This window comes from Rhizobium binae (assembly GCF_017357225.1).
GTDB classification, from domain to species: domain Bacteria; phylum Pseudomonadota; class Alphaproteobacteria; order Rhizobiales; family Rhizobiaceae; genus Rhizobium; species Rhizobium binae.
Map to the genome: position 1 here is coordinate 122672 of NZ_CP071604.1, position 57273 is coordinate 179944.

At 61.5% G+C, this 57273-nt stretch carries 53 protein-coding genes and 1 other RNA gene (1 of these 54 running past the window's edge); 21 read left to right on the forward strand and 33 right to left on the reverse strand.

Annotated elements, in window-relative coordinates; all coding sequences use genetic code 11:
- Nucleotides 1–111 precede the first annotated feature (111 nt).
- The 5 genes from J2J99_RS00555 (at nt 112) to J2J99_RS00575 (ending at nt 5437) form a co-directional block, all read left to right on the forward strand.
- Nucleotides 112–453 (forward strand): DUF3302 domain-containing protein, encoded by a 342-nt coding sequence (locus J2J99_RS00555; RefSeq protein ID WP_168295779.1) that lies wholly within the window; start codon nt 112–114, stop codon nt 451–453.
- Nucleotides 453–1610, forward strand: coding sequence for an HlyD family secretion protein (locus J2J99_RS00560; protein WP_168295778.1), 1158 nt, complete (start codon nt 453–455; stop codon nt 1608–1610). Before J2J99_RS00555 ends, J2J99_RS00560 begins: the two co-directional genes overlap by 1 nt.
- Nucleotides 1611–1679: 69 nt before the next feature.
- On the forward strand, nt 1680–3398 hold the full coding sequence (locus tag J2J99_RS00565; protein ID WP_168295777.1) for a SulP family inorganic anion transporter: 1719 nt from the start codon (nt 1680–1682) through the stop codon (nt 3396–3398).
- Nucleotides 3399–3417: 19 nt separating this feature from the next.
- The gene (gene ppk2, locus J2J99_RS00570) at nt 3418–4263 is read left to right on the forward strand and encodes a polyphosphate kinase 2 (RefSeq protein ID WP_168295776.1); all 846 of its coding nucleotides are present in this window, start codon (nt 3418–3420) and stop codon (nt 4261–4263) included.
- Between the two features lie 22 nt (nt 4264–4285).
- On the forward strand, nt 4286–5437 hold the full coding sequence (locus tag J2J99_RS00575; protein ID WP_168295775.1) for an AI-2E family transporter: 1152 nt from the start codon (nt 4286–4288) through the stop codon (nt 5435–5437).
- Nucleotides 5438–5507: 70 nt separating this feature from the next.
- Here the strand turns inward: J2J99_RS00575 and J2J99_RS00580 are convergent, their stop codons facing one another.
- The 9 genes from J2J99_RS00580 to J2J99_RS00620 all read right to left on the reverse strand — a co-directional run bounded on the left by J2J99_RS00580 (nt 5508) and on the right by J2J99_RS00620 (nt 16034).
- Nucleotides 5508–5744 carry a hypothetical protein gene (locus J2J99_RS00580; RefSeq protein ID WP_168295774.1) on the reverse strand — a complete coding sequence of 79 codons (237 nt, stop codon included), beginning with the start codon at nt 5742–5744 and terminating at the stop codon, nt 5508–5510.
- Nucleotides 5745–5885: 141 nt separating this feature from the next.
- On the reverse strand, nt 5886–6197 hold the full coding sequence (locus J2J99_RS00585) for a potassium channel family protein (protein WP_246638759.1): 312 nt from the start codon (nt 6195–6197) through the stop codon (nt 5886–5888).
- A 53-nt stretch (nt 6198–6250) separates the two neighbouring features.
- Nucleotides 6251–7345, reverse strand: a complete 1095-nt coding sequence (gene cax, locus J2J99_RS00590; RefSeq protein WP_168295772.1) for a calcium/proton exchanger — start codon at nt 7343–7345, stop codon at nt 6251–6253.
- Between the two features lie 123 nt (nt 7346–7468).
- The gene (locus J2J99_RS00595; RefSeq protein ID WP_168295771.1) at nt 7469–8389 is read right to left on the reverse strand and encodes an amino acid ABC transporter substrate-binding protein; all 921 of its coding nucleotides are present in this window, start codon (nt 8387–8389) and stop codon (nt 7469–7471) included.
- Between the two features lie 17 nt (nt 8390–8406).
- Nucleotides 8407–9762 carry a putrescine-ornithine antiporter gene (potE, locus tag J2J99_RS00600; RefSeq protein ID WP_168295770.1) on the reverse strand — a complete coding sequence of 452 codons (1356 nt, stop codon included), beginning with the start codon at nt 9760–9762 and terminating at the stop codon, nt 8407–8409.
- A 19-nt stretch (nt 9763–9781) separates the two neighbouring features.
- Complete coding sequence (gene speC, locus J2J99_RS00605) at nt 9782–12145, reverse strand: ornithine decarboxylase (protein WP_168295769.1); 2364 nt, start codon at nt 12143–12145, stop codon at nt 9782–9784.
- Complete coding sequence (locus J2J99_RS00610) at nt 12142–14403, reverse strand: Orn/Lys/Arg family decarboxylase (protein ID WP_168295767.1); 2262 nt, start codon at nt 14401–14403, stop codon at nt 12142–12144. Before J2J99_RS00610 ends, speC begins: the two co-directional genes overlap by 4 nt.
- Nucleotides 14404–14557: 154 nt before the next feature.
- Nucleotides 14558–15487 (reverse strand): cation diffusion facilitator family transporter, encoded by a 930-nt coding sequence (locus tag J2J99_RS00615; RefSeq protein WP_205918697.1) that lies wholly within the window; start codon nt 15485–15487, stop codon nt 14558–14560.
- 187 nt (nt 15488–15674) lie between these two features.
- Nucleotides 15675–16034 (reverse strand): hypothetical protein, encoded by a 360-nt coding sequence (locus tag J2J99_RS00620; RefSeq protein ID WP_246735339.1) that lies wholly within the window; start codon nt 16032–16034, stop codon nt 15675–15677.
- Between the two features lie 232 nt (nt 16035–16266).
- Between J2J99_RS00620 and J2J99_RS00625 the strand changes: the two genes are divergently transcribed.
- Nucleotides 16267–17616, forward strand: coding sequence for an amino acid permease (locus tag J2J99_RS00625; RefSeq protein ID WP_168295765.1), 1350 nt, complete (start codon nt 16267–16269; stop codon nt 17614–17616).
- 15 nt (nt 17617–17631) lie between these two features.
- On the opposite strand, the gene arcC is transcribed toward J2J99_RS00625, so the two are convergent.
- The 4 genes from arcC to J2J99_RS00645 form a co-directional block, all read right to left on the reverse strand.
- Nucleotides 17632–18567, reverse strand: a complete 936-nt coding sequence (gene arcC, locus J2J99_RS00630; RefSeq protein WP_168295763.1) for a carbamate kinase — start codon at nt 18565–18567, stop codon at nt 17632–17634.
- A gap of 1 nt (nt 18568) precedes the next feature.
- Nucleotides 18569–19573 carry an ornithine carbamoyltransferase gene (locus tag J2J99_RS00635; RefSeq protein WP_168295761.1) on the reverse strand — a complete coding sequence of 335 codons (1005 nt, stop codon included), beginning with the start codon at nt 19571–19573 and terminating at the stop codon, nt 18569–18571.
- Between the two features lie 38 nt (nt 19574–19611).
- The gene (arcA, locus tag J2J99_RS00640) at nt 19612–20841 is read right to left on the reverse strand and encodes an arginine deiminase (protein ID WP_168295759.1); all 1230 of its coding nucleotides are present in this window, start codon (nt 20839–20841) and stop codon (nt 19612–19614) included.
- 162 nt (nt 20842–21003) lie between these two features.
- The gene (locus J2J99_RS00645; protein ID WP_168295757.1) at nt 21004–21210 is read right to left on the reverse strand and encodes a hypothetical protein; all 207 of its coding nucleotides are present in this window, start codon (nt 21208–21210) and stop codon (nt 21004–21006) included.
- 493 nt (nt 21211–21703) lie between these two features.
- Between J2J99_RS00645 and J2J99_RS00650 the strand changes: the two genes are divergently transcribed.
- The 3 genes from J2J99_RS00650 (at nt 21704) to J2J99_RS00660 (ending at nt 25461) form a co-directional block, all read left to right on the forward strand.
- A complete protein-coding gene (locus J2J99_RS00650; RefSeq protein WP_168295755.1) occupies nt 21704–22948 on the forward strand; it encodes a sensor histidine kinase in 1245 nt (414 codons plus the stop codon).
- Nucleotides 22914–23582, forward strand: coding sequence for a response regulator transcription factor (locus J2J99_RS00655; protein WP_168295753.1), 669 nt, complete (start codon nt 22914–22916; stop codon nt 23580–23582). Before J2J99_RS00650 ends, J2J99_RS00655 begins: the two co-directional genes overlap by 35 nt.
- Before the next feature lie 94 nt (nt 23583–23676).
- Nucleotides 23677–25461 (forward strand): hypothetical protein, encoded by a 1785-nt coding sequence (locus tag J2J99_RS00660; RefSeq protein ID WP_205918696.1) that lies wholly within the window; start codon nt 23677–23679, stop codon nt 25459–25461.
- Nucleotides 25462–25522: 61 nt separating this feature from the next.
- On the opposite strand, the gene J2J99_RS00665 is transcribed toward J2J99_RS00660, so the two are convergent.
- Nucleotides 25523–26518, reverse strand: coding sequence for a hypothetical protein (locus tag J2J99_RS00665; RefSeq protein WP_168295748.1), 996 nt, complete (start codon nt 26516–26518; stop codon nt 25523–25525).
- Between the two features lie 156 nt (nt 26519–26674).
- On the opposite strand from J2J99_RS00665, the gene J2J99_RS00670 reads away from it, so the two are divergent.
- Together J2J99_RS00670 and J2J99_RS00675 are read left to right on the forward strand one after the other, a co-directional pair.
- Nucleotides 26675–27319 carry a helix-turn-helix domain-containing protein gene (locus tag J2J99_RS00670; protein WP_246638758.1) on the forward strand — a complete coding sequence of 215 codons (645 nt, stop codon included), beginning with the start codon at nt 26675–26677 and terminating at the stop codon, nt 27317–27319.
- A gap of 22 nt (nt 27320–27341) precedes the next feature.
- Complete coding sequence (locus J2J99_RS00675) at nt 27342–27701, forward strand: hypothetical protein (protein WP_168295743.1); 360 nt, start codon at nt 27342–27344, stop codon at nt 27699–27701.
- 36 nt (nt 27702–27737) lie between these two features.
- Here the strand turns inward: J2J99_RS00675 and J2J99_RS00680 are convergent, their stop codons facing one another.
- Together J2J99_RS00680 and J2J99_RS00685 are read right to left on the reverse strand one after the other, a co-directional pair.
- Entirely contained in the window at nt 27738–29672 is a 1935-nt protein-coding gene (locus J2J99_RS00680) for a mechanosensitive ion channel family protein (RefSeq protein WP_168295741.1), read from the reverse strand.
- Between the two features lie 11 nt (nt 29673–29683).
- On the reverse strand, nt 29684–30895 hold the full coding sequence (locus J2J99_RS00685) for an alpha/beta hydrolase (protein ID WP_168295740.1): 1212 nt from the start codon (nt 30893–30895) through the stop codon (nt 29684–29686).
- Between the two features lie 395 nt (nt 30896–31290).
- Here J2J99_RS00685 and J2J99_RS00690 point away from each other — a divergent pair, with 395 nt between their 5' ends.
- Nucleotides 31291–32013, forward strand: coding sequence for a YoaK family protein (locus J2J99_RS00690; RefSeq protein WP_168295738.1), 723 nt, complete (start codon nt 31291–31293; stop codon nt 32011–32013).
- 67 nt (nt 32014–32080) lie between these two features.
- Nucleotides 32081–32869 carry a YdcF family protein gene (locus J2J99_RS00695; protein WP_168295736.1) on the forward strand — a complete coding sequence of 263 codons (789 nt, stop codon included), beginning with the start codon at nt 32081–32083 and terminating at the stop codon, nt 32867–32869.
- Nucleotides 32870–32872: 3 nt separating this feature from the next.
- On the opposite strand, the gene J2J99_RS00700 is transcribed toward J2J99_RS00695, so the two are convergent.
- On the reverse strand, nt 32873–33346 hold the full coding sequence (locus tag J2J99_RS00700) for a hypothetical protein (RefSeq protein WP_168295734.1): 474 nt from the start codon (nt 33344–33346) through the stop codon (nt 32873–32875).
- A 114-nt stretch (nt 33347–33460) separates the two neighbouring features.
- On the opposite strand from J2J99_RS00700, the gene J2J99_RS00705 reads away from it, so the two are divergent.
- Nucleotides 33461–34096, forward strand: coding sequence for a trimeric intracellular cation channel family protein (locus J2J99_RS00705; RefSeq protein WP_168295733.1), 636 nt, complete (start codon nt 33461–33463; stop codon nt 34094–34096).
- Nucleotides 34097–34110: 14 nt separating this feature from the next.
- Here J2J99_RS00705 and irrA read toward each other — a convergent pair whose 3' ends face one another.
- Complete coding sequence (gene irrA / locus J2J99_RS00710) at nt 34111–34530, reverse strand: iron response transcriptional regulator IrrA (protein ID WP_168295731.1); 420 nt, start codon at nt 34528–34530, stop codon at nt 34111–34113.
- Nucleotides 34531–34831: 301 nt separating this feature from the next.
- On the opposite strand from irrA, the gene fabA reads away from it, so the two are divergent.
- Genes fabA through fabI form a run of 3 tightly spaced genes read left to right on the forward strand, consistent with a single transcriptional unit; the run spans nt 34832 to nt 37436 of the window.
- Nucleotides 34832–35347 carry a 3-hydroxyacyl-[acyl-carrier-protein] dehydratase FabA gene (gene fabA, locus J2J99_RS00715; RefSeq protein ID WP_004677111.1) on the forward strand — a complete coding sequence of 172 codons (516 nt, stop codon included), beginning with the start codon at nt 34832–34834 and terminating at the stop codon, nt 35345–35347.
- 45 nt (nt 35348–35392) lie between these two features.
- A complete protein-coding gene (gene fabB, locus J2J99_RS00720) occupies nt 35393–36625 on the forward strand; it encodes a beta-ketoacyl-ACP synthase I (RefSeq protein ID WP_168295729.1) in 1233 nt (410 codons plus the stop codon).
- A gap of 4 nt (nt 36626–36629) precedes the next feature.
- Nucleotides 36630–37436, forward strand: a complete 807-nt coding sequence (gene fabI, locus J2J99_RS00725; protein WP_064681604.1) for an enoyl-ACP reductase FabI — start codon at nt 36630–36632, stop codon at nt 37434–37436.
- 87 nt (nt 37437–37523) lie between these two features.
- Here fabI and J2J99_RS00730 read toward each other — a convergent pair whose 3' ends face one another.
- The 10 genes from J2J99_RS00730 to rimP form a co-directional block, all read right to left on the reverse strand.
- On the reverse strand, nt 37524–38540 hold the full coding sequence (locus J2J99_RS00730) for a class I SAM-dependent methyltransferase (RefSeq protein WP_168295728.1): 1017 nt from the start codon (nt 38538–38540) through the stop codon (nt 37524–37526).
- Nucleotides 38541–38670: 130 nt separating this feature from the next.
- The gene (gene pnp / locus J2J99_RS00735) at nt 38671–40809 is read right to left on the reverse strand and encodes a polyribonucleotide nucleotidyltransferase (protein ID WP_168295726.1); all 2139 of its coding nucleotides are present in this window, start codon (nt 40807–40809) and stop codon (nt 38671–38673) included.
- 349 nt (nt 40810–41158) lie between these two features.
- Nucleotides 41159–41428, reverse strand: coding sequence for a 30S ribosomal protein S15 (rpsO, locus tag J2J99_RS00740; protein ID WP_009997779.1), 270 nt, complete (start codon nt 41426–41428; stop codon nt 41159–41161).
- Nucleotides 41429–41578: 150 nt separating this feature from the next.
- Nucleotides 41579–42430 (reverse strand): alpha/beta fold hydrolase, encoded by an 852-nt coding sequence (locus J2J99_RS00745; RefSeq protein ID WP_168295724.1) that lies wholly within the window; start codon nt 42428–42430, stop codon nt 41579–41581.
- A 97-nt stretch (nt 42431–42527) separates the two neighbouring features.
- Nucleotides 42528–43460, reverse strand: coding sequence for a tRNA pseudouridine(55) synthase TruB (truB, locus tag J2J99_RS00750; protein ID WP_168295723.1), 933 nt, complete (start codon nt 43458–43460; stop codon nt 42528–42530).
- A gap of 10 nt (nt 43461–43470) precedes the next feature.
- On the reverse strand, nt 43471–43875 hold the full coding sequence (gene rbfA, locus J2J99_RS00755) for a 30S ribosome-binding factor RbfA (RefSeq protein ID WP_168295721.1): 405 nt from the start codon (nt 43873–43875) through the stop codon (nt 43471–43473).
- 160 nt (nt 43876–44035) lie between these two features.
- Nucleotides 44036–46780 carry a translation initiation factor IF-2 gene (gene infB / locus J2J99_RS00760; protein ID WP_168295719.1) on the reverse strand — a complete coding sequence of 915 codons (2745 nt, stop codon included), beginning with the start codon at nt 46778–46780 and terminating at the stop codon, nt 44036–44038.
- Nucleotides 46781–46882: 102 nt separating this feature from the next.
- Nucleotides 46883–47575: an RNA-binding protein gene (locus J2J99_RS00765; protein ID WP_205918695.1), complete on the reverse strand. Its 693-nt coding sequence runs from the start codon at nt 47573–47575 to the stop codon at nt 46883–46885.
- Complete coding sequence (gene nusA / locus J2J99_RS00770; RefSeq protein ID WP_168295715.1) at nt 47572–49173, reverse strand: transcription termination factor NusA; 1602 nt, start codon at nt 49171–49173, stop codon at nt 47572–47574. Before nusA ends, J2J99_RS00765 begins: the two co-directional genes overlap by 4 nt.
- Nucleotides 49174–49233: 60 nt before the next feature.
- Nucleotides 49234–49839 carry a ribosome maturation factor RimP gene (gene rimP / locus J2J99_RS00775; protein WP_004673394.1) on the reverse strand — a complete coding sequence of 202 codons (606 nt, stop codon included), beginning with the start codon at nt 49837–49839 and terminating at the stop codon, nt 49234–49236.
- 233 nt (nt 49840–50072) lie between these two features.
- Between rimP and J2J99_RS00780 the strand changes: the two genes are divergently transcribed.
- Both J2J99_RS00780 and J2J99_RS00785 read left to right on the forward strand, forming a co-directional pair.
- Nucleotides 50073–51704, forward strand: coding sequence for an MFS transporter (locus J2J99_RS00780; RefSeq protein ID WP_168295714.1), 1632 nt, complete (start codon nt 50073–50075; stop codon nt 51702–51704).
- An 8-nt stretch (nt 51705–51712) separates the two neighbouring features.
- Nucleotides 51713–52177 carry a GNAT family N-acetyltransferase gene (locus J2J99_RS00785; protein WP_168295712.1) on the forward strand — a complete coding sequence of 155 codons (465 nt, stop codon included), beginning with the start codon at nt 51713–51715 and terminating at the stop codon, nt 52175–52177.
- Between the two features lie 5 nt (nt 52178–52182).
- Here the strand turns inward: J2J99_RS00785 and J2J99_RS00790 are convergent, their stop codons facing one another.
- Together J2J99_RS00790 and recR are read right to left on the reverse strand one after the other, a co-directional pair.
- Entirely contained in the window at nt 52183–53421 is a 1239-nt protein-coding gene (locus J2J99_RS00790) for a lytic murein transglycosylase (protein WP_168295711.1), read from the reverse strand.
- A gap of 11 nt (nt 53422–53432) precedes the next feature.
- Nucleotides 53433–54038, reverse strand: coding sequence for a recombination mediator RecR (gene recR / locus J2J99_RS00795; protein ID WP_168295709.1), 606 nt, complete (start codon nt 54036–54038; stop codon nt 53433–53435).
- A gap of 57 nt (nt 54039–54095) precedes the next feature.
- On the opposite strand from recR, the gene J2J99_RS00800 reads away from it, so the two are divergent.
- Complete coding sequence (locus tag J2J99_RS00800; protein ID WP_205918693.1) at nt 54096–54713, forward strand: MOSC domain-containing protein; 618 nt, start codon at nt 54096–54098, stop codon at nt 54711–54713.
- Nucleotides 54714–54752: 39 nt separating this feature from the next.
- Here the strand turns inward: J2J99_RS00800 and J2J99_RS00805 are convergent, their stop codons facing one another.
- The 3 genes from J2J99_RS00805 to ffs all read right to left on the reverse strand — a co-directional run bounded on the left by J2J99_RS00805 (nt 54753) and on the right by ffs (nt 57111).
- Nucleotides 54753–55076, reverse strand: coding sequence for a YbaB/EbfC family nucleoid-associated protein (locus tag J2J99_RS00805; RefSeq protein WP_168295705.1), 324 nt, complete (start codon nt 55074–55076; stop codon nt 54753–54755).
- Between the two features lie 20 nt (nt 55077–55096).
- Nucleotides 55097–56968, reverse strand: a complete 1872-nt coding sequence (locus J2J99_RS00810) for a DNA polymerase III subunit gamma/tau (RefSeq protein WP_168295703.1) — start codon at nt 56966–56968, stop codon at nt 55097–55099.
- Between the two features lie 46 nt (nt 56969–57014).
- An RNA gene (gene ffs, locus J2J99_RS00815) (signal recognition particle sRNA small type) lies at nt 57015–57111 on the reverse strand.
- 89 nt (nt 57112–57200) lie between these two features.
- Between ffs and J2J99_RS00820 the strand changes: the two genes are divergently transcribed.
- A protein-coding gene (locus J2J99_RS00820) for an HIT domain-containing protein (RefSeq protein WP_168295701.1) crosses the window boundary here: on the forward strand, nt 57201–57273 show its 5' portion. Its footprint extends 338 nt past the window's final position; the window shows 73 of its 411 coding nt (coding positions 1–73); its start codon is at nt 57201–57203; its stop codon lies off the right edge, out of view.

A 57273-nucleotide genomic window follows, 5' to 3' on the forward strand; every position in this document is an offset into this window, starting at 1 on the left:
ATTACGCGATGCTACGGGCCTTTGCGCCGAAACGAGCCTACTATTCATCGTCGCTTGCGATCAACGGCTGGACAACGGCTGAGGTCTGACCCAAGCCGGAAGGGAGGGTTCGTGTTTCTCGACTATTTTGCCTTGGGCGTATTGGTCTTCGTCGTGGTCACGCTTTTCTATGCCGTGATAGCTATTCACGACATTCCGCATCTGATGGCCAAGGCCCGCAACCATCCTCATCAGGATGCCATCCATGTTGCGGGATGGGTCAGCCTCTTCACGCTTCATGCAATTTGGCCGTTCCTGTTCATCTGGGCTACGCTCTATCGCGAGGATCGCGGCTGGGGCATCCGGCAAGACGGAAAACTGTCGCCGGAAGCCGAAGCGAATGCGGAGATTGCACGTCTCCACGCACGGATCGCAGAACTGGAGACGCGCACTCCGGAGAAGGAGACCGCCTGATGGAACTGCTGCTCATGCTGACCTATGCCGCGATCTGCTGGACGATCTTCAAGATATTCAGGATCCCGGTAAACCAGTGGACGCTCGCAACTTCGGTCCTCGGCGGGATATTCATCATCTCGGCGCTTGTGCTTCTGATGAGTTACAACCATCCCTACTCGAGCGACGCGCGAGTCTATTTCACATCGGCTCCGGTAATCCCCGTCGTGGGAGGTCAGGTCATCGACGTTCCCGTCACACCAAATGTACCGCTAACGAAGGGCGACATCCTTTTCCGCATCGATCCCCGGCCATATCAGTTTACAGTCGACCAGAAAAAAGCCGCGCTTGCCGAGGCCAAGCAAACCGTCCTGCAATTGAAAGCCGCTCTCGACGCAGCGAACTCTGCAGTCACGGGTGCTGAAGCCTCACGCGACAGGTCCTTGCAGGCCTTTGAAAAGTTCCAGGCGTCGAACGAGAACGCGAAGTCGAGCGGCAGGGGCGCCGTTTACTCCGAGCTCGAGGTAGAGAACCGGCGCGGCATCTATCTGACTGCGGAAGCAGCGGTCGAAACGGCGCGCGCGCAGGCGGCTCAGGCACGGCTTGCTTACGAATCCGAGATCAACGGCACGAACCCGACGGTTGCCAGGCTGCAAGCCGAGCTGAACAGCGCCGAATATGAACTCGACCAGACGGTCGTGCGGGCACCGTCTGATGGCTATGTCACCCAGGTCTTCCTGCGCCCCGGAATGATGGCCAATCCGTTGCCGTTGCGGCCGGTCATGGTCTTCATCAACAGCCAGGACCGCATGCTGGCGGCAGCTTTCATCCAGAACTCACTGCAACGCGTCCGCGTCGGCGATGAGGCGGAGGTCTCCTTCAAGGCCGTGCCCGGCAAGATATTCAAGGCACGGGTGGAAGAGGTGATCGATGTCATGGCCCAAGGCCAGCTGCAGCCGAGCGGCGCGCTGATCGACCCGCAATCGCCCGAGCGCGTCTCGCCGGGGCAAACGCTCGCGCGGATCGAGCTGCTCGAAAGCACCGATGGTTATCAGCTGCCGGGCGGCGTGGTTGCCGAAGTTGCAGTCTACACCCATCACTGGCATCACGTCGCCCTTCTCCGCAAGGTGCTGCTGCGGATGAGCGCCTGGATGAACTACGTGTTCCTCGAACATTGAGCAAAGGTTGGCGCCAATCCCAGAGCAGCTACACGGCAAGGGAGACGGCGAGAGCATAAGGAGCCGGCGGTGATAGGTAGTCTTCCGATGTTGCGCGGCTTGACCGGTTTCAGCAGGGATTGGCTCCGCAGCGATATCCCGGCCGGGCTGTCGATCGCCGCGGTCGGCCTGCCCAGCGCCATCGCTTATCCCGCCATCGCCGGCCTGCCGCCGGAGACGGGCATCTATGCCAGCATTGTTGCGCCGATCGCCTATGCGATCTTTGGTCCATCCCGGATTTTGGTCGTCGGGCCGGATGCCGCGACCATGACGGTGCTGGCGGCCGCCATGGGCGCGATCGTCGCCGCCGAACCCGCCACCTCAGGTGCCGACCGGATCGCCATCGCCTCGGCTCTTGCGCTTGGCGTCGGCCTCTGCTGCATCGCGGCGAAGCTGCTGAGGCTTGGCGTTCTCGCAAGCTTCCTCTCCCGCCCCATTCTGGTGGGATTCTTCGCCGGGGTGTCGCTCTCGATCCTTGTCGGACAGATCGGCCGCTTCACAGGGGTGAAGATCGAATCGGACGGATTGATTCCGCCCCTTGTCGAAATACTCGCCAAAAGCAGCCTGATCCACTGGCCTTCGCTCCTCCTCGGCCTCGTCATGTTCGCCTTGTTGTGGATCGTCCGGGCCTTCCGGTTCAAAGTGCCGGGCCCTGTTCTGGTGGTCGTCCTGTCGGTCGTCCTTTCGGCGATCTTCGATTTCCAAGGCCGCGGCATCGCAGTTGTCGGCGATATCCCGAGCGGACTGCCGAGCCTGTCGCTGCCTGCATTGCAACACATGCCTCTCGACAAGATCGTGCTCGGTTCGGCCGCGATCTTTCTGGTCAGCTTCGGCGCCGGCATCGTCGCGGCAAGAAGCTTCGGATCGCGAACCGGAGAGGAGGTCGACGCCAATCAGGAATTGATCGGACTTGGCGCCGCCAATCTTGCGCCGGGCCTGTTCGGCTCGTTTCCGGTCAGTGTCTCTGATTCGCGAACCGCGATAAACCTGTCGACCGGCGGCGTCTCCCAGCTCGCCGGGCTGGTATCGGCTGCGACCCTCATTGCCGCGCTCGTCTTCCTTCACAGCACGCTGCGGATCCTTCCCATTCCCGCGCTCGCCGCAATTCTTGCAACGGCGGCGATCAGCCTCATCGATATTCAGGAACTGAAAAAGATCTGGCGCATCAGCCGCATGGAATTCGTTTTTGCGCTGATCGCCATGTGGGGAGCAATCAGCTTCGGCGTTCTCAACGGCGTCATCGTCGCCGTTGCGGCGACGCTCGTCTATCTCCTGCGCCAGACGATGTTTCCCCGAGATGGCCTGCTTGGCCGTATCGAGGGGCGGCACGGCTTTTTTGATCTCGCGCGCTTTCCGGAAGCTCGCCCTATCGAGGGTGCGGCGATCTTCGCCATCCAGGGCAGCATCCTGTTTTACAATGCCGATTATGTCCGCATGCGGCTGACCGCGGTCGCGAGGGGACTTCCTGCCGAAACCAGATGCCTCGTGCTCGATGCCAGCGCCGTCACGCATATCGACAGCACCGGCGCAGCCGCGCTCGACGCGGTGGCCGAGATACTGGCAAAGCGCAATATCGTCTTTGCAATGGCCGACCTCAGTGAAGAAAGCCGCGGGATCCTCGATCGCGCAGGCGTCATCAAAGCGATCGGCGTCCAAAATCTTTTCAACGGTCGAGAGGAAGCGCTGAGAGCGCTGATCGGAAGTGTCGGCGAGACCGGCGCTGCGACGTCGGCAGGCAAACTATCTTAGCCACTAGGGAGGGAAAGAAATGGACGAGAATTATGAGCCCGCACAGACGGATGGAGGAGTAAGCCGCGTCGTAAAGGACAATAAGAAGAAAAAGAAATCATGGGATTACGACAAGGAAATCGGACGGCTGCAGGTGGAGTTGGCCCATTTGCAAGCCTGGATCAAGAAAGCCGGCGCGAGAGTGGTCATCATCTTCGAGGGACGGGATGCCGCCGGCAAGGGCGGCATGATCAAGCGCATAACGGAAAAGGTCAGCCCACGAGTCTTTCGCGTCGTGGCGCTGCCGGCGCCAACCGACCGCGAGAAATCCCAGATCTATATGCAGCGCTATATCGCCCATCTGCCGGCGGCCGGCGAGATCGTCATATTCGACCGCAGTTGGTACAACCGCGCCGGCGTCGATCGTGTCATGGGATTCTGCAGCGAAAAGAAGGCGCAGCGCTTTCTTGAGCTGGCGCCCCGCTTCGAGGCTGCGATCGTCGAAAGCGGCGTCATTCTCCTCAAATATTTCCTGACGGTCAGCGAGGAAGAGCAGGAACGTCGCTTCAAGCGCCGGATCGACGACCCGGTGCGACAGTGGAAGCTCAGCCCCATGGACGTCGAATCCTATCAGCGCTGGTGGGACTACACGCGGGCTTATGACGAGATGCTGCGCATGACTGACAGCAACCATGCGCCATGGTGGATCGTGCCCTCGGATGATAAGAAACGCGCCCGGGTCAATTGCATCGCGCATATCCTGCAATCGATCCCCTATGAGCGCGTGAAGTTCGACGCGCCCGATCTCGGCAAACGTCAGAAGCGGCCGGCGGATTTCGTGGAGGACCGCAGCATTCGCCATGTCGTGCCGGACGCCGCGTCATAGACGCGGCGGACGGGACGCAACGATGGAGAACGCAGGCGATATGGCGGCGGAGGGAGCCGGGCCAGGGCAGATTTCGACAGAGGCGAGAATAAGCGATCTCGTCCGCTTGGGCATCATCGGGCTTTTCGCCTATTGGACCCTGATCCTCATTGCTCCCTTCGCGCTGATCGTCATCTGGTCCGCCATTCTGGCAGTCGCACTTTTCCCGATATTCGAGGCGCTTTCCAGATTGATCGGCAACAGGCCCGTTATCGCAGCCGTCATCGTCGTCGTCTTTTCTCTCGTGCTGATCATCGCGCCGCTGGCCCTTGTCGCGGTCAACTTTGCCGACGCCGCGCAGGCGCTGATCGGCAAGTTGCGCGCAGGGAATGTCACGCTGCCCGAAGCGCCGGCCGCCATCCGGGAGTGGCCTGTCGTCGGTGAGCGGATCCACGGCGCCTGGAATCAGATCGCAACCGATCTGGCCGCCACCATCATCAAGTTTCAGGCGCCCATTCGTGAAGTCACGGCCGTTATTGTCGAGAAACTTGCCTCGATCGGCGGCGGCATCTTGAGTTTCGTCGTTTCGATCGTGCTTTCGGGCATATTTCTCACCCGCGCGACACGCCTGGCTGCAGCCATACAGGTACTGGCAAGCCGGATCGCGGGCGAGAAGGGTGTCGGCTTTGCCCGATTGGCGGGAACCACGGTGCGAAACATATCGCGCGGCGTCATCGGTGTCGCCTTTCTGCAAACGCTCTTGTGCGGGTTGTGTTTTGCCCTATTCGACATTCCGGCCAGCGGACCTTTGACGTTTGTCGTGTTTGTCCTGTGCCTGATGCAACTCGGGCCGGCGCTTGTCCTCTTGCCTGTCATTCTCTGGGCGTGGTTCTCCTGGCCCACGTCGATTGCACTGGTTTTCACCATCGTGGCGATTCCCATCATGATCATCGACAACATACTGAAACCGATCTTGATGGCGCGCGGCCTCTCCACGCCAATGCCGGTGATCCTGATCGGCGTGATCGGCGGTACCCTTTCCCAAGGCCTGCTGGGCCTATTTCTCGGGCCGGTCGTTCTCAGCGTCTTCTACGAGTTGCTGATAGCCTGGGCCTGGCCTTCGGTCCCGATCGCATCGGAAAATAGCCGCCCCGCGAGTTTCGACGCTCAACCAGAACGCCTCGAAAAGACATGATGACTGTGGGCTCGAGGCAGACGGGATTCCTCCTCGGACAGCTTGTTCCCGGGGCGCCGCCTGGCGGAGTTCACCTGTTCTTGCAGTAGACGATAACCTCCTGCTCGATTTCATGGCAGAGCTGTTCATACTCACTGATCAGCCTCTCTTCTCCCGGGCTCTTGTTCCGAAACCGCTCCAGCGCATCGACAGCAAGATCATAGGATTCAAACATCTCCGCGAGTGCCTCATTGGTCATACTCGCCAGCAGATGCCGGATGTCGGGAAGTCGCAACATCAGTTTTCTGCGGCCGCGTTCTTGGCTCATGGATCAGCTCCAAATTCAAGGCGCCCCTGCAGTGGATATGAAGCCGCTAAGCTGTCGGATCGTTCCCGGAGATCACGAATAAATCTGCGGATCTGCAAACGAGAGTCACGAGAGGCACGTGCGATCTGACCGGGAAAGGCTCTACCTGCCGCTATCTCCGTCCGTCGCGTTCAAGGCCTTTACGGTGATGGCCGCAATGACGCCGGTCAGCACGATGCCCGCAAAACCGATGAGCAAGGCCAGTATTCGTGTCGAAAGATATTTGGGCGTGAAGTCGCCGTAACCGATGGTAAGGCCTGTCACGAAGGTAAAATAAAGCGCTTCATCGATACGCCAATCCTCGATGCGCCAAATTGCAAGGCCGGATGCCATCATGATCGATACGATGCCCGAAAGGATCGGCCAGATGACACGCAGCTGCTTTGCGAGTGCGATGAAGAACAGCTGTCGCATTTTTCGAGTTTGCGGTTCGCCGTCTGATCCATCCTGTTTCGGAACGCGGGATGTCATCGCACTGCCGGGGGCAAGACGTACAGCGTTATGGCGAAAATCAGATAGACCATCAGCACCAGGACGCCGACAAACCATGCCGATCGTCCACTATTGGTGACGAACATCGCGGTCACCGTCGCAAGGAACATCATCGTCACCGCACCCGGCCAGAATTGCAGATCCATCGGGGACGGCCCAATCACGTAACTCATCAGCACGAGAACGGGCGCAACGAACAAGGCGATCTGAGAAGCACTCCCGAGCGCGATGCCGACGCTGAGATCAAGCCGGTTCTTGCGCGCGCCGGAGAAGGCCGAGGCCATTTCGGCGGCGCCGCCGACCAATGCGACGACGATGAAGCCGACAAAGGCGGGGGTCATTCCGAAGGCTACCGCCGCTTCCTGCACGGATTCGACGAAAATCTCGCTCACCAAGGCAACTAGGACGGTGACACCGGCAAGCGCGCCCAGAGCCAGGCCGATCGGCCACGGCGCTTCGCCGGCCTCGGCGTGTTCCGCCGAAGAGAAAAATTCGCGATGGGTCCCAAGCGTGAACAACAGCCCAAGCCCATATCCAATGATCAGCAGAGCGGCCAGGCTGAGGCTGAGCGTTTGGGTAACCGGTGCGACGGATGCCGCGTCCAATCCGCCAAGCGCCGAAGGCATCAGCAGCGCGATTGTGGCCAGGAAAAGCAGGCCGGCTTGGATGCGGGCGCTTGCCCGGTTGAATTCCTGAATGTGGTGTTTCAGCCCGCCAAGCAGAAACGAAGCGCCCAGCATGAACAGCGTGTTGGTGACGATCGCCCCGGCGATGGATGCCTTGACCAGCGTATATTCGCCCGCCTGCAGGGCAGCGAGCGCGATGACCAGTTCGGTCAGATTGCCAAGGGTCGCATTCAGCAACCCGCCCGCGGCGTCACCCGTCTTGGCGGCAACGGATTCGGTCGCATGACTGAGCAATGCGGCCAACGGCACGATGGCCAGCACCGACAGAACGAAAAGTGCCGTATGAGCTTCGGGGAAGAGCGCCGCTGCCAGGAATACCACCGGCACGGCGGCGAGCAGCCAGAGTATCGGGCTATCGCGAATCTCTTTAAAAAGGTGGCTCAACCTTCACCCCCTGTGATCACCTGGACCTTTGTCCGTCAACGCAATGTCGGCGGGCGATGATCTGCCGCCGCTTCTGACCGGTGCCCATGATCCCGTTTCCTCGCCTTCCCTATTCTGCGCGCCTCACTCCGGAAGAGCCGTCTGCCGGAAGAAGGTGACGACTGCATCGTCAGGCGGGCCGAACCATGTGGTAAAGAACGCCCGGAAATTCTCCGCCGCGTAGGCTTGGCTCAATGCGCGATCGACGGCCAAGCGAAAATCCTCATCCCCGCGCGCCAGCTCGAGGCCGAGTGGTTCGTAAGTGAAATGGCGCTCCAGCACCATGAGATTGCCGGACCTGTCGCTGCGGGCGGCAGCATCCATCAGCAGCGGCATGGCGCCGAAGAGCACAGCCGAGCTGCCATCCAGGACGTGCTCGATCCCCTGTTGATAGTTCGTCACGGGCGTTACCGTCGCCGCGAGCTGGAAGGTCTTGATCTTGTCAGACAGCCAGCCTTCGCTCGTCGTGCCGGCGATCGATGAGAACGTCTTGTGTTCGAGGATCGTGCGGGCCGGCGCCCCGCGCCAGACGGGTCTGCTCGATGGTTCGCCATATCGCAGAACCTCGCGCAGCGCCAAGGGCGCGCTCGCATTGAGCAGCGCGCCGATGCCGCTCGGGAAGATCGGCAGGGAGAACGAGACCTGCTTCCGGCGGCCGAGCGTCACCGGCTCCGCGGCGCAGACAAGGTCGGCCGTTCCGTCCTGTATGGCACGCAGCTTGGCGTCGCCAGAGAGGGGAACCCATTCCACATCGAGCTTCGACAGGTTCAGTTGCGCCCTCAGGCTGTCGGCGATCTTGTTGCAGAGCGCGACCGCATAGCCGTCGGGCTTGCCCTGGGCATCAAACGAAAACGGCCGTGCGTCCGGGTCGTAGCCGAGTTTCAGTGCGCTGCTTGTCCTGACGCGATCGAGGGTCTGCGCCTGCGCGGGCCAGGTGACGGCCGACGCGGCCGTCACGGCAAGGATAGAGGCGACAACCGCCCAGCGACCATTTCTCCCTGACATATCTGGTCCTCCCTGTGTTACTCGGCCGGTGCCCGGTTCACGCTGGCGAACCGCGGGGCGATGAGCCCGTAAATGATGAAACCGATCCCTGTGACAATCATGCCGCCGAGCACCGCATCCTTGCCGGAGGCGTAGATGGCGAAAACGCTGTAGGCCATGCCGACGAGGGCGATGACGGCGTTCAGCCGGTATTTCGCCTGGGGCACGCCGGCAGCCTTCATCATGACGAACAGCGCCGAAAGCGCGATGATGTAAGGAAGCACGTTCGTTACGACGGCGAGATTGACCAGCGCGGAAAATTGCTCGCTGAGCGTCGGGGATATGGTCATCAGCGCGAGGCCTGTCTGCACAATGCCGAGAATGATCATGCCGCTGACCGGCGCGCCCATCTCGTTCACGCGGGAGAATATCGATGGGAACATTCGCTCTTCCGCAGCAGTCTTGGCCGTCTGGGCGATGGTGAACTGCCAGCCCAGCAATGAGCCGAGGCAAGCAAGCACCGCCAGCGCCATGATAATCGAACCGATCGTCGGATTGAACATCGTGGCATAGGCCAGGGCGAACGGCCCCGTGGAGGTGGCAAGGTCGGCATTCGGCACGATGCCCTGAATGACCGTCGTCGACAGGATGTAGATGACGGCGGCGCCCAGCGTGCCGAACATGCAGGCGAGCGGCACGTCACGCTTGGGGTTTTCGACCGCATCGGAATTCTGGGCGGCCGACTCCATGCCTAGAAATGCCCAGAGCGTGAGCGAAATGCTCGACCCCATGCCTTGTGCCAGCGTCAGTCCTTGGGGATTCCAAGCGGCGCCGAACGTGCTTGAACTGAACCAGAGCCAGCCGATGATCGACAACAGCCCGACCGGAAGGATGACGCCCCAGACAGTAATCGAACCGATGCGCCCGGTAATGCGCGGGCCGCCGAAATTGGCGGCCGTGGTCAGCCACAGGAGGATGACCAGCGCCAGGCAGGTCATGATCGGCGTGGACGTCAGCACCGGAAAAAATCCGGCAAGATAACCGACGGCGGAGATGCCGATGGCGACATTGCCAATGGCAAGCGAAAGAAAATACAGGAAGAACACCATGAAGTAGCCGTCTTTCCCATAGGCATCCTCCGCATAGGCGGACATGCCGCCGGGACGCTGATTGAACAACCCGGCTTGGGCGAAGCCATAGGCGATCGCCATCGAACCGATGGCAGTTACAAGCCAGGAGAGCAGCGAGATCGCACCGACCTGCGCCATGTTGGCGGGCAGCATGATGATGCCCGAGCCCATCATGTTGACGGCAACGATGAAGGTGAGTTGCACGAGGTTCATCTTTTTCTTGGTCGTGGCCTCGGTCGCAAGATGCATCGTGTTGTCGGTCATAACGAAACCCTCCCTGCGTCTACTCGCGCACGACATATGTGTGGAATTGGATCCGCCCCTCGATCCTTTCCTGGAACACGCCCTGGACCTCGTAATTGAAGCCTGGGAATCGATTGAAGGACTCTTCGAAGGCCAGGAAATAGTCCCGCATCGGGCGCGCTTTGTCGTCCCAGCGCTCGCCGGGAACGATTACGCCGATCCCCGGTGGATAGATAAGCGCCAGCGTCGCCGAAATGCGGCCGGCAGCCTGCCTCAACGGCACGTAGTCGACATTGTTGGCGACCAGGGCTTCATAGGCCTGCTTGGGAGCGATGGCCGGCTCCGGGAAGCTCTCGGAGCGAAAGCAGAGGCGCTGCAGTTCCTTAACGCCAGCATCGCGATAGAAGGAATGCATTTCGTTGCAGACCTGCCGGACCGAATAGCCGGCATAGCGCTCGCGATTGGCGGCGAAGACGGTCGGCAGCACCTCCTGCAGCGACGCGTCGCGATCCCAGAGATTCTTGAACTTGACCAGCTTGGCGATGAGCGTGTTCAGCTTGCTCTCATCCTCCGCCGGCGTCAGCAGGAAGAGAAGACTGTTGAGATCGCATTTTTCCGGCACGACACGCTGTTCGCGCAGATAGTTGGCGACGACAGTCGCCGGAATGCCGAACTCGCGATATTCGCCGGTCTTGCGGTCGATGCCAGGCGTCAACAGGGTAAGTTTGTTGGGATCGACCATCGCGTAACCCTGCGCATAGCCCGAATATCCGTGCCATTTTGCCTGCGGATCGAACCGCCAGCATTGCTGCTCGCGCTTGAGTACGGCCGTGGGCATATCCTCCCACCGCATGCCTTCGACGTCGTCCGTATGTTTGGAGCCCGAAATGGTGACCTTGTCCGGCACGAAGGGATCGAAGAACCACCGCTCTTCGGCGCTCGCGGTCTTGGACTCGTAATGCTGAACGAAGCCGCGCAGCTTCTTGCGAACTTCGATCCCGAGTTCGATGCAGCGATCCCAGAGCATCTCGCCTGACTTGCCCTCGTGCACCTTGGCGTTGACGTCGAGCGAGGCGAAGAGCGGATAGAAGGGAGAGGTCGAGACATGCATCAGCAGCGATTCGTTGAAGCGCTTGTGTTCCACGAACCGGCGCTGGCCGCTGATATGTTCGTCCCGCTTGTGGATTTGCGAGGCCTGCGAAAAGCCGGCTCCCTGCTTGTGCACGGACTGGGTGGAGAACAGACCCGGCATGTCGGCCCGCAAGTCTTTCAGACGCATCGGGCTGTGACCGTCGAACAGCGGGTGGAAGGCATTGTAGCCGATCCAGGCCTCGTCCCAGAGCACGTAGTCGCAGAGATGGCCGATCTTCTCCATGACTTGCTGGACGTTGTAGATCGTGCCGTCATAGGTCGCGAGCTGGATGCAAGCCAGACGGAATGGTCTTTCCGCCTTCGCGCGGCTCTTGTCGGCGATCAGCGGGTGCTCCTCTATTTTCTGTCGGAGCCAGCTTTCGTCCCAGGCCGCCCAGTCGACAGCACCGATCATGCCGAAGGAATTTCGGGCTGTCGGCAAATAGATCGGAATGGCGCCGGCTTGCACCAGCGCGCCCTGATGCAGGGACTTGTGGTTGTTGCGGTCGAAGAGAACGAGATCGCCGCTGCGCAGGATCGCATTGGTGACCACCTTGTTGGAGGTGCTGGTTCCGTTCAGGATGAAGTAAGTGCGATCCGCGCCGAAGATGCGCGCCGCCTGCTTCTGGGCTTCCGCCGCGGGGCCTTCGTGGATTAGCAGATCGCCGAGATCAACATCGGCATTGCAGAGGTCGTTGCGGAAAATGCTCTCGCCGAAATATTTGAAGAAGAGCTGGCCTGCGGGCGACTTTCGATAAAACTGGCCGCCCTGATGCCCGGGGCAATCGAAGGCGATGTTCGCCTCGCCGTCATAGGCCATCATGCCGCCGAAGAAGGGCGGCAGCAGCGATTTGCCGTAATTGACCGCAGTGGAGACGATCTGCTTGGCATAGAAAGTCGGCGTCTGCTGGCCGAGATAAACGAAGCCGTCGACCTCGCCAGCCATTTCGACGACATCCATATCCGCGATCGTCAGCGTGTCGGCCATTGCCCAGATCGGCGTACGGAAGCCGATACCCCTGACCGAGCGAAGGAAGCTGCGAGCCGCCGACAGCTTGCCGCCCTCGACTGAGCCGATATAAGCGCCGACATCGGCATCCTCGGAGGCATCGGCGGAATAATCGTCGCGCACTTCCACCTTGAAACCCTGAGCGGCGATCTGTGCGACCAATTCCTGAGCCTGAACATTGTCGCGGTCGATGACCGCCACGATCTTCAGCATCTTGTGGAAGGGTATGGCGACCGTCGGAGACTTCACATCGCGCGGAATCATTCCTGCGCCTCCTCTGCAATGCAATCGACGAGGTAGCGGCGGCCGCTGTCACCGGGAGCGAAGCGGAGCCCATGGATATCGGTTTCGAAACCGGGAAACATCCGGTCGAAATCGCGGGCATACAGCAGGTAATCCTGGATGGACTTCGTCGACTGGGTGATCCGCTCGCCCGGCATGATCAGCGGAATTCCCGGCGGATAGGGCACGATCATCACTGCGAGGATGCGGTTCATGAGATTATCGATTTCGACGCTCTCGATCTGGCCTTTGACCAGCTGGTCATAAGCGTCGGCCGGACGTAGCGCCATTTCGGGCAGGACGGTGTACATCTCGCGCTGCGCCCTCGGCACGTCATCCTTGCGGTAGATCGCATGGATCTGTTCGCAGAGGTCTCTCAGTCCCATGCCGGCATAGGCATCAGGATGCGCCGCGGCAAGCGCCGGCAGCGCCCGCGTCAACGGCGCGTTGGCGTCGTAGAGGTCCTTGAAATTGATGAGCTCAGTGACGAGCGTGCTCCACTTGCCGCGGGTGATGCCCATCGAGAAAAGCACGAGGAAGGAATAGAGGCCGGTCTTCTCGATCTCGATACGTCGCGATGACAGGAACTTGGTGATGACAGCCGCCGGTATCCCGTGCTCGTCCATGACGCCGCTTGCCGATAGGCCCGGCGAAAGAATCGTGACCTTGATCGGGTCGACCATGACATGGTTTTCGGCAAGGCCGGTAAAACCATGCCAGGCATCATCCGGTTTCAAAACCCAGTCGGCATGGGTGTCGCTCGGTGTCAGCCCGGCACCCGTCGGCTCCCAGACGTCGAACCACCAACCGCCCTCGATCTGTTTTTTCACGCTGTTCATCGCCCGGCGGAAGCTGATCGCCTCATCGATCGTCTCCTGCACCAGAGACCGCCCGGCCGGTTGTTCCATCATGGCAGCCGCGACATCGCAGGAGGCGATGATGCCATATTGCGGCGAGGTCGACGTGTGCATCATGAAGGCTTCGTTGAAGCGGGTGACATCGAGGCGCTTGTTCTCGGCATGCTGGATGTGGATCATCGATGCCTGGGAAAGGGCGGCCAGCAGCTTGTGGGTCGACTGGGTGGCAAAGGTAATGGCGTTTTTCGAGCGCGCAGGCTGGTTCGACGAGATTGCGTGGAAACCGTCGTAGAATTCGTGGAAATTGGCATAGGCGTACCAGGCCTCGTCGAAGTGCAGCACCTCGACAGCATCGCCGAGCGACGCCTTGATGGCATCCACATTGTAGCAAAGCCCATCATAGGTCGAGTTGGTGATGACCATTAGACGGACCTTGCCACTGGTCTGCCCGGCGAGGGGGCTCGCGGCTATCTTGCGGGCGATCGATTCAGGCGTGAACTGATCCTTCGAGATCGGACCGATGATGCCGAGCCCGTTGCGCGAGGGGATGAGATAGATCGGGGTGGCCCCCGTCATGATCAGGGAATGCAGGATGGACTTGTGGCAGTTGCGGTCGCAGAGCACGAGATCGCCGCGCCCGATCATGCCATGCCAGACGATCTTGTTGGCGGTCGAGGTGCCGCCGACCACAAAAAGGGTTTCATCCGTGCCGAAGATGCGGGCGGCATTGCGTTCGCCCTCGGCGATCGGCCCGACGTGATCCAGAAGCGAACCGACGCTGCCGACCGATACGGAGATATCGGACCGCAGCGTGTTTTCGCCGAAGAACGTATAGAAGAGCTGGCCGACCGGGCTCTTGCGGAACGCGACACCGCCGCCGTGGCCAGGCGTGTGCCAGGAATAGGCGCCCTCCAGCGTGTAGTCCATCAGCGCCTTGAACATCGGCGGCGGCAGCCGGTCGAGATAGTTGCGGGCGGCCTGCGCAATGGCGCGCGCCATGAATTCCGCCGTATCCTCGAACAGCCGGAAGAAGGCATTGGCGTGGCGCAGCACCGACGCCGGCACGTCTTCGGCGGTCGTATCGTCGCCGAAGAGGAAAATCGGTAGGCGATCGTTCCTTTGCCGCTTTGCGGCCAGAACCTCCCCCAGCAGTTGCCAGCGCGTGGCCTTGTCCTCGGCTCCGTCGACGGACACCAGCCAGCAGGATTCGGTGTTGAAGATATGCACGAGGCGCCGCGCATCCTCGTAGGAAACGCCGGAGACGATCCGGAAACCTTCCTTCTCGATTGCGGCCGCCAGATTGCGCATGCCACGGCCGGCAGCGCTTTTGCCATCAAAATCCTCGTCGATAACGGCTATGGGAAATGCCATCTGGAATTCCATGCGTTCCTCCAGGAATCGAGGGACAGGCCGTGGCCGATCTGCAGCGACGCGCAGCTCAACTGGAGGGATCGTACAGGACGGGTGATGTTGCGTCGTTGATTGCAATCAATGTCGGGCGAAGCATTTCGATGTCAGCGGGAATGCAGACGACGGCTTATTCCGCCCATTCCGCATCGGCCGTGAAGGCGATCGTCAGCCAGCGATTGGCGCTCTCATCTCCGATCGCATCGCCTATCTCGTCTCTGAGCGCGTCCCATTCCTCCACGGTCTTTGCCGGAAGTCCTTCCGGCACGATGAAGTAGAGCTCGATCTGCATTGCCCGGCCGACCCGGGCGACATAGGCGCGATGCGAGAGGAAGCCGAGGCGTCGAACCGTTTCCGAAGCGATGCGATCGACATGTTCCTGGAGGTCGGCCGGCGCGATCAGCAGGATCTCGGTGAGCGCCTTCCAGACGGTGCCGATCGGAAGCGGGATCATGACCAGGCAGACCAGCGCCAGAACCGCGGGGTCCATATAAGCGGCAACCCATGCGGCCGGCGTCGCCTGCACCGCCATGCCGATCAGAAACGCAATCAGCAGGGCAAGCGCGATGCCGCCCGACATGATCCAGGCTTTGACGTCGAGCGAGATGAAATCGGATTTGATGCGGGCGTTCAGCCGGACGCCGAGGAAGGCCATTACGGCGCAGACGAGCAGGGTCGCCGCGGAATAAGCGATCGCCATGCCGAATTGCAATTCATGGCCGCCGTTCAGGATGCTGATGATCGCGCTGATCAGCGCATAGACGGCGACGGTCATCAGCAGGCAGCCGTTGAGCATCAGCACGATCGGCTCCAGATGCCAGAAGCCCATGGTAAAGCGATTTCGGATTCTGCCCGACTGGGCGTCGCGCTGTGTCGATTTTATGATCAGGCTGGAAACCCAGAGTGCCAATCCGGTCATCGCCGCATCGGCCAGCGAATAAACGCCGTCGAAAGCGATGGAGAACGATCCGGAAAGAATGCCGAAAACCACGCCGAGCGCAGCGACAACCACCGTGGCGGCTATCGAGATCCTGAGAAATCCCTGCTCGCCTAATATCATCGCCCACCTCCGACACGCTCGATCCAGTCGCTTTATGCCTGATCGCGAAGGTGAGACGAGATCTGAAAAGATGGGTCTGCCTTTATCTCTTGCCGGCCGCAGTCGTCCATCCTGCCCGGCGACGATCACCACCGGGAGGAGGTCTCGCGGCCTGCCTCAGCGTAAATCTGTCCGACGCTGACACCGGTCATTTCGTATAAAAGGTCATGTTGCCGTTGCGTGCCCGCGACACCCATTCGATGTCGTTGGCGGTTAGCTTCTTGGCCTTGAGCTGGGCCGTAAGCCATTTGTTCGCGCGAATTGCATCCCGGATGGCTTTGACGTGCTCTTCGCTTCCCTGTGTCGGGTGTGCCCCGGTCTCGGAAAAATCGGCCATCCTGTAGCTGACGATTGTGAACCGCCGGTCGTGATAGGTTCGCACCGCCTCAGGCAGGCTCTCGCTCCAGTTCATTCTGCGATATTCGCGCCTGGTTTGCTGGGCCTCGACCGGCGCAGTTCCGGCGACAGCAGTCAACACGGCAAGTCCAATGATCATGGCCATCTTCATCGCTCTAACTCCCGAGAACCGGATGATGTTCGTTCGCGAAGATAGCTCACGCACAGATGCCAAGCATTGAGTACGATCAATAATGTTCGAACAATTCCGCGACGGTTCCGGGGCGCCATAGGAGACCGCCGCCCACTACGCATTGAACCGGATTGCGGCGCCTGCTCTTTGAGAGGAAGATTGGGTCCGGCAACACATAACCGAGGCGAAAGGCAGTCTCTGGGAGGGCAGCATGACAACAAATGGCAAGAGTCTGGGACTTGCCGCCTGCACCGCGATCGTCGTCGGAAACATGGTGGGCTCGGGCTTTTATCTTTCGCCGGCCGCGGTCGCGCCCTACGGCAATCTGGCGATCATCGTCTGGATCGTCATGGGCGCCGGCGCGATCTGCCTCGGCCTGACCTTCGCGCGGCTGGCGAGCCTCGTGCCGGCTGTCGGCGGCCCCTATGCCTATACGAGGCTCGCTTACGGCGATTTCGCCGGCTTCCTGATCGCCTGGGGTTACTGGATTTCCATCTGGACATCGCTGCCCGTCATCGCCGTTGCCTTTGCCGGCGTGATGGTCGATCTCTTCCCCGTCCTCGGCAATCGTTTCGCCGCGACCGTGCTGACGCTCGGCGTGATCTGGGCGATCGTCCTCGTCAATCTTCGCGGCGTGCATGCGGCGGGCGTCTTCGCGCAGGTCACCACCTATGCCAAGCTGCTTCCCTTCGGCGCCGTTGCCATTGTCGGTCTTCTCTTCATCGACACGTCGCATTTCTCCGAATTCAACCCCAGTGGACAATCGCTGCTGCAGTCGGTCGCAACGCTGGCGCCGTTGACAATGTTTGCCTATCTGGGGCTGGAATCGGCGACCGTGCCGGCAGGCGATGTCGAGAACGCCGAAAGGACCATCCCACGTTCGACCGTCCTCGGCATACTGATTGCCGCGGCCCTCTATGTGCTCGGCACCATCGTCGTGATGGGGCTCGTGCCGCGCGAACAGCTGGTTCATTCGGTTGCTCCGTTTTCCCAGGCCGCAGGCATGATGTGGGGACGCCCGGGCGAGCTGGCAATCTCGATTGCTGTGCTGCTCTCCTCGATCGGCGCTCTCAACGGCTGGACCTTGCTGATGGGGCAGGTCCCGATGGCGGCGGCCCGCGACGGGCTGTTTCCGCCGCTTTTTGCGCGGCTCTCCTCGCGCGGTGTGCCGGCATGGGGCATGGTCATCTCGGCTTCGTTCGCAACTATTCTGGTGCTCGTCCAGGCGATCGGTTCGGAAGGTTTCGCGGTGGTCTATCGGCTGATGGTCGGGCTGAGCACCATGGCCGCCGTCATTCCCTATGCCTTCTGCTCGCTTGCCGGAAGTCTCGTTGCAGGTGTGACCCGTGGGCGAATGCCGCGGGTGAGCGTCATCGAACTCATCGCCTTCATCTTTGCCATCTTTACCCTCTATGGCTCGGGCGCTGAACCGGTGCTTTACGGCCTCGTGCTATTGATGCTCGGAATACCCGTCTATGTCTGGCAGAGGCGAAATGGTGCTGAAGTGACCCAGAAGGAAACGGCATCGGCTGCACCAAGGCAGCCGGCCGTCTCGGGATAGGTTTGTCTTGAAAGGTTAGTGCCAGCTCAGGGCAGCAAAACCGCTGTTGATGATCGTCCCGCGTTCTCCCCGCACCAATCCGGCAATATCGGTTAGAGACCCGATAGCCGCAGTCCTGTTGCCGCTGCGCGCAAAATGGCAGGCGGCATCGACCTTGGGGCCCATCGAGCCCGCCGGGAAGGAAAATTGCGTGAGGTCGTCGGGGCGTGCCCGATGAATAGCCTTCTGAGAGGGCTTGCCCCAATCGAGGCACACGGCCTCGGCATCCGTCGCCATGATCAGGAGATCGGCATTCAGTTCGCGCGCCAAGAGCTCCGAGCACAGGTCCTTGTCGATCACCGCTTCGACGCCGACCAGCTTTCGGTTGGCGCCTTTCTCGTACATCGTCGGAATGCCGCCGCCGCCGGCGCAGATGACGATCGTGCGCTGTTCCAGCAGCCAGCGGACGGGGCGGATTTCGAAGATCCGCTTCGGCACCGGAGAGGCAACGACGCGCCGCCATTTTTCGCCGTCCTGTTTGAACACCCAGCCCTTTTCCGTGCGGATCCGGTCTGCTTCGGCCTGGTCGTAGACCGGGCCGACGAATTTGGTCGGATTTTGGAAGCCGGAATCGTCCGCGTCGACTTCCACCATCGTGAGCAAGGTCGCCAAGGGCTGCTCGAACGGCAGGAGATTGCCGAGCTCCTGCTCCAGCATATAGCCGATCATGCCTTCGGTTTCGGCGCCGAGAACATCGAGCGGATAGGCTTCCTCGGGCTTATAGGCTGCGCCCTGAAGGGCGAGCAGGCCAACCTGCGGCCCGTTGCCATGGGTTATGACGATCTCGTGTTCGGCCGCCAGCGGCGCGATCGCCTCAGCCGCGATACGCGCATTTCGCCTCTGAGTATCGGCGGTCATCGCTTCCCCGCGCCGGAGAAGTGCATTGCCGCCAAGCGCAATGACCACACGCATGCTAATCTCCCAAAGTGGCGACAAGCAGCGCCTTGATCGTATGCAAACGGTTCTCCGCCTGCTCGAACGCGACATTGGCCTCGGACTCGAAGACGTCGTCGGTGACTTCAAGCCCGTTGTCCATGCCGTAGTCTTCGGCGATCTGCTTGCCGAGCGTGGTTTCGGTGTCGTGAAAAGCCGGCAGGCAATGCATGAACTTGGTCTGCGGATTGCCGGTCGCCTTCATCAGGGCCTGGTTGACCTGATAGGGGGTGAGCAGCTTGATACGTTCGCGCCAGACCTCCTTCGGCTCGCCCATCGAGACCCAGACGTCGGTGTGAATGAAATCGACGTCCTTGACCGCTTCCCTGGGATCTTCGGTGACCAGCAGGCGCGCGCCCGAGGCCTGCTGCAAATCCTTGGCGATCGTCATATATTCTTCCGAAGGCCACAGCGATCGCGGCCCGCAGATGCGTACATCCATGCCGAGCAGGCAGCCGACGATCAGCAGTGAATGTCCCATATTCGAGCGGGTGTCGCCGATATAGGCATATTTGATCTGGGTAATCGGCTTGTCGCTATGTTCGCGCATCGTCATGACGTCGGCGATCATCTGCGTCGGATGATATTCGTCGGTCAGTCCGTTATAGACGGGCACCCCGGCGTATTTTGCCAGCGTCTCCACGCCTTTCTGCGCAGAGCCGCGATATTCGATGGCATCATACATGCGCCCCAGCACCCGCGCCGTGTCCTTGAAGGATTCCTTGTGGCCAATCTGCGAGCCGGAGGGGTCGAGATAGGTCACGTTGGCGCCCTGGTCCGAGCAGGCGACCTCGAAGGCGCATCTTGTTCGCGTCGAGGTCTTCTCGAAAATCAGGCAAATTTCCTTGCCTTTCAGGTGCTCCTGCTCCGTGCGGGCATATTTGGCGCGCTTGAGGTCACGGGCGAGGTCGAGGAGGTAACGGAATTCCCGCGGCGTATAGTCCTGCACGGTCAGAAGCGATCGATTGCGCAGATTGAAGCTCATGGTCTTGCTCCGTCGGTCTGGTTCATGGATGGAAACGTTCAGTAAGCCGGGTCGCGCCAGATGGGGCACGTCATGCAATGCCCGCCACCACGGCCGCGTCCGAGTTCCGAGCCGCGAATTGTGATGACCTCGATTCCCGCCTTGCGCAGAAGCGTATTCGTGTAGGTGTTGCGGTCGTAGGCGACGACGACACCGGGCTCGAGCGCCACGACATTGTTGCCGTCGTCCCATTGTTCGCGCTCGGCCTGGTAAGAATTGCCGCCGGTTTCGACGGTGCGCAATCGAGGCAAGTCGAGCGCCTCGGCGACGACATCGAGCATCGGCCGATTTTCAGGGCGAATCTCGAATGTGCCGTCGTCGTCCTTCGGGAACATGCTGTAGCAGCGGATCTGATCGACGACCTCGGCAAACAGGGTGACGACATCGCGATCGCAAAAGCTGAAAACGGTGTCGAGGTGCATTGCCGCCCGGCTCTTCGGCATCAGGCAGCCGATCACTCTCTTTGCCGCCTTGCTCCTGAACAGGGCCTGCGCCACCTGGCCGACGGCCTGATAGGTCGTACGCTCTCCCATGCCGATCAATACGGTGCCGTTGCCGATCGGCATGACGTCGCCGCCCTCCATCGAGGCATTGGCGAACGGCTGGTCCGAATCGCCCCACCAGATCTGGAAATCGCCGCCAAGGAAGATCGGATGAAACTTGTAGATCACTCGCTGGATCAACGTTTCGGCCCGTCGTGCCGGCCAGAACATCGGGTTGCAGGTCACGCCGGCGTAGATCCAACAGGAGGGGTCGCGTTGAAACAAGGTATTGGGGATCGGCGGGATGACAAAATCCGTCTCCGGCAAGGCACTGAGCATCAGCGATTTTGCCTCGACCTCAGGCAAGTCGGAGATTGCGATGCCGCCGATCATGAAGGCGGCGAGCTGCGCGGCCGGCATTTCATCAAGCCATGGCCGCATGGCCTCGGCGATCTGCGAGCCGAGCACATTCGGGGTAATGCGTCGGTCCAACAGGAAATCACGCGCCTGCTTGTTGGCAAGCGTCTGGCCAAGCAAGTCGTGGAGCTCGAGGACTTCGACGCCCCGTTCCTGCATCTTCAGCACAAAGTCATAATGATCCTTCTGGGCCTCGTGAACCCACAGGACATCGTCAAAAAGCAGATCATGGCAATTCGCAGGCGTCAGGCGCTGATGCGCCAGAGACGGTCTGCAGACCATGACGGTTCGTAATTTCCCGACCTCCGAGTGAACCCCGAAACCACGCATGTGGTCCTCCTTCCAGCCTATCGGATCGCGGCGGCACCGCCTGTCCTTCGAAGACCAGATTATTTCGGCCTGTTCGGTCGTGTCATTGATCGCAGACAATTTGCGGTGCGGTATATCGAGGTTCTCGCCCCAGGGCTGGTTGTCAGCGGTGCCGCCTCGCATTCAATGAAGGCCAGAATCGTCGCAGCGACGGTTTTGCCATGGCCGCCAATGGGTAGGATGAATGTCGAGAATTTCCCCGCTGACGGCATCGATCCAGCCGTAGGAAAGGCGCTGGCAGGGGAAAACCAGGGCATGGACGCCTTCATCGTCGATGACGGCGAGCTCTATATCCTCTTCGAACGGAGCTTCGAGGGGCAATCGCCACATTACAGAACCCTCCGGAGGATCCACCAGCGTTAGCCGGACGCGAGATTCCGGCACGTCATTCGCCGGCATGTTTAGGAATGCGCACCGCCCGGATTGCCAGCACCTATTGGTCGCTGCCGGTTGTCGGCACGGAACCGATTTCATGCGCAAGGCTATTCGTAGCGGCTCTCCTGGACTTCCACGGGCGTTGCCATTGTCACAGGCGTCGCAGTCGCGGCAGCAAGGACGATTGTTTGATCTTTCGACATCCTCAAACGGCCCTTCGTCTTTGCGTCTCACAATATAGTGGAACAACGAGACGGGGGCATTGAGCCGGATCAACGGCGATGAAGCCCGACGCCGGGCGAGGGGCGGCAAAGGCTGCGAGCTAGAGAACAATAGAGGCTACGCGATACTACACGGATTAGCTGCCAGGGGGTGGTATCGTCAGGGCATTGCCGGAGGAAAATGACGGTCCTTGGGCCAATACTTCTCAAGGGCCGAGGAGACCATTATGCAGATCAAGATGGAAGCGCCGCATGCTGTCGCCGAAGCCGGTCCGAGCGTGGCAGCAGGGCAAGTGTCCCCCGTGACGTCGCAAACGCCGCATCGCGAGACTGCTCGCGCCTTTAGCGAGGCAAACGGCGGGCCGCGGATGGACTGGATTCGGCAACTTCACGACCATATGCCGGACGCCGTGTTTTTTATCAGCGACCGCCATAGAATTTCAGCCTGCAACAAGGCCGCGGTCGCCTTGTTCGGCTATGAGGAGCGTGAATTGATTGGCCGAAAGGTCGGCTTTGTCTGGCATCCGACACCGGATATTCGATTGAATGGACGCTGGGCAGGCCAGGGGGCGGTGCGCGCAGGCCTGGCAATCACCAAGAGCGGAGTACAATTCCCGACCGCCCTTACCATCATCAGGAAGCATGACGAAAAAGGCGTCTTCACCGCGGCGGTTTTCGAGGACTTTCGAACCGAGGGCGAGACTTTGCGGCAAGTTCAGGAGCTGCAGCGGGAGATCGCCCGCCTTGCAAGAGTGACGGACCTGGGAGAGATGGCATCCACTCTTGCCCATGAACTTTCCCAGCCGCTGTCCTCGATCGCGGCCTATTCCGAAGGCTGCGGACGTCTGGTCGCGGGCAACCGCCGCGGGCGCAGCGAAGAGCTTCGCGAAGCGCTGCTGGAAATTACGCACCACGCACTCTGGGCAGGAAGTATCGTTCAGAACGTCCGAGAATTCGCAGAGCATGGCGCTTCCGAGCGGAAGCCGGAGGCGATGCACGAGCTGATCCAAAAGGCGGCAAGGCTCGCGCTCATCGGGTTGCGGCGAAAGGAAGTGCTCACGGACTTTCAGCTCGAAGCGCTGCAGGACACCGTTCTCGCAAACCGCGTTCAGATCGTGCAGGTGCTCACCAACCTCGTTCGCAACGCGCTGGAGGCGACTGAGTGTGTCGAGCAGCCCCGTATTGCGATCCGAACGACAGTGGACAATTTCTCGTATCTGGTTGTCGACGTGTCCGACAACGGCTGCGGGATTGCAGCCGAGATCGAAGATTCGTTGTTTCGCCCCTTCGTGACCGGTAAGCCTCATGGCCTCGGCATGGGCTTGGCCTTGTCCAAGCGCATCGTCGAGGCCCATGGAGGCCACATAAGCGCGCGCAGGAGACCAGAGAGCGGTTCGGTGTTTTCGTTCTCGCTTCCGCTGGTGGAGATTGAAGCCGATGGCGAACGACCTGACGATCCATCTCGTCGATGACGAGGAGGCATTGAGACGATCTTTGACATTCCTGCTGGCGTCAGCAGGTTTTGCCGTGCGGGCCTATAGCTGCGCAAACGCATTTCTGGATCTTCTGCCACTTTCGGGCAGAAACTGCCTTGTGACGGATCTGTGCATGCCTGATGTCAACGGCCTCGAATTGCTCCACCGCCTGCGACGGTCAGGCGTGAACGTTCCGGCGATCGTCATTACCGGCCAGGGCGATGTCGCTGCAGCCGTTCAGGCGATGAAGGCGGGGGCATCGGATTTCCTGGAAAAGCCGCTTAGAGAAGAGGCTCTGATCGCGGCTATCAGTCTGGCAATGGGGCAAAGGCGGTCCGGGCGCTCGATTGCCGATTCCGAAAGCGTCGCGGCACGGCTTCGCCAACTCACTGATCGCGAACATCAGGTTCTGACGGGAGTGCTCGATGGTCTGCAGAACAAGATGATCGCCTATCATCTGGGCATCAGCGCGCGCACGGTGGAGGTCCATCGCGCCAATGTGATGGCGAAGATGGGGGCTCGCAATCTTGCCGAACTCATGCGTATGGCGGTCACCGTTGATGTGGTTGTGCGGTCGAGCGAAACCGGACGGATCTCGCCCCTCGACCCCTCGCCAGCCTGCGCCCGATAATTCGAAGAAAGCTATGCTTGCAACTTCAGGCTGGTGGGATATGATGCTTTAGAGGATGCTTACATAATTGCGTGATCTTGTCGTAGGGGCGGTCATGAGAAACGCAACACAGGCCAATATAGTCAGCAGTCTTGGACCGACCGCTGAGGAAATCTGCCGGCAAGTTGGGCGAATTCTTGCAAGTGAAGAATTTCACGCGCCACAGCGCGGTCGAAATTTTTTGGAGTTTGTCGTCAACGAGACGCTGGCCGGTCGAGCAGGCTTCCTGAAGGCGTTCACTATCGCGAACGTGGTTTTTGGTCGGGAAGCATCGTTCGACCCTCAGAATGATCCGGTCGTCCGCATCGAGGCCGGTCGCATCCGAAAGGCATTGGAGCGTTATTATCTCGTCGCCGGTCAGGCGGACGAGGTGATAATTACGCTGCCGAAAGGCGGCTACGTGCCGCATTTCGAATATTTCAGGGACGCGCCGGCGCCACCTCGGCCTAAGGACGACCGTAAGAACATCCAGACCGCAGCTTTTCCTGATCAAACCGATTCACCACGGGTGACGCACCGCCCGACGCAGACGAACACCCGCCTCTGGACCGGTCTGCTGGCCGTCCTTATTCTTCTCCTTCTTGCCCTTGCTTCCGCTCTTTTTTTTGCACGAGGAGGCACCCGCATCAGGCCGCCGCCGTCGGCGGCCCTTGCGCCGACGGTCGCCGTCGAGGTTTTTGCCGAGAGCAGCCTCATCGATTCCAATGCGGATATCGCCCGCGGCCTGAGGGATGATATTATCGGCCAGCTTGCCCAGTCCGATGACCTCGTCGTGGTCGCCGATCCCTCGACAGGTGATCATGCCGCGGTTGCCGACTACGCGCTTCAGGGCAATATCCAGATGGATGGAAGCAGGTTCCGCTCCGTTGCCAGGTTGGTGCGCCAGACAGACGGGGCCGTCATCTGGGCCAATAATTTCGACGCCGATCTTCGCGCTCAGAGCAAGCTCGAGATTCAGACAAATGTCGCCGGGCAAATTGCCGGCGCTATAGCGCGGCCCAATGGCGCCATGTTTCAAGCGGAAACGGCCGTGGTCGCGCAGTCAGCGCGGGAGGCAAACCAGGAGGCCCCTGTCTGCGCTCCGCTCTATAGCAGCTATATCGAGACGATGACTGCGAAAAACAACGGCGCAGTACGCGAGTGCCTGCAGCAGGCAATCCGGCAGCGTCCTGACAACGCGACATCCTGGGCGCTGTTGTCCCTGGTCTACCTTGACGAGGTGAGATTTCGCTACAAGCTCGGCACACCCTCTTCGGCCGAGGCGCTTGCCTTGGCAGCCGCTGCGGCGCAGCGGGCGGCCTCGCTGGCGCCAGACAATGCCCGCGTACTTCGCGCCGTCATGCTGGTGAACTTTTTTCAGGGAGATATCGAAAAGGCGCTTGCGGCCGGGACTGCAGCCTACGCTGCAAATCCTGACGATGTGGAGGTCGCGGGCGAGTACGGCCTGCGATTGGCGATGTCCGGAAAATGGCAATCGGGTTGCGAGTTGATATCGATCGCGCTTGCCAAAAACGCCGGGCCCAGAGGCTATTACGAAGCCGGCATGGCCATGTGCGCATTGATGAGAGGCGATAGCGAAGCGGCGGAAGAATGGTCACGAATAGCTGGTCTCGACGGCAACCCTATGCGCCATCTTGCCCTGCTGTCCATTCTCGGAGCCGCAGGCAAGATGGACGAGGCGAAGCTGGAGCGGGATTGGCTTCGTACGCACGCGCCGGCATTGATGACGAACATCCGCCAGGAGATTTCCCTGCGCCTGCAGCGCCCGGAAGATCAGGAAAAGTTCTTCGACGGCCTGCGCGCCGCGGGTGTGGCCGTAGACCCGCCATCGGAAGAATAGAGGAACGAACGATCCCGATTGAACGGTTCCGCTGGCAATTGCGCGTGATCGCTTGCGATGGCTATGGAGGAGGGCTTGCGCTGTTCAGTTTGCGGTTGGTTGAAATCTCCCTGGTGATTTGAGCGGCTATGTCGTCCTCGACATCGAGGATGGCCTGATCGCGCAGATCGCGATCATACTGATTTGCCCAGACGACGGTGCCGTCGGCGCCGTTGATGAGGCGGACGTGCAGATGCAGGACCGTGCCTTCGACAAGGGTGCTTCCTTGAAGATTGAACAACGAGCCGACTGTCTCCGCGCCGGATCGGCCGGGAGCAAGCACGACAAGGCTGTTCACTTTCATGAGCTTTTCGATCAGCTGATCGGCCAGTCCCTTGGCAAGGTCCGCTCCGCGCGCCGTGCCGCCGAGGGCCACGAAAGGTTCGACCACGATTCTGGTCTTGCTTGTCGAGGTTGCGGGAGCGGGCGTTTCCGACGGCGAGAGGTAGGATTCGAGTGGACGGATGAGAGCGAGCACCGCCACTGCGCCGAAGAGGGCCGGAATGCCGATCGGCAGGAGAAGATCGCGGTAGCGCATCGGGCGCTCATGCCCGGGCTGACCCCGCTCATGCCCGGGCTGACCCTGTTGATGCCCTGGCGGAGGCTGCTTGTTCTCGTGATTTGGCGCGGCAGCGACCTCGACGTTCGAACGGTCATCGCCATTCGAAAAATGTGGCGCATAGCCCCCTTTGGGAATGGTGATTTCTATTGGATCGCTGCTTCCGCAGACGAGATAATATCGCTCGAGGGCGCGACGAATACGCCCCGCTTCGATACGGACAACGGGATCGTTCTGTGCATCGAAAGAGGCATCGCGTCCAAAGACCGCCTGCGCAATCGTAGAGGCCTTGAGTTGTTCGCCGCGCCCGTCAAGTGTCTCTTCGACAATATATTGCAGGAAGCGACGCCCGCGTTCAGGCGCAAGAAATTCCGCGCTTGTCAGGATGCGATCGAGCTGCGCGCGAATGATTTCGGGTTCTTGTCGTGCCTCGCTGGCCCCTCCCTCTTCCGGTACCATCTAGACCTCCTGCGATACCGCCGTATCGCCCTCAAGGGATGATAGCTTTATACACCTGCCGGTGATCGTCGGCTTCCGTAGCAATACGTAAGGGATATCTCGAATATCAGGGCATCCAGCGATTGATTATGCTTGAGGTGGATGGGAGCGGCACACATGTTTCAAGAACAGGCGATCGGAAAATACACCGTGGTTCCCGGCCACCACCAGGGAAGGGCTTGCGCGGCGGCCAAAGATCAGTCGATCAAACTCCGGCCCGACGAATCGATCTACAGCGAAGGCGAATACGCCCTTGCGATCTATCAGGTCGAAGCCGGCGCCGTGCGGATTTACCGCCTGACATCGAACGGTCAGCGGCACATCCTATCCTTCTGCGCCAAGGGCGAATGGTTCGGTCTCGAAAACGGCAATGTACGAACCGAATTTGCAGAAGCCATCTGCGAAACGCGCGTCAGATCGTTTCGCACCAATCAGGCCGCGGTCGTTCCGATCGATCTTTTGCACATTGCCCTGACGAACCTCGCAAAGGCGCAATGCAAGCAGCTCATCATCAGCGAGCAAAGCGCTTTGAAGCGCCTTGCGGCCTTCGTCCAGGAGATGGCCCACCGCCATCCCGAGGATGGGGAGTTCGATATGATGATGTCTCGCAGCGATATCGCCGACTATCTTGGGCTGACGGTCGAAACGGTCGCTCGTTCTTTCACGAAGCTCCGGGAAAAACAAATCCTGCGGCTTGCCGGCAAATCGCAGCGAATTGTCCGGCTTCTCGACCGCGACGCGCTTATCGCCTTGACGATTTAATCACCCATCAGAGGGATTGAACATGACACATGCGTCCCGCCGAAACTCGATCGTATTGACCAAAGGAGCTTTTCCCGGCCTGGTCGGCGCCGTGGCTTTGGCGGCGGTTCTTCAACCGGCTGCCGCCTTCGCGCAGGACGATCCCTTTTCTAAGTTTCCGCTGGTCATCCATTGCAAGTCCAACGAAACCTATCATGCCTTTTATATATCGCGCATCTCTCGAAGCGGTGTCGCGACCTATGTGGCTTCCGACCGGATCGCCGGCACGATCACGCTTGATGGACAGGCAAAGGCGATCGGTGGCGCAGGCGGCGGCAGCTGTGTCGGCAAGACGCTGGCGGAACTTCGTGCATCGCATCAGGCTTATGATTTGAAACCTTAGAACGCGTGGCGCCTTCGACTTGGCTCTGCGGCAAAATCACTTGGCCGGTGTCGCCGCGTTTGCCTGTTGCGTACGGAGCGCTTGAGCCGCCGCCGCGGCGCCGCTGCCCTTGTCGTCGCCGCCGACCTGAATTGTTGGCTGCGCGAATGCGATCCCGTTGGCCAGAAACACCTCGCGAATCTTGGCATAGGCCTTGCGACGGATATAGGTCTGCATGCCCGGAACCGTGGTCATGGCGAAGCTCAGGACGATGCCGTAGTCGCCGAACTGCTCGACGCCTTTCATTTTCAGCGGCTCGAGGAATTGCTTGCCGAGTTCCGGATCTTCGATCAGCTCGGCCCCGACCTTCTTGGTCAGTTTGCGCGCCTTGTCGATGTCGGTGTCGAAGCCGACGGTAATCCTGAATTTGTCGATCACCCAGTCCCGACTCATATTCTCGACGGCGCCCAGCTCGCTGAACGGCACCGTATACACCGGGCCGCGATGATGGCGCAGGCGAACCGAGCGCAGGCTGAAGCTCTCCACCGTTCCCTTGTAGTCCTTGGCCTGGATGTATTCTCCCACCCGGAAGGCATCGTCGAGCATGTAGAACACCCCGTTGATAATGTCCTTGACCAGGGTCTGCGACCCGAAACCGATCGCCACGCCAAAAATGCCCGCTCCCGCGATCAACGGGCCGATTTGCACGCCCAGCTGCGCCAGCACGATCAGCCCCGCCATGATCGCGACGGCGACGGCCAGCGCATGGCGAAAGATTGGCAGAAGCGTGCGAAACCGTGCGCGCCGGGCGGCGTCGGCCGGAGCAAGCGATGTCGTGCTGGTCGATATGCGCAAGGTCCGGTCGATCCAGCCCCGCGCTACCTGCCAGAGAAGATCGGCAACGACGAGGATCAGAACGCTTTTCAGGCCGCCGTAGAACAAGGCGACGATCGTCGGGTCGCGTTGACCCAGCGCGTCGGGATTGAACTCCCAGACCAGCGCCAGCCATCCAACCGCAAGCGCGATAACCGCGGCGCGCGCGCCGCGGGCGATGACGATACCGCGCAGGCTGCCGGGATCGTCGGTGAAGGATAGCGCGGCCCGGCCGACCGCATTCAGTATCCCTGGCAGCACCAGCGCATAGACGCCGATCCAGAACAGGCCCCTCATATTGATGCACCAGACGAGCCACAGGGCGACGAGGAAGGCCGTTACCGCCGCTTTCCTGGCGCGGCTTCCCTCCCATACCGACCATGCCGCCTCGATGGCCAGCAACAGGCCGACCACCGAGAAGCAGTAGCTGATGGCTTTGCCGATCTCGGGGGAAACGCCCAGCGGCCCGCCCACGGCCGCGGTGGCGACCGCAAAACAAATGACGCCCAACAGGATCAATAGCCTTCGCCGCAGGGGTGACCCCATGGCCGCCACGGATAGGAGAGCAGCGGCCAATCGAAACAGGATGAAGGCCGAGAGATAGGCAAGCAGCGTCACGCGCGCGAGGGGCGGCCATTCCACCGCGAAAAAGACGATGCCCATCGCGCCGGCGAATACGCCGATCGGGATCAGTCGGCCGAGCAATGCCTCGCGCGGCGCGGCAAATCTGCGATAGACCGCCTCGGCCGCAAGACCGAAAGCCACCAGGCCGCTGAATATGAGGAAGACAGGCGCATAACCTCTGCTGGCGGCTTCGCGCCTCGCTCTTGTCGCCGCCGCTGCCACTTCCGCCGGGATTGCCGGGATCGCCGTCAGAACCGCATGCACCTGCGCGCGCGCGCCCGCCTCCCAGTTGGCCAAGGCCGAATTGCCCGCTGGTGAGGCGGGCGCCGCGGCCCCGCTCTCCTGCTTGCGGCTATCGAGCCAGGCTTTCACCTCGGGATCCTGCAGCAGGCGCACAAGTTCGTCGATCTTCTGCTGCGGGGCCGCTGGCGGTACCTGCGCCAAAGCGCTCAGCGCGAAGAAAAAAGCGGCGGTGAAGGAAAGAAGCCATTTCAAGCTGGAACTCCTCACTGCGTCAGGTTCTGTTTCTTCAGGTCGCCCTCAAGCGTCTCGTCGGCGGATCGTGGCGGCCTCCCGCGTGTAACGGGCCGTTCGACGATCACAACCGGCACCGCCACAGCAGTGGCGGCAACAGTGCCGATATTCGTCATCGTTCCTCCGACGACGGCGGTAATGCCCTGACCCAACGTGACCTTGGAATCGGTCAGGGTTTGGCCGGTCATCAGCCGCTGGCCGATGAGTTGAACGATCTCCGGGCTTTCGGCGAATTTGCCGTGGTTGAGCCGGTCGTTGGTCTTCACCTTCGTCAGATCGATGGCGGTGATGCCAGCTTTTTCCAGCTTCGAACGATAGGGCTCTTCCGCCGGATTGATCGCGCCGAGACGGGAGACGCGTCCGGTGATGAAGCTGGAGACCGCGAGGGCCTTGTCGTCCTGGGAGACGAAGATCGTGAATTTCGGACGCGGCTCGCCCATCTCCGCATATTGTTTCGCGAAAACCTGGATATCGATATCGGGCGAGGCCAGAATGACATTGTGGATTTTCGAATTGACGTGGCCGTCGCGTATCCCCATCTGCCGCAGGGATTCCATGGCAAGCCAGGTCCCCATCGAGTGGGCCATGATGGTGATGTCCTTGACGTTGGGATCGGATGCCAGCGTGCGCAGCGCCTGCTCCAGCGCGGTGCGCGAGTAGTTCGTACTTTCCTTGTCGTACTGGTAGGCGGTGATCTCCGCTCTCGACGGCCAGGTGAACAGGACAGGCGTCGCCTGCATCTTGCTGTCGTGCACGATCTGCGCCAGCCGGAAAACGGAATCCTCATAGGTATTGTTGAAGCCGTGAATGAAGACGAGCGCATGCCCGCCGTTCACATGCTGCCGGAACCAGACGCGGCCGTGCGCCACGGTGTCGATCTGCTGAACATTGGTCACGGCAAAGTCAGTGGCGGGATCGGGGGGAAGGCGCTGCGGCCACTGCACGGTGCCGGCTTCGCGCTTTGCCGGGATCGAAATGGAGATCTGCGTCAGATGCGGCTTGGAACTGCGTTCGCCGTTAAAGAGCGTGGCCGGGTTCCCGGAAGGCTCGCGCGTGGTCGCAACCAGCATGTCGACCTTGGATGCCGGTGGCATCGACGAGGAAATTGAAACCGGCGTCATCACGCCGTCCGGATGCCCGCAACTCGCCAGAAGAAGAAAAAGAGCCACGCAACGTCTTGCCATTCACACTCCAGCACTCGCTCAAGGAGGGGCTTTCCGAGCCCTCGATACTAGCAGGCGAGGTATGGTGGCGCCTGTAGCATCACGTAATATCTGTGGCTTTCAAAGCGATCGGGATCCTCGGTCACAAGGTCCGCTCGCATCCGTGCGAGCCGCTCCGGCCTCTCGTCAAAGGAGGCTGAACACCCGCTCCATCGCCATCGCAGTCAGACCCCTTCGAACAGGGCCCCGGAAACCAAGTGAAGACGTCAGACGATCCGTTTGATCAATAGGGAAAGTGTCGTCCCTGATTTTCAACGTATGGGTTCTCACCATCGCTGCCGATCCTCTTTGCCAATTCCTCAATGAAGAGGATTATCCTTCTGCCGGAACTCAGCGATTCGGCTTCAGGACCCACCATGACCAGAGCAAGACACCGCCGTATCATCCGGACACGACGCACCCTGACCGGGATCGCCCTTGTCGGCGCGATCTCGTTTCTGGCCGGCATGACCGATGCGACCGGCCTGCTGCTGACCGGCGATTTCGTCTCCTTCATGACCGGCAACACGACGCGGGCGGCGCTCGCCTTGAGTGAGGGTAATCTTTATCACGCGGCGGTGCTGATCTCAGCCATTCTCGTTTTTGTGCTCGGCAATGCGGCCGGCATCGTTATCGCCCATGTCTCCGCGCGTCGCATATTCGTCGTGCTCGGCTGCGTCGGCCTTGCTCTGGCGCTCGCGTCGATGGCGAGCGCGCAAAACATGACGCTTCCGAGCTTTTACCTGATCGTCTGTTCCATGGGCATGGTGAATGCCGCCGTCGAACATATCGAAGGCCTGCCGATCGGGCTGACTTATGTCACCGGCGCGCTGTCGCGCTTCGGCCGCGGCATCGGCCGCTGGATCATCGGCGATCGTCGCGTCGAATGGACGATCCAGATCGTGCCCTGGGGCGGCATGATCGCCGGCGCGATCGCCGGCGCCGTCCTGACGCGGTTGACCGGCGCCCATGCCTTGTGGCTGGTCTCCGTCTTTGCCATGGCGCTGGCGTCTGCCGCCATATTCATTCCCCGGCCGCTTCAGCGCCGCTTCAATCAGAAGCTTGCCTCGCACCGCTCGGCCGCTGTGCGCGGCAAATAGAAGCGTCTTATTTCTGTTACCCTCGAATCGGATAGGAAAGATCACCGTCTTCCCCAAGGAGTGGATCGTGTTCCTGCTTTCGAAGCTCGTCTGGATTTTCTGCCAACCGCTGTCGCTGGCATTCCTGCTTGTCCTTTTCGCTCTCATCGCCGGGCTTCTGCGCTGGCGTGGCCTCAGTATCCTTGGCGCAGGCGTGAGCGCCCTCATCCTCTTCGTCACGCTCTACACCACGGCCGGCAACCTTCTCATGCAGGGACTCGAGCAGCGGTTTGCAAAGCCTGCCGCCGATCCGGAGAACCTGCAATGCATGATCGTGCTCGGCGGCGCCTTCGAAAACGAGGTGAATACGGCCCGCCACGGCATCGAATTCAACGGCGGCGCCGACCGCTTCGTCGAAGCCCTGCGGCTCGCGCAGAAATTCCCCGGCTCGCGCATTCTGGTGTCGGGCGGCGACGGCTCGATCTCCGGCATTTACGAAGGCGATGCGGCGGCATCCGAGCGTTTCTTCCCGCTGTTCGGCATCAGCAGGGAACGCCTGATTGAGGAGACGCAATCGCGCACGACCTTCGAAAACGCCGTCAATACCAGGGAATTCCTGGCGAGCCAGGGCCTCTCCCATTGCCTGCTGATCACCTCGGGTTTCCATATGCCGCGCTCCGTCGGCATCTTCCGCAAGCTCAGCATCGATATCGTGCCCTGGCCGACCGATTATCGCACCGACGGGCAGGTGAGGCCGGGCCTGGATTTTACCCAGCCCAACCTCAATGCCCAGAACATGGCGACGGCGATCCGCGAATGGTACGGCCTGGTCGGTTATTATCTCGCCGGCCGGACGTCGGAGCTTTATCCGGGCTGAGATCTATTTCTTCGAGATGGTGACGAATTTCGTGCCGCGCACGCGCGCCGTGACGATGCAGGGATCACCCTCGGTGCGGTCGCAGAACCGCGGATGCATCTTCATCGCCAGCACCATGTTGCCAAAGCGCTGGACGAAGTCGTAGCCGTAGATCTGTGCCGTCGCGATCATGAAATAACCGCCTTCGGCGACCTGCAGATAGAAATTATAGGTGCAGCCGTCGTCGTTGCATTGCGGCCCCTTCTGCCCGTCGCAGGTCAGTTCGCCTTCGTTGACCACGGCGTCGATCAACCCGTCATTGTTGATGTCCTGTCGGGTAACGAAGCCGTCGGCGAATTCGGCCGCCTTGCACTGCGCCTCGAAATGTTTCTTCTCGTAGATCTCCGGGTCGGAGATTAAGGATTGCTGGCCGAAGGCCGTAGCCGGCAAGATGAGCAGCAGGAGAAGATTTAGAACGGCGAGCACCAGCGTTTTCACAGGCTTTCCTCTTTTGGATAAAGCTCTATCAGCTGGCTTTATGGCCGCCCCGCCTTGCGCCGCCCTTGCCGCCGTGGTTCTTTCCGGAAACTGTTCGCCGGCTCCGGGGTCCGCATGTCCTTGCTCGTCTATCTCGATTATGCCGGCATTGCGCTGTTTGCCGCGACAGGCGCGCTCGCCGCCTCGCGCAAGCAGCTGGATCTGATCGGCTTTCTGTTCTTCGCCATGGTGACGGGAACCGGCGGCGGCACAGTGCGCGACATCGTGCTCGGCCGTGTGCCGGTCTTCTGGGTGTTGAATCCCGCCTATATTCTCGTCTGCTGCATCGTGGGCGTCATCGTCTTCTTCACCGCTCACCTGCTGGAATCGCGCTATCGCCTGCTGATCTGGCTGGATGCGATCGGTCTGGCTGCCTATTGCGTGCTTGGCGCCGCCAAGGGACTTGCCGCCACCGGCTCGCCGACCATCGCTATCGTCACCGGCACGCTGACGGCGACCTTCGGCGGCATCCTGCGCGATCTGATGGCAAACGAGCCTTCGGTGCTGTTGCGGCCGGAAATCTATGTGACGGCGGCCCTTGTCGGCGCTGGCGTGTTCACGCTTGCAAATGCGCTGGGGATGCCGCTTTATCTCGCCTCGGCCTGCGGCGTCGCCGCGGCCTTTGCCGTCCGCGGCGGAGCGCTGTGGTTCGGCTGGACCTTCCCGATTTACAAGCACAAGCCCGGTCGGCATCCCGACGATGTCATGTAGAGACTTGGGCGCCGTCAGCCCCGCTTGGCCCGCAGGCGGATCACCACGTCGACATGGGCGATCTCCATGCCCTCGGGCGGCTCCGGCAGATTGGCGATGGTCAGATTGCTGACCGGAATGTCGAGCACCTCGTTTTCGCCTTCGACGAAGAAATGATGGTGGTCGGAAACATTGGTGTCGAAATAGGTCTTGGCGCTCTCGACGGCGAGAACGCGGATGAGACCGGCCTCGGTGAACTGATGCAGCGTGTTGTAGACGGTCGCCAGCGAAACCGGCACGCCGGCGGCAACCGCCTCCTCATGCAGCTCCTCCACGGTCAAGTGCCGGTCGCCCTTGGCAAACAGGAGGTCGCCGAGCGCGACGCGCTGACGGGTGGGACGCAGCCCTGCGCCGCGCAGCCTTACCTCTATTGCGATCGGGGGGGCACCCGTCATCAATCCCAACTCCGGTTATTCCTGCATAAAGCAATCATGTTTCTTCAAGCGGTATAACTTTTGCATTGGAGCCTTTCAATAGTTCAATGGGGACAAGAGCCTGATAAAGGCGGCAAAAACGGGCTTTTGACGCAAATAGGTCTGGTCGCGGCCCTGGCCTTCCTGTATGCGACCACCAAATAATGGCGTAGGCCTGGTCCGGGGCGATGAATGAAGCTGCCTTGCTTGTGCTTCATTTTCTGAAGAACTTGGACTACACGTTCACATCCATCGGCTTCAGGCGGGGGGAAACAGAAATTTTATGACAACCAGACAGTCCAGCTTCTCGTATGAAGAACTCATCGCTTGCGCTCATGGCAAGCTGTTTGGCCCCGGCAATGCGCAGCTGCCGCTGCCGCCCATGCTGATGGTTCACCGGATCACGGAAATTTCCGAAACCGGCGGCGCCTTCGACAAGGGCTATCTCAGGGCCGAATACGACGTACGCCCCGACGACTGGTATTTTCCCTGCCATTTCGAAGGCAATCCGATCATGCCGGGCTGCCTCGGTCTCGACGGCATGTGGCAGCTGACCGGCTTCTTCCTCGGCTGGCTCGGCGAGGAAGGCCGTGGCATGGCCCTTTCGACAGGCGAAGTGAAATTCAAAGGCATGGTGCGTCCGCATACGAAACTGATCGAATACGGCATCGACTTCAAGCGTGTCATGCGCGGCCGCCTCGTGCTCGGCACGGCCGACGGCTGGCTGAAGGCGGATGGCGAAACCATATACCAGGCGGCCGATCTCCGCGTCGGTCTATCGAAAGACAAGGCCGCCTGAAACCGCATTTCGCGCGGCTGACGAAAACAAAAAAGGTTTGATCAGATGAGACGGGTAGTTGTCACGGGTCTTGGTATCGTTTCCTCGATCGGAAGCGACGCGGCCGAAGTCACCGAATCCTTGCGCCAGGCAAAGTCGGGTATTTCCTTTTCCAGCGATTTCGCCGAACACGGCTTCAAGTGCCAGGTCTGGGGCAGCCCGAAGCTCGGCCCGGCGGAACTAGCCGAGTTGGTCGATCGCCGCGCCATGCGCTTCCTGTCGCAGGGCGGCGCCTGGAACCATGTCGCCATGAAGCAGGCGATTGCCGATTCCGGTCTGGAAGAGAAGGACTACGCTCAGAACGAACGCGCCGGTATCATCATGGGATCCGGCGGCCCGTCCACCCGCACCCTGATCGAGGCGGCCGAGATCACCATCAAAAACCACAGCCCGAAGCGCATCGGCCCCTTCGCCGTACCGAAGGCGATGTCTTCGACCGCCTCCGCCACGCTCGCCACCTGGTTCAAGATTCACGGCGTCAATTATTCGATCTCGTCGGCCTGCTCGACCTCGGCGCACTGCATTGGCAATGCCGCAGAGATGATCCAGTGGGGCAAGCAGGACGTGATGTTCGCCGGCGGCCATGAGGATCTCGATTGGACGATGTCCAATCTCTTCGACGCCATGGGCGCCATGTCCTCCAAGTACAACGACACGCCCCACAGCGCCTCGCGCGCCTATGACGCCAACCGAGACGGCTTCGTCATCGCCGGCGGCGCGGGCGTGCTGGTGCTCGAGGAGCTCGAGCGCGCCAAGGCCCGCGGCGCCAAAATCTACGCCGAAATCGTCGGCTACGGCGCCACCTCCGATGGCTACGACATGGTCGCTCCTTCGGGCGAGGGCGCCGTCCGCTGCATGCGCCAGGCGCTTGCAACGGTAAAGGGCGACGTCGATTACATCAACACGCATGGCACCTCGACGCCGGTCGGTGACAGCAAGGAAATCGGCGCTATCCGCGAGGTGTTCGGCACCAGGATTCCGCATATCCAGTCAACCAAGTCGCTGACCGGGCATTCGCTGGGTGCGGCCGGCGTGCAGGAATCGATCTATTCCCTGCTGATGATGCAGCAAGGCTTCATCGGCGAGAGCGCCCATATCAGCGAGCTCGATCCCGAATTCGAAGGGGTGCCGATCGTGCGCAAGCGTATCGACAATGCGAAGATCGATATCGCCCTCTCCAACTCCTTCGGCTTCGGCGGGACGAACGCCACGCTCGTCTTCCAGCGCCATAACGGATAATAATATGACTGGAATCATGCAGGGTAAGCGCGGACTCGTCATGGGCGTCGCCAACAACCACTCGATCGCCTGGGGAATTTCGAAGGCTCTCGCCGCACAGGGTGCGGACCTCGCCTTCACCTATCAGGGCGAGGCGCTCGGCAAGCGCGTCAAACCGCTTGCCGCCGAAGTCGGCTCGGATTTCGTGCTGCCCTGCGACGTCGAGGACATCGCCTCGGTCGATAGCCTGGTCGATGCGATCGAACAGCGCTGGGGCAAGCTCGACTTCATCGTCCATGCCATCGGTTTTTCCGACAAGAACGAGCTGAAGGGTCTTTACGCCGATACGACGCGCGAGAATTTCAGCCGCACCATGGTCATTTCCTGTTTCTCCTTCACCGAAATCGCCAAGCGCTGCGCGCCGTTGATGGAAGACGGCGGCGCGATGCTGACCTTAACCTATAATGGCTCGACCCGCGTCATCCCCAACTACAACGTCATGGGCGTCGCCAAGGCGGCGCTCGAGGCTTCCGTGCGCTATCTCGCCGCCGACTACGGCCCTCGCGGCATCCGCGTCAACGCCATATCCGCCGGGCCGATCCGCACGCTTGCCGGCGCCGGCATCTCCGATGCGCGCGCGATCCTCTCCTGGAACCAGCGCAATGCGCCGCTGCGCAAGACCGTGACCATCGATCAGGTCGGCAATTCGGCGCTCTACCTGCTTTCGGACCTTTCCGCCGGCGTCACCGGCGAAATTCACTTCGTCGACGCCGGCTTTAATGTCACCTCGATGCCGACGCTGGACACGCTGCGCAGGGCAGACGTGGAGTAAACGCCGATCATCGAAATTCAAAGGCCGTGCGCAGAGCCTGCGCACGGCCTTTTTGTTTCCGTAGATCGCCTCGAGGCCCGTTGAGCCCTATTTCTTCGCCCACAAAACCTTGAAGCGCGCATTGCGGCAGGTTTCGCCGCTTTCCCTGAATTCTGCGGCCAGAACCGGCTCGTAGGGCAGGCCGCGATTGGCGACCAGCATCAGTCTGCCGCCGCCGCGAAGCGCGGTTGCGGCAGTCTTGATCATCGCCTGGCCGAGGGCCGGCTCGGCGGCATGCCCCTCATGGAAGGGCGGGTTCATGATCACGAGATCGTACTTATCCTTGACCGGCTCGCCCGCCAGATCGTGCCAGAAGAAGCGCGCAGGCGCGTTTGGGCAGTTCTCCGCCATATTGCCCCGCGCCGCCTCCAGAGCCGCGTGATTGGCCTCGTAGAGGTCAAGGCGCGCCAATCCACGCGATCTCTTCGCCATCTCGACAGAAAGATAACCCCATCCCGCGCCGAAATCGGCGACGTCGCCGGTAAAATCCTGCGGCAGGCGCGAGGCGAGCAGCTCCGATCCGGCATCGACGCGGTCATGCGAGAACATTCCGGGTACCGCATTAAAGCGGTCGTCGACGCGCACCGGCGCTTTTGCCAGCTTGGTGACGATCTCGCCGGCATCGGCCGGCCGGGCGAACCAGCAGGCGACGCCGTGATATTTCGGCATGTGGTCGATGGCGAGACCGAATCCTTCGAGGCGCTTGCGCAGCGGCTGGATTCCGTCTTCCTTGGCCCCGGCAACGACGATCAGGCCGCCTGCCCGCGTGCGGGCGATCGCAGCGGCGAGATTGGCCTCGTTCTCGCCCTTGTGCTTGGTGCAGAGGACAAGTGCTGCGTCATAGTCCTCGCCGTCGATCTCCGGTTTCGCCTCGATCCGCTGCGCCAGAAGCTGCCGATAGAGCGGCCGGAAGCCCTGGACGGCGCTGAGCGAGGCGGCGAAGCCCTCGGGCAGCTGAAAGCCCGCCTCGGCGCCGAGGAAGAGCACACGCTCGCCCTCGCCGGGCGCCTCGACTGTGCCGCTGGCAAAGGGATGAAACAGGGTTTTCAGCGTCTCACGGCTCATGGGTCTCGTCTCGTTAAAGCATGTCGCGCAAAACTCGGCAGCGGTTTTGCGACCACGACATGCGCAAAACCAGGATACAAAAAGGGCGCGGAAGGTTCCCGCGCCCGGAAGTCAGTCTGGGAGACGCGGCTTATTCGGCCGCTTCTTCCTTCTTCTTCTCGTTCGCGATCTCCTGGCCGGTGGCCTGGTCGACGACCTTCATCGACAGGCGAACCTTGCCGCGTTCGTCGAAGCCGAGCAGCTTGACCCAGACCTTGTCGCCTTCCTTGACGACGTCCTGCGTCTTGGCAACACGCTCGGAAGCGAGCTGCGAGATATGGACGAGGCCGTCGCGGGCGCCGAAGAAGTTGACGAAGGCGCCGAAGTCGGCGGTCTTGACAACCGTGCCCTCGTAGATCTGGCCGATTTCAGGCTCGGCGACGATCGAGTGGATCCACTTGCGGGCCGCTTCGATTTCCTTGCCGGAAGAGGAGGCAATCTTGACGGTGCCGTCGTCCTCGATGTTGATCTTCGCACCGGTCTTTTCGACGATTTCGCGGATGACCTTGCCGCCGGAGCCGATGACTTCGCGGATCTTGTCGACCGGAATGTTCATGACTTCGATGCGCGGCGCGAATTCGCCGAGCTGGCCGCGGCTTTCGGTGATCGCCTTGGACATTTCACCGAGAATGTGGGTGCGACCGCCCTTGGCCTGGCTGAGCGCGACCTTCATGATCTCTTCGGTGATGCCGGCGATCTTGATGTCCATCTGCAGCGAGGTGATGCCGTCGGCCGTACCTGCAACCTTGAAATCCATGTCGCCGAGGTGGTCTTCGTCACCGAGGATATCGGAGAGAACGGCGAAGCGATCGCCTTCGAGGATCAGACCCATGGCGATACCGGCAACCGGCTTGGCCAGCGGAACGCCGGCGTCCATCAGAGCGAGCGAGGTGCCGCAGACCGTCGCCATCGAGGACGAGCCGTTCGATTCGGTGATCTCCGAAACGACGCGCAGCGTGTAGGGGAACTGCTCGGCCGACGGCAGCATCGGGCGGATGGCGCGCCAGGCGAGCTTGCCGTGGCCGATTTCGCGGCGCCCCGGAGAGCCCATGCGGCCGGTCTCGCCGACGGAGTAGGGCGGGAAGTTGTAATGGAGCAGGAAGCGCTCCTTGTACATGCCCGTCAGGCTGTCGACATATTGTTCGTCTTCGCCGGTGCCGAGCGTGGCAACGACGATCGCCTGGGTTTCGCCGCGGGTGAACAGCGCCGAACCATGGGTGCGCGGCAGAAGCCCGACTTCCGAAACGATCGGACGAACGGTTTCGAGGTCGCGGCCGTCGATACGGCTCTTGGTGTCGAGGATGTTCCAGCGGACGATCTTGGCCTGCAGGTGCTTGAAGATCGCGCCGACTTCCTCGGCCGTGTACTTGGCTTCGCCTTCCTCAGGGAGGAAATGCGCCTTCACCCTCGCCTTGACGGCGTCGACGGCGGCGTAGCGGTCGGCCTTCTGGGTGATCTTGTACGCTTCACGCAATTCGGCTTCGGCAAGGCCGAGCATTTCGCTTTCGAGCGCGGAATAGTCCTCCGGCTGGAAGTCGCGCGGCTCCTTGGCGGCAACTTCGGCGAGCTTGATGATCGCGTCGAGTACCGGTTGGAAACCCTTGTGGCCGAACATGACGGCGCCGAGCATGACGTCCTCGGGCAGTTCCTTGGCTTCGGATTCGACCATCAGCACGGCGTCGTAGGTGCCGGCGACGACGAGGTCGAGGCTCGACTCGTCCATCTCGTCGAGATGCGGGTTGAGAACATATTCGCCATTGATGTAGCCGACGCGCGCACCGCCGACCGGGCCCATGAAGGGAACGCCGGAGAGCGTCAGCGCTGCCGAGGTAGCGACCATCGACAGGATGTCGGGGTTGTTTTCAAGGTCGTGCTGGATGACGGTAACGACGACCTGCGTGTCGTTCTTGTAGCCTTCCGGGAAGAGCGGGCGGATCGGACGGTCGATCAGGCGGGAAACGAGGGTCTCGTTTTCGCTCGGGCGTCCTTCGCGCTTGAAATAGCCGCCGGGGATCTTGCCGGCTGCGTAGGTCTTTTCCTGGTAGTTGACGGTCAGCGGAAAGAAGTCCTGGCCGGGCTTCGGCGCCTTGGCCGAAACGACGGTGGCGAGAACGACGGTTTCGCCGTAGGTGGCGAGAACCGCGCCGTCGGCCTGACGGGCGATCTTGCCGGTTTCAAGCTTCAACGGGCGGCCGGCCCACTCGATTTCCACGGTGTGTGTATCAAACATATCTTGTCCTTCAATGCGGGAGCACGCGCCATCGCCGATATCAGGGCGCAGCGCACAGTCGACCGCAATCAATGTGACGCATCACGGGCAAGACAACGGGAGGCTTTTCATCCTCGGCTTCTCGGGGGATCTCCGTCCCCGGGAAAGCCGGGCCAAAGCTTCGGGAAGCTCTGGCCGAAAGCATCCGGCAATCCTGCCCCATGACAGGTCAGCGGTTGGTTTGGCAGAACCGGCCCATCCGGGTCTGCCGGTCGTTCCACCGCTTGAGATAGGGCGCGGCAGGAACATTTCATCGGAACTTCGTCCGAAACAGATCCGGCGGACGCTCGAAAGCGCCCGCCGGATAAACTTAGCGGCGGATACCCAGGCTGTTGATCAGCTTGGAATAGCGGCCTTCATCCTTCTTCTTGAGATAATCAAGAAGCGAGCGGCGGCTCGAAACCATCGTCAACAGGCCACGGCGGGAATGGTTATCCTTCTTGTGGTCCTTGAAGTGTTCGGTCAGGTTGTTGATGCGCTCGGTCAGGATCGCGACCTGGACTTCCGGCGAACCGGTATCGCCTTCGGCGGTTGCGTATTCCTTGATCAGCGCAGCCTTGCGCTCAGCAGTGATCGACATCGGATGGTCCTTTCTATGAGAGGAGAAGAAGTCGCCAAAAGCCGGGATGCCGTCCAGCTTTGGCCGCGAATGCAATCGAGCGTACCCGATGCTGGCGCTGCCTATAAACCAAATAAGCAGCGATGGAAAGAGGGAGCCCCGCAGCAGCTTTCAGCGGCCCGTCATGGCGCCCCGGATCATCGCATTATAACCTGCAGGATCCTGCAGCATGGCGAAATGGCTGGCATCTTTCAGGATGACGAGTTTTGCGCCCGGAATTTCTTTCGCCATCATCTCCGTATGATCGAGCTTTACGGCCTCATCGTGATCACCGATGGCAAGCGTGACCGGCAGCGTGATCTTGCCAAGCTCCGTCGCCGTCCAGTTCGGCTGCGTCGCCCACATCCGCGAAATCTGCGTAACGAAAGCGTCGTATTCGTTCGGTGTCGGCGACAGCTTCCGGTATTGTTCGCCGGCGACGGTAATGTAATCGTTGAAGGTCTTGTTGCTCAAGACGTCGGGCTTGACGCCGTCCGTGGTGACATTGGCCGCCTGGGCAATGACCCGCGTCAGCTTTTCCGGATATCTCATCGCCATGTCGATGCCGATGATGCCGCCGTCCGACCATCCGACCAGCGTCACCTTGTCGATCTTCAGATAATCGAGAAGGGCGACATAGTCCGATGTCATCAGATCGTAGCCGAAAGGCTGCTGGCTGCGCGTCGAGCGGCCGTGACCGCGGCTGTCGGCAACGATGACCAGATGATCCCTGGCGAATTCGGCGATCTGGCGACCCCAGACGCCGGTATTGCCAAGGCCGCCATGGATGAAGAGGATCGGATCGCCGTCACCATATTCGGCATAATACATCTTGATGTCGTTCACATCGGCCATGCCGCTCACCTTCGGCGCGGGCATCGCAGGAAAGGCCGGAAGCTCGGCCCAGCGCTCGCCGGATCGAGCGCCGGCGGCGATCAGGAACAGCGAAAAGAACGTCAGCATTCCAATTGCGATTGCGCGCATAATTTTCCCCTCGGGCCGCCATGGCACCTCGGGCCGTTATGGCCCGAAAGAGAAGATATCGCATCGCCACTGCATGACAATCGTCAGCTGTACAGACTTAGGCGAAAACCCGCTTTGGGCGAAACTCGCCCTGGCCGATCTCGCCGATCGCGATCAGTCGGCCGCGGGCCGTCGCATAGGCCTCGCTTTCGGCAATCGGCGCATCGCGGCCGCGCACCAGGATCGGATTGCCCAGCTTCAGCCGGTGCGCCTGGTCGTCGTTGATGACGAGGTGAGGCAGGGCGGAAAGCGCTTCGCAGGTGTCGATCAGCAATGCATCGAGGGCGGCGAGCCGCTCATCCATGTCTTCGATCGCTTCGAGCGCCACGAGGTTGGCAAGCGGCACCATGGTTTCTTCCGCAAAAGGCGCGACGAAGGTGCGCCGCAGCCCGGAGATATGGCCGTAGCAGCCGAGCTCGCGGCCGAAATCGCGGGCAAGCGCCCGAACATAAGTGCCCTTGCCGCATTCCACTTCGAAATGCGCGGTATTCGCATCCGGGCACGCAAGCAGCGTCAGTCGGAATATCTCGACTTCGCGTGAGGGAATCTCGACGGCTGCGCCGTCTCGCGCCAGATCATAGGCGCGTTCGCCTGCGATCTTGATGGCGGAAAACTGCGGCGGCACCTGGCTGATCGTGCCGATGTAGCGGGGCAGGATATCGTGGATCTGCTGCTCGGTGGGACGTCTTTCCGAGCTCTGTGTCACATCGCCTTCGAGATCGTCGGTGGCGCGCTCCTCGCCCCAGCTGACGGTGAACTCATAGATTTTCCGGCCGTCCATCACATAGGGAACGGTCTTGGTCGCGTCGCCTAGCGCGATCGGCAGCATGCCGGAGGCGAGCGGATCGAGCGTGCCGGCATGGCCGGCCTTCTGCGCCTTGTAGAGCCATTTGAGCTTGGAAACGGCTTCCGTCGAGCCGAAATCTACCGGCTTGTCGAGGATCAGCCAGCCGGAAATTGGCCGGCCCTTGGGTTTGCGTGGTTTGGACATGCGTCTCTTCTTATTTTTCGTCGCTATCGGCGTCGAGGTCGCGGCTCACTTCGGGCGAACGCAAGAGCTCGTCGATCTTCTTGTAATTGTCGAAGCTGGTATCGTCGCGGAAACGCACTTCCGGCATGTATTTCATCTGTCGGAGCTGCGGCCCGAGCCGCCCGCGGATGAACTTCGCATGGCGGTTTAAAGCCTCGATGACGATGCTGTGGTCGGAAACGCCGAGCGGCGTCACGTAAGCCGTGGCGATCTTGAGGTCGGGCGACATGCGCACTTCCGAAATCGAGATCACGGTCGCCTCGATGACGTCGTCACGCACTTCGCCGCGCTGCAGCACCTGGGTGATCGCGGCGCGGACCTGTTCGCCAACGCGCAGCATGCGCTGCGAAGGCGCGGAGGATGTTGGTCTGGTCATTGTTATCTCTATTTGCCGATGCGGCTGGGAATCGAACCCGTCAAAGGAGAGCGTCCATGACTCTTTTGGCTGGAAAGGTCAAGGCCGCCAGATACCAGAAGCCATCCGCCGGCCGGCGGATGGCTTCTGGAAAGCTGTTCTTGCGCGAGGCGCCTGACGGTTAGAGCGTGCGCGTGATGTGTTCGACGCGGAAGCACTCGATGACGTCGCCGACGCGCATGTCCTCGTAGTTTTCGAAGGCCATGCCGCACTCCTGGCCCATCGGCACTTCGGAGACTTCGTCCTTGAAGCGCTTGAGGGTCTTGAGCTTGCCTTCATGAACGACGACGTCGTTGCGGATGAGGCGGACGCCCGCTCCACGCTCGACCTTGCCTTCGACGACGCGGCAGCCCGCGACCTTACCGACCTTGGTGATGTTGAACACCTCCAGGATCTCGGCATTGCCGATGAAGGTTTCGCGCCGTTCCGGCGACAGCAGGCCCGACATCGCTGCCTTCACGTCATCCACGAGATCGTAGATGATGTTGTAGTAGCGGATCTCGATGCCTTGGCGTTCGGCAAACTGGCGTGCCTGCGCATTGGCGCGAACGTTGAAGCCGATGATGGCGGCGTTCGAGGCTTCGGCGAGCGAAATATCCGACTCTGTGATGCCGCCTGCGCCCGAATGGACGATGCGGGCACGGACTTCGTCGGTGCCGAGCTTCTCCAGCGCGCCGGCAATCGCTTCGATCGAGCCCTGCACATCGCCCTTGATGACGAGCGGGAACTCCTTGACGCCGGTGCTCTGGAGCTGCGTCATCATCTGTTCCAGCGAACCGCGCTGGCCCGACTGGCGGGCAGCCGCCTTGTCGCGGGCAAGACGCTGACGGTATTCCGAGATCTCGCGGGCGCGGCTTTCGCTTTCGACCACGGCGAACTTGTCGCCTGCCTGCGGCGTGCCGGAAAGACCGAGCACCTCGACCGGGGTCGCGGGACCGGCTTCCTTCACATGGTCGCCCTTGTCGGTGACGAGGGCGCGCACGCGGCCCCAGACATCGCCGGCGACGATGATCTGGCCCGGACGCAGCGTGCCCTTCTGGACGAGCACGGTGGCGACCGAACCGCGGCCGCGGTCGAGCTGGGCTTCGATAACCGTGCCTTCTGCCGTCCGGTTCGGATTGGCCTTCAGGTCAAGAATTTCGGCCTGCAGCAGGATCGCTTCGAGCAGTTTGTCGAGATTCTTGCCGGTTTTGGCCGAAACCTCGACGTCGAGCACTTCACCGCCCATGGATTCGACGAAGACTTCGTGCTGCAGCAGCTGGTTGCGAACCTTCTGCGGATCGGCCTCGTGCTTGTCGACCTTGTTGATCGCCACGATGATCGGCACGTTGGCCGCCTTGGCGTGGTTGATCGATTCGATCGTCTGCGGCATCACGCTGTCATCGGCTGCGACCACCAGGATCGCGATGTCGGTCGCCTGTGCGCCACGGGCACGCATTGCCGTGAAGGCGGCGTGGCCGGGGGTGTCGATGAAGGTGATCTTCTGGCCGTTCTGTTCCACCTGATAGGCGCCGATATGCTGGGTGATGCCACCGGCTTCGCCGGCGACCACGTTGGCATGGCGGATGGCGTCGAGCAGCGACGTCTTGCCGTGGTCGACGTGGCCCATGATGGTGACGACCGGCGGGCGCGAAACCAGTTCGCCTTCTTCGTCGGAGACGTTAAAGATGCCGAGCTCGACGTCGGATTCCGACACGCGCCGGACCGTGTGGCCGAATTCACCGGCGATGAGTTCGGCAAGGTCGGCGTCGATGACGTCGCCCGGCTTCATCATCTGGCCTTCCTTCATCAGGTACTTGATGACGTCGACGGCGCGTTCAGACATGCGCTGCGACAGTTCCTGAATGGTGATGGTCTCGGGCAGAACCACTTCGCGGGAGATCTTCTCCCGGGTTTCCTGCATCTGGCTGCGGCGGAACTTTTCCTGCCGGCGGCGCATCGCCGAAAGCGAGCGCCCGCGGGCATTGTCATCGCCGTCCACGTCAGCCGTGGTGATCGTCAGCTTGCCGCGGCGGCGCTCCTCATCCGTTTTCGGACGCGCGGTGACCGGCTTTGCGGGTTCCGGGCGGATAACACGGCCACGAGCCGGACCGCTGCGTGCCGCGCCGCGATCATCATCGCCCTCGTCATCACGACGACCACGGGCCGCTGCCGGTGCGGCAGCACCCGGCGCCGGACGGGCGGCAGCAGGTGCTCCGGCGCCATCGGGCCGGCGCGCAGCCGGTGCCGGCCGCGGAGCGCTCGGGCGCGCTTCGGCCACAACAGCAGCCGGTGCCGCGGCAGCGGCGGGTTCGGCGGCAGCGGGCGCTTCGGCCTGGCGAGCAGCCTCTTCGGCGGCCCTGCGGGCGGCCTCTTCGGCTTCCGCTGCCTTGCGGACCGCCTCTTCGGCGGCCCGGCGCTTTTCTTCCTCGGCGCGACGGATCGCGTCCTGGGCGTCACGTGCCTGGGATTCGGCCAGCGCACGGCGGCGGGCGTCCATCTCCTCAGGCGACAGATGGTTCAGCACGACAGGCCGCGGACGGTCGTTCGAGCGTTGCGGCTGATAGGACTGCTGCGGACGCTGGTTGGTCTGGCTATTGCCCGGCTGGTGAACCCGCGGTGCCGGTGTCGGCTGCGGCGGACGCGCCTGAACAGGCGCCGGCGCCGGTTCGGCTGCGCGGACCGGGGCTGCGGCGGCAGCGGGCGTGATCGGCTTTTCGTCTTCCGGGCGCATCGGGCGCCGCTTGCGGGTCTCGACCACGACCGCCTTGGTGCGACCCCGACCCATATCCTGGCGAACGGTGCCCTGGCTCATCCCTGATGGTTTCAGGGTAAGCGTCTTCTTGCCCGTTACGCTGAGTGTCTTGTCGTCGTTACTATCGGTCATTCGTTCCCGTTCCTTCGGACAGGGAGCGATGACTAGATCAGACCCTGTCGTTCAAATACTGTCGATCAATGAGAATGAGACCGGCCGATGCCGGTGACCGTCTCATTGTTTTTGCCGGCCAGCGCCGCCCGCTGCCCGGGACTGACCGCCAACACGGTACTGTTCGAGCATCTTTGCGCGCTTCACTACACCCTCACCCGCCTGCCCTGCAAGCACTGCGGCATGGATAAAAGCATTCTGGCCCATCAGGCCTTCCATTTCGCTCTCCGAGAAGAAGCGGTAGGAAGGTATCTCCTCCTCGGTCTCCATTCCGAGGTGCCAGGCCTTGCGGGCCTGGTCGATTTTCCTCACGCCGTCGTCCGCCGCGTCGGTCGCGTGGAACACCGCAAGGGCTGCTCCGCTTCTGACCGCGGCGTCCACCTTCGAGGAGCCGCTGATGAACTGGCCGGCTTTGCGCGCCATGTTCATCATCTGCATCAATTGCGCCGCGAGGAGCCGGTCGACATTCGCGCCGAGATCGTCCGCGGCCTTCACGTCGCTTTTCAGCGCGCGGGCGAAGAGCTTCTTCGCCACCGCTCTGTCGACCAGCGACCGGTCGGCTTTCACCCAGCAACCGCGTCCCGGAAGTTCGCGCTTCAGGTCGGCGACGACGCTTCCGTCGGGAGCCGCGACGAATCGGATCAGCTCATCCGGCGATCCGCTTTCGCGCGTCACGATGCACATGCGTCCGTTCACGTCATAACCTGCAAGATCGTCGTCCTGAGGGAGAGCGTCCGGCTCATGCGCGGTCATCATGCTTCCTGTTCGGCTTCGGTGACCTCTTCTTCGGTCCCCTTCGCCAGGTCCTCTTCGGTGATCCAGCCGGCCGCAAGCCGGGCCTGGACGATCATCTGCTCGGCTTCGACGCGCGAGACGTCGAACTTCGAGAACAGGCCTTCGAACTTCTTCGTTTCGCCGTTCTTGCGCTCCGTCCAGCCGACGAGATCGTCGGCGGCGCAGCCGGCAAAATCCTCGATCGTCTTGATGCCGTCTTCGCCGAGCGCCACCATCATCTGGGCGGACATGCCGTCGATCTGGCGCAACTCGTCCTCAACGCCGAGCGCCTTGCGCTTCTCGTCCATCTCGGCTTCGAGCTTCTCCAGATATTCGCGGGCGCGGGTCTGGATTTCCTGCGCGGTATCTTCGTCGAAACCGTCGATCGAGGCGATTTCGTCTAGATCGACATAGGCAAGTTCCTCGACGGCGGCAAATCCTTCCGATGCCAGGACCTGGCCGACCATTTCGTCGACGTCGAGCGAATCCATGAACAGATTGGTGCGCTCGTTGAATTCCTTCTGACGGCGCTCCGATTCCTCGGCCTCCGTCATGATGTCGATGTCCCAGCCGGTCAGCTGCGACGCCAGGCGGACGTTCTGGCCGCGGCGGCCGATCGCAAGCGACAGCTGCTCGTCGGGAACGACGACTTCGATGCGCTCGGCATCCTCGTCGAGAACGACCTTGGCGACTTCGGCCGGCTGCAGGGCGTTGACGACGAAGGTCGCCGGATCCTGCGACCACGGGATGATGTCGATCTTCTCGCCCTGAAGCTCGCCGACGACGGCCTGGACACGCGAACCGCGCATACCGACGCAGGCGCCGACCGGATCGATCGAACTGTCGTTCGAGATCACTGCGATCTTGGCGCGCGAGCCCGGATCGCGGGCGACCGACTTCACCTGGATGATGCCGTCGTAGATTTCAGGCACTTCCATGGTGAAGAGCTTCACCATGAACTGCGGATGCGTGCGCGACAGAAAGATCTGCGGGCCGCGCTGTTCGCGGCGGACGTCATAGACATAGGCACGGACGCGATCGCCATAGCGCACGTTTTCGCGCGGGATCATTTCGTCGCGTCGGATGATGCCTTCGCCACGGCCGAGATCGACGATCACGTTGCCGTATTCGACGCGCTTGACGGTGCCGTTGACGATTTCGCCGACGCGGTCCTTGAATTCGTCGAACTGGCGGTCGCGCTCGGCTTCACGCACCTTCTGCACGATGACCTGCTTGGCGGACTGTGCGGCGATGCGGCCGAAATCCATCGGCGGCAGCGGATCGGCAATGAAATCGCCGAGTGCGGCGTCAGGGTTGCGGTCGCGGGCGAGTTCCAGCGGGATCTGCGTCGAATAATCCTCGGCCTTGTCGACGACTTCAAGCAGACGCTGCAGCCGGATTTCGCCGGTCTTCGGATTGATGTCGGCACGGATGTTGGATTCGGTGCCGTAACGCGAGCGTGCCGCCTTCTGAATGGCATCGGCCATTGCGGCAAGCACGATCTCGCGGTCGATGACCTTTTCGCGCGCCACTGCATCTGCGATCTGCAGAAGTTCGAGCCGGTTCGCACTGACTGCCATTGTCTTGTTTCTCCGTCTTTACTCCGGGGTTCCCGTCCCTGGGAGCGGTCTGTTAATCGGTTATTCCTGCTCGTCCGCTTCGTTCTGGTTGGCGGCCTGCGCTTTCGCCAGCTTGTCGGCGCGCAGTGCATCTCGGATCAGATCGTCGGTCAGAATGAGCTTCGCGTCGCTAAGCGCCGTGAAGGGAATGGAGACCTTCGGCTCTTCCCCATAAGCGATCTGGTCGCGCTCAAGCGTAAAACCATCCGCGTCGGCTTCGACGATCTTGCCGCGGAAGCGCTTGCGGTTGCCGATCATGATCGACGTCTCGCATTTCACCAGATGGCCTTGCCAGCGGACGAAATCGGATTTCCGCACCATCGGACGGTCGATGCCGGGCGAAGACACTTCGAGATGATACTCTTTATCGATCGGATCTTCCACATCGAGGACAGGAGAAATCGCCATCGAGACTTCTTCGCAGTCCTGAACTGTCATCGTCCCGTCGTTGCGCTCGGCCATCACCTGCATCGTCATGCCGTTCTGATTCAGCATGCGCACGCGGATGAGCCGGAAGCCCATGCCGACCAGAACGGGTTCGATGATATCGGCAAGACGCTGGTCGAGCCCGGTTTCGGTGATCAGCCGCGGCTCAAGTTCGTTGTCTGCGTTTGTCATGTCCGACAAGCGGTGCGCTCCTCGCAATTTCTGCTGTTCGGGCGATCGCGCTAATAAAAAAGAGCGGGTCCTTGCGGCCCACTCTTCATCAAGCGATCAAGAATTTGAGAGGCATATAGTCCGGTTTTTGCGAAATTGCAAGGTCTCAGCCAATTCAGTTGCCGCGGCGCCGACACGTCTATGGCCAGCGTCGGTCTTGCGCATATATTGCTTTGCGGCACAACGGCAAAGCGGGAGGAATCGTGGCGTATACTTCGTCGACATTGGCGCCTTTGCGGCACGACACCTATCGCGCCATCTGGTTTGCGAGCCTTTCCTCGAATTTCGGCGGCCTGATCCAGGCGGTGGGTGCGGCCTGGATGATGACGACGATCACCGCCTCGGAAGATATGGTCGCGCTGGTACAGACCTCGACCGCGCTGCCGATCATGCTGTTTTCGCTGATATCGGGGGCGCTCGCCGACAACTACGACCGTCGCCGCGTCATGCTGACGGCGCAGTGCTTGATGCTGACGGTCTCGGGCCTGCTGACGGCTTGCGCGCTTCTCGGCTGGATCACGCCCTGGCTGCTGCTCTTCTTCACCTTCCTGATCGGCTGCGGCACAGCGCTCAACAATCCTTCTTGGCAGGCCTCGGTCGGCGATATGGTGCCGCGCGCCGATCTGCCGGGCGCCGTTACCTTGAACAGCATGGGCTTCAACATCACCCGCAGCGTCGGACCGGCGATCGGCGGCGCGATCGTGGCGGCCGCGGGCGCTGCCGCGGCCTTTGCGGTGAACACGCTGAGTTACCTTCCGCTGATCTACGCGCTGTCGCGCTGGCGTCCAAATACGCCCGTCTCGACCCTGCCGCGCGAGGCGCTCGCCAGCGCCATCTTCGCCGGCCTGCGATATGTCTCCATGTCGCCCAATCTCGAAAAGGTCCTGGTCAGGGGTCTTATCTTCGGCATCGGCGCCAGTTCGATCCTGGCGCTGCTGCCGGTGGTGGCGCTCGATCTGGTGGCCGGCGGGCCGCTGACCTATGGTTTCATGCTCGGCGCTTTCGGCATCGGCGCGATCGGCGGTGCAGTGCTGAATGCGAAACTTCGCCAGGTGCTGTCGAGCGAGATCATTATCCGGCTGGCCTTCACCGGTTTTGCGCTGAGCGCCGTCATCGCCGCCTTCAGCCCGAGCGCCGTCCTGACCTCCGCCGGCCTTCTCGTCGCCGGCGCCTGCTGGGTCTCGGCGCTTTCGCTCTTCAACACCATCGTCCAGCTTTCGACACCGCGCTGGGTCGTCGGCCGCGCGCTGTCGCTCTACCAGACCGTCACCTTCGGCGGTATCGCCGGCGGCAGCTGGCTCTGGGGTGTGGCAGCCGACCGCTACGGTGTCGCCGATGCGCTGCTGATGTCATCGGTCGTCATGCTGCTCGGCATTGCGATCGGCCTGCGGTTTTCGATGCCGGCCTTCGCCTCGCTCAACCTCGATCCGCTGAACCGCTTCACCGCGCCGGCGCTCAGCCTCGACATCACGCCACGCAGCGGCCCGATCGTCATCCACGTCGACTACGAGATCGCCGATGCCGATCTTGCCGAATTCATGGCGCTGATGGGCGAGCGCCGCCGCATCCGCATCCGCGACGGCGCAAGGCACTGGGCGCTGATGCGCGATCTCGAAAATCCGGGGCTGTGGACCGAAAGCTACCATACGCCGACCTGGGTCGAATACATCAGGCACAACCAGCGGCGCACCCAGGCCGATGCCGAAAACATCGACAGGCTGCGCGCGCTCCATCGCGGTGAAGGCCCGCCCCATGTTCATCGCATGATCGAGCGTCAGGCCATTCCGCCTGATAACGACGTCTTCCACCAGACGCCGATCGATCTGCACCATTGAGGAGAGGCATGCACAGTTTCAGGCTCGCCCGCCAAGCCGATCTTGCCGCCATCATCGGGCTTCTCGCCGATGATGATCTCGGCAGCGCCAGGGAGATTGTCGCGGATCCGATCGATCCGCGTTACCTCTCGGCCTTCGCGGCCTTCGCGGCCATCGAGGCCGATGCCAACCAGATGCTGGCCGTGGCAAGCGACGCGGACGGTCAGGTTGTCGGTTGTTTGCAGTTGAGCTTCATTCCCGGCCTTTCGAGAACCGGGATGTGGCGCGGCCAGATCGAAAGCGTGCGTATCGCCCGGGATTTGCGCGGCTCCGGGCTCGGCTCCGAGTTCATCGAATGGGCGATCGTCCAATGCGCCGAGCGCGGCTGTGGTCTCGTGCAGCTGACGTCGGACAAGACACGGACGGATTCGATCCGCTTTTACGAGAAGCTCGGTTTCGTCGCGAGCCATGAGGGCCTGAAGCGCAGTCTCTAAAACGGCTACTTTAGCCTGGCCTTCATCGTCGCCTCGGGAAAGCAGGTCGGCTTCATGCCGTTCTTCGCCTGCCACTGGCCGATCGAACGCCGCGTCTTGTAGCCCGGCAGGCCGTCGGAGCCGCCGACATCGTAGCCCTGCCGTTCCAGCGCCTTCTGCATGGCGGCGACATCCGAGCGCAGCATCTTGCCGACATCGCCCCATCGGCCCTCAAAAGCGCCGCCACCATAGGCGATCCGGTCGGCAAGGTTGCCGATATAAAGCGCGTAGAGGTCGGAGTTGTTGTACTCCTTGATGATATAGAAATTCGGCGTAACGATGAATTCCGGCCCGTCGCGGCCGGCCGGAACCAGCATCATGCTTTGTGCTTTCATCTCGCCAGAGGGAAAGCCCTTGCCGGAGATGCGGTCGATGCCGAGCGAGGCCCAGTGCGACAGTGGTTTTGCCAGATCCGGCCCCTCTTGGGCGCAGGAAACCGCCTCGGGTATCGACACCTCGAAGCCCCAGTCGCGATTGCGCTGCCAGCCCTTCTTGACCAGGAAATTGGCGATCGAGGCGAGTGTGTCGGGCACCGAGGTCCAGATGTTGCGGTGACCGTCGCCGTCGAAATCGACGGCATATTTCAGATAGCTGGTCGGCATGAACTGCGGCTGGCCGAGCGCGCCGGCCGAGGACCCCTTGAAATCACCAGGCGTGACGTCGCCGCCGTCGAGAATATGCAGCGCCGCCATCAGCTCGGTGCGGAACATCTCCTTGCGCGTCGACATGAAGGCCTTGGTCGCCAAGACCTCGACCGCCGAATTCGGGATCTTCGCCGCGCCGAAGCCGGTCTCCCGGCCCCAGATGGCCAGTACGATCGAACCCGGCACCCCATAGGTCTTTTCGATCCGCTTCAGCGTCGGGCCATATTGCGCGGCAAAACTGCGGCCCGTTGCGGCAAGCCGCTTCAAGTGATCCTCATTGAAATAGGGACCGGGCGAGGAAAATTCGGCCTGCGTCTGCTTCTGCTCCTTCGGCGGCGGGAAGCCGGGCGGGGCGAGATCCGGCAGATTCCAGTTCAGCGTGACGCCCGAGAACGCGGCCTGGAAGGTCTTCTCGGAAATACCGCCTGCCCTTGCTTCTGGCCAGAGGTCCTTCTGCACCCAGCTTTCGAACTGCGCCTCGACATCGGCTTTGGAAGGGGCTGCGTGGGAGGGGAGGGGGAGGAGCGCAGCTGTTATGGCGACCGCGAATATTCGGAGCATATGCAATCCCCTCATATCACCGTCCGCGCCCGCAGCGCCGCCGCCAGCGTCCCCTCGTCGAGATAATCGAGTTCGCCGCCGACAGGCACGCCATGCGCCAGCCGCGTGATCTTCACGTCGAGCCCCTGCAACTGGTCGGTAATGTAATGCGCCGTCGTCTGTCCTTCGACGGTAGCGTTGACAGCGATGATCAGCTCGCGGATGCCGCCTTCGCCGATCCGGTCGATCAGCCCGCGAATATTGAGATCGTCGGGGCCGATCCCGTCGAGCGGCGACAGCGTGCCACCGAGAACGTGATAGGCGGCGTTCATCGCACCGGCCCGTTCCAGCGCCCAGAGGTCCGAGACATCCTCGACGACGATGATGACGGACTGGTCGCGCTGGGTATCGGTGCAGATGGTGCAGGGATCGACGGTATCGACATTGCCGCAGCGCGAGCAGATTTTCACCTTGTCGTAGGCCTCGCCCATCGCATTAGACAGCGGCCCCAGGAGCTGGTCCTTCTTCTTGATCAGATATAGCGCCGCCCGGCGGGCCGAGCGCGGCCCGAGGCCCGGCATCTTCGCCAGAAGCTGAATGAGTTTTTCGATTTCGGGGCCGGTGACTCGTTTTGCCATGCGCCGTTCTTAACTGATATGGAACGAAAACGGAATCGCGGAAGGATCGGCCGTCCCATGAAAATCCTGGCGCTCTGCACCGGCACCCCGGAACGGCTGGTCGGCAAAAGTTATAAGACCGGCATTTTCAAACATGCCGTCAGCGGCGCCGTGATGATCGATGCCGAAGGGCTGGTCGGCGATGCCATCTGCAACCGCAAACACCATGGCGGCGTCGATCAGGCGGTTTATGTCGAGGGATCGCTGACGCTCGACTGGTGGGCGCAAGAACTCGGCCGACCATACGAGCCCGGCACTTTCGGTGAAAATTTGGTGATCTCTGATCTCGACAACCGCGACGTTTGCGTCGGCGACCGCTTCCTATCAGGCGATCTCGTCCTCGAAGTCAGCGCATGCCGCATCCCCTGCACCACCTTCGCCGCCAGGATGGCCGATCCGAAATTCGTCAAGCGTTATACCGAGGCCGCCCGCCCCGGCATCTATTGTCGCGTCATCCGCGGCGGCATCGCCGAAGCCGGAATGTCGTTGGAGCATCAGCCCTTTCCCGGAGAAAAGGTCACGATGCCGGAGCTGATGGAAACCTTTGGCCGACGGCTTTCCGCGGCAGATCGGTTGCGATATCTCGCATCACCAATCCACTATAAACTGAGAGCAATGCTGGAGGCCCAACACTGACGATCGGGCATGGACGCGGCTTGCCGGTCAGTGGGTCTATCAGAACGGCAGCTTGAAGCCGGGCGGGATCGGCAGGCCGGCGGTGAGCGCCTTGGTCTTTTCGGCAGCGAGCGCCTCGGACTTGTCCTTGGCGTCCTTGTGGGCGGCGACGATCAGGTCCTCAAGGATCTCGACATCGTCTTCCTTGAACAGCGACGGGTCGATCTTCAGGCTCTTCAGCTCGCCCTTGCCTGAAATGACGACGGTGACGAGGCCGCCGCCGGCCTTGCCTTCGGCCGTGAGCTCGGCGATCTCCGCCTGCATCTGCTCCATCTTGGCCTGCATTTCTTTGACTTTGCCCATCATGCCCATGATGTCGCGCATCGTCTCGCTCCTTGTTGCAATCAGAATTCTATGTCGTCGCCTGGCAAGATATCACCGTCTTCGGATTCGGCCGCGGCAGGCGGTGTCGCCTCTTCCGCTTCCTCCTCCGGCGTTGGCGCCCTGACGCGCACGTCGATGATCTTGGCGCCCGGAAACTGCGCAAGGATCGCCGCGACATCGGGGTCCTGGCGTGCATCGCTGACGCGCTGTTGTTGCGCCTTGGCTTCCGCCTCCACCATCGTCGGCCCGCCCTCTTCGCGGCTGGTGCTGACAATCCAGTGAATGCCTGTCCATTCCTTGAGCCTGACGGCAAGCTCGTTCAGCAGCGTGCCCGGCGCGCCCTCGGTGAGGTTCACGTCCAGCCGGCCGGGCTCGATGCGGACCGGCCGCACGAAGTTGCGCACCAGCGCCTTCAGCTTGACGTCCCGCTTTTCGGTGGCGAGGTCGACGATATCGCCGATCGTAGTGACCGGCACTAGCGGCTTCGGCGCTTCAGCCGGCTTCGTCTCGACGCGACCGATTGTCTGCGGTTCCGGATTGGGTACAGCGCGCAGCATCGCGGTCGGCCCTGAGGGCTGCGGCCGCGGCGTCGGCTCGGGCGCGCGCGCTGCGACGCTGCTCTGATAGGGAACCCGTGTTCCGTTGCCGCCACCGCCGCCGGAAGGCGGGGAGGCGGGGCGCGAGCCGGCATTGTCGCCGGAAAATTCGGCAAGCCGCCGCGCCGCATCCTCGGGCGCCGGCAGATGCGCGGCATGCGCCAGCCGGATCAGCACCATTTCGGCCGCCCCTGCCGTCCGCGACGAGCCTTCGGTTTCCGGAATGCCCTTCAGCAGCATCTGCCAGATGCGCGAAAGCGTCGTCACCGCCACACCCTTGGCCAGTTCCGCCGCCTTGGTGCGCTCGATCTCGCTGAGCGATGGATCGTTTGCCGCATCCGGCACATATTTCAGCCGCGTCACCAGATGGGTGAAATCGGCAAGATCGGTCAACACCACGACAGGATTGGCGCCGGCCTCGTACTGGCTCTGGAATTCGCCGAGGGCGCCGGCGACATCGCCTTTGACGATATGCTGGAAGAGATCGACGATGCGGGCGCGGTCGGCAAGGCCGAGCATCCCCCGCACGGCCTCGGCCTGCACGGCGCCGGCGCCATGGGCGATCGCCTGATCGAGCAGCGACAGGCCGTCGCGGGCCGAGCCTTCGGCGGCGCGCGCGATCATCGCCAGCGCGTCCGCTTCCGCCTCGATGCCCTCCTTGGCCGCGATCGTCGTAAACAGCCCGACGAGGTCCGACGCGCTGATGCGGCGCAGGTCGAAGCGCTGGCAGCGCGACAGCACGGTGATCGGCACCTTGCGGATTTCGGTGGTGGCGAAGATGAATTTCACATGTTCCGGCGGCTCTTCCAGGGTCTTCAACAACCCGTTGAAGGCCTGCGTCGACAGCATGTGCACTTCGTCGATGATATAGACCTTGTAGCGCGCCGAAACCGGCCGGTAGCGCACCTGCTCGATGATCTCTCTTATATCGTCGATGCCGGTATGGGAGGCGGCATCCATTTCGATCACGTCGACATGCCGGCCTTCCATGATCGCCTGGCAATGCACGCCGGGGGTGCGAAGGTCGATTGTCGGCTTGTCGACATCTGCTGTCTTGTAATTCAGCGCCCGCGCCAGGATGCGCGCCGTCGTCGTCTTGCCGACGCCGCGCACGCCGGTCAGCATATAGGCTTGGGCAATGCGGCCGGTCTCGAAGGCGTTGGTCAGCGTGCGAACCATCGGCTCCTGGCCGACCATCAGGTCCGTGAAATCCTTGGGGCGGTATTTGCGAGCCAGCACCCGGTATCCGGTGCCCGTCGAGGCGGCATCTTTTGACTGTCGCTCGGTGTCGCTCATCGCCCTGCTTGTCGCCCGGCATCGTCGGGCATTTCGTGGAGAGAAGGTGGGAGGCTGGCACGATGACCCGTGCCGGGCTCGTTAGGGCTGCTTCCTTCCGGACCTGACCCGGTTGGCGAGTGGCTCGTCCACCACCAACCTCCCGGATGCACATATCGGCAATATCGTCATCAAAAGCAAGCCAACATGATAAAAAACTGCTAGTCGTAGGAAAAGACAGGAGGAATGCGCTTTGGACGGTTTTGTGCTCGACCCTCGGCTGGAAAATGACAGCGTCAGCATCATGATCACCGGTCTCTGTGATC

Coding starts and splice junctions, on each gene's coding strand:
- J2J99_RS00560 (WP_168295778.1), top strand. CDS start 453: ATGGAACTGCTGCTCATGCTGACCTATGCCGCGATCTGCTGGACGATC.
- ppk2 (WP_168295776.1), top strand. CDS start 3,418: ATGGACGAGAATTATGAGCCCGCACAGACGGATGGAGGAGTAAGCCGC.
- J2J99_RS00575 (WP_168295775.1), top strand. CDS start 4,286: ATGGAGAACGCAGGCGATATGGCGGCGGAGGGAGCCGGGCCAGGGCAG.
- J2J99_RS00580 (WP_168295774.1), bottom strand. CDS start 5,744: ATGAGCCAAGAACGCGGCCGCAGAAAACTGATGTTGCGACTTCCCGAC.
- J2J99_RS00585 (WP_246638759.1), bottom strand. CDS start 6,197: ATGCGACAGCTGTTCTTCATCGCACTCGCAAAGCAGCTGCGTGTCATC.
- J2J99_RS00595 (WP_168295771.1), bottom strand. CDS start 8,389: ATGTCAGGGAGAAATGGTCGCTGGGCGGTTGTCGCCTCTATCCTTGCC.
- potE (WP_168295770.1), bottom strand. CDS start 9,762: ATGACCGACAACACGATGCATCTTGCGACCGAGGCCACGACCAAGAAA.
- speC (WP_168295769.1), bottom strand. CDS start 12,145: ATGATTCCGCGCGATGTGAAGTCTCCGACGGTCGCCATACCCTTCCAC.
- J2J99_RS00610 (WP_168295767.1), bottom strand. CDS start 14,403: ATGGAATTCCAGATGGCATTTCCCATAGCCGTTATCGACGAGGATTTT.
- J2J99_RS00615 (WP_205918697.1), bottom strand. CDS start 15,487: ATGATATTAGGCGAGCAGGGATTTCTCAGGATCTCGATAGCCGCCACG.
- J2J99_RS00620 (WP_246735339.1), bottom strand. CDS start 16,034: ATGAAGATGGCCATGATCATTGGACTTGCCGTGTTGACTGCTGTCGCC.
- J2J99_RS00625 (WP_168295765.1), top strand. CDS start 16,267: ATGACAACAAATGGCAAGAGTCTGGGACTTGCCGCCTGCACCGCGATC.
- arcC (WP_168295763.1), bottom strand. CDS start 18,567: ATGCGTGTGGTCATTGCGCTTGGCGGCAATGCACTTCTCCGGCGCGGG.
- J2J99_RS00635 (WP_168295761.1), bottom strand. CDS start 19,573: ATGAGCTTCAATCTGCGCAATCGATCGCTTCTGACCGTGCAGGACTAT.
- arcA (WP_168295759.1), bottom strand. CDS start 20,841: ATGCGTGGTTTCGGGGTTCACTCGGAGGTCGGGAAATTACGAACCGTC.
- J2J99_RS00645 (WP_168295757.1), bottom strand. CDS start 21,210: ATGTGGCGATTGCCCCTCGAAGCTCCGTTCGAAGAGGATATAGAGCTC.
- J2J99_RS00650 (WP_168295755.1), top strand. CDS start 21,704: ATGCAGATCAAGATGGAAGCGCCGCATGCTGTCGCCGAAGCCGGTCCG.
- J2J99_RS00655 (WP_168295753.1), top strand. CDS start 22,914: ATGGCGAACGACCTGACGATCCATCTCGTCGATGACGAGGAGGCATTG.
- J2J99_RS00660 (WP_205918696.1), top strand. CDS start 23,677: ATGAGAAACGCAACACAGGCCAATATAGTCAGCAGTCTTGGACCGACC.
- J2J99_RS00665 (WP_168295748.1), bottom strand. CDS start 26,518: ATGGTACCGGAAGAGGGAGGGGCCAGCGAGGCACGACAAGAACCCGAA.
- J2J99_RS00670 (WP_246638758.1), top strand. CDS start 26,675: ATGTTTCAAGAACAGGCGATCGGAAAATACACCGTGGTTCCCGGCCAC.
- J2J99_RS00675 (WP_168295743.1), top strand. CDS start 27,342: ATGACACATGCGTCCCGCCGAAACTCGATCGTATTGACCAAAGGAGCT.
- J2J99_RS00685 (WP_168295740.1), bottom strand. CDS start 30,895: ATGGCAAGACGTTGCGTGGCTCTTTTTCTTCTTCTGGCGAGTTGCGGG.
- J2J99_RS00690 (WP_168295738.1), top strand. CDS start 31,291: ATGACCAGAGCAAGACACCGCCGTATCATCCGGACACGACGCACCCTG.
- J2J99_RS00705 (WP_168295733.1), top strand. CDS start 33,461: ATGTCCTTGCTCGTCTATCTCGATTATGCCGGCATTGCGCTGTTTGCC.
- irrA (WP_168295731.1), bottom strand. CDS start 34,530: ATGACGGGTGCCCCCCCGATCGCAATAGAGGTAAGGCTGCGCGGCGCA.
- fabA (WP_004677111.1), top strand. CDS start 34,832: ATGACAACCAGACAGTCCAGCTTCTCGTATGAAGAACTCATCGCTTGC.
- fabB (WP_168295729.1), top strand. CDS start 35,393: ATGAGACGGGTAGTTGTCACGGGTCTTGGTATCGTTTCCTCGATCGGA.
- fabI (WP_064681604.1), top strand. CDS start 36,630: ATGACTGGAATCATGCAGGGTAAGCGCGGACTCGTCATGGGCGTCGCC.
- J2J99_RS00730 (WP_168295728.1), bottom strand. CDS start 38,540: ATGAGCCGTGAGACGCTGAAAACCCTGTTTCATCCCTTTGCCAGCGGC.
- pnp (WP_168295726.1), bottom strand. CDS start 40,809: ATGTTTGATACACACACCGTGGAAATCGAGTGGGCCGGCCGCCCGTTG.
- rpsO (WP_009997779.1), bottom strand. CDS start 41,428: ATGTCGATCACTGCTGAGCGCAAGGCTGCGCTGATCAAGGAATACGCA.
- J2J99_RS00745 (WP_168295724.1), bottom strand. CDS start 42,430: ATGCGCGCAATCGCAATTGGAATGCTGACGTTCTTTTCGCTGTTCCTG.
- truB (WP_168295723.1), bottom strand. CDS start 43,460: ATGTCCAAACCACGCAAACCCAAGGGCCGGCCAATTTCCGGCTGGCTG.
- rbfA (WP_168295721.1), bottom strand. CDS start 43,875: ATGACCAGACCAACATCCTCCGCGCCTTCGCAGCGCATGCTGCGCGTT.
- infB (WP_168295719.1), bottom strand. CDS start 46,780: ATGACCGATAGTAACGACGACAAGACACTCAGCGTAACGGGCAAGAAG.
- J2J99_RS00765 (WP_205918695.1), bottom strand. CDS start 47,575: ATGATGACCGCGCATGAGCCGGACGCTCTCCCTCAGGACGACGATCTT.
- nusA (WP_168295715.1), bottom strand. CDS start 49,173: ATGGCAGTCAGTGCGAACCGGCTCGAACTTCTGCAGATCGCAGATGCA.
- J2J99_RS00785 (WP_168295712.1), top strand. CDS start 51,713: ATGCACAGTTTCAGGCTCGCCCGCCAAGCCGATCTTGCCGCCATCATC.
- J2J99_RS00790 (WP_168295711.1), bottom strand. CDS start 53,421: ATGCTCCGAATATTCGCGGTCGCCATAACAGCTGCGCTCCTCCCCCTC.
- recR (WP_168295709.1), bottom strand. CDS start 54,038: ATGGCAAAACGAGTCACCGGCCCCGAAATCGAAAAACTCATTCAGCTT.
- J2J99_RS00800 (WP_205918693.1), top strand. CDS start 54,096: ATGAAAATCCTGGCGCTCTGCACCGGCACCCCGGAACGGCTGGTCGGC.
- J2J99_RS00805 (WP_168295705.1), bottom strand. CDS start 55,076: ATGCGCGACATCATGGGCATGATGGGCAAAGTCAAAGAAATGCAGGCC.
- J2J99_RS00810 (WP_168295703.1), bottom strand. CDS start 56,968: ATGAGCGACACCGAGCGACAGTCAAAAGATGCCGCCTCGACGGGCACC.